The sequence below is a fragment of the Paraburkholderia fungorum genome (genome assembly GCF_902833645.1).
Lineage (GTDB): Bacteria > Pseudomonadota > Gammaproteobacteria > Burkholderiales > Burkholderiaceae > Paraburkholderia > Paraburkholderia fungorum.
Genome location: NZ_CADFGE010000004.1, coordinates 1 through 57,671 on the forward strand (window position 1 = coordinate 1; position 57,671 = coordinate 57,671).

At 61.8% G+C, this 57,671-nt stretch carries 50 protein-coding genes and 1 tRNA gene (1 of these 51 running past the window's edge); 35 read left to right on the forward strand and 16 right to left on the reverse strand.

The genetic code is table 11. From position 1 onward, the window contains the following. Positions 1-282: 282 nt before the first annotated feature. Entirely contained in the window at positions 283-1,479 is a 1,197-nt protein-coding gene (locus HWX91_RS14505) for a M20 aminoacylase family protein (protein ID WP_028196503.1), read from the reverse strand. A 178-nt stretch (positions 1,480-1,657) separates the two neighbouring features. Here HWX91_RS14505 and HWX91_RS14510 point away from each other — a divergent pair, with 178 nt between their 5' ends. Both HWX91_RS14510 and HWX91_RS14515 read left to right on the forward strand, forming a co-directional pair. Next, positions 1,658-3,736: a molybdopterin-containing oxidoreductase family protein gene (locus HWX91_RS14510; protein WP_028196502.1), complete on the forward strand. Its 2,079-nt coding sequence runs from the start codon at positions 1,658-1,660 to the stop codon at positions 3,734-3,736. A 149-nt stretch (positions 3,737-3,885) separates the two neighbouring features. Further along, positions 3,886-5,559, forward strand: coding sequence for a long-chain fatty acid--CoA ligase (locus tag HWX91_RS14515; RefSeq protein WP_028196501.1), 1,674 nt, complete (start codon positions 3,886-3,888; stop codon positions 5,557-5,559). Positions 5,560-5,799: 240 nt separating this feature from the next. Here the strand turns inward: HWX91_RS14515 and HWX91_RS14520 are convergent, their stop codons facing one another. Next, the gene (locus HWX91_RS14520) at positions 5,800-7,002 is read right to left on the reverse strand and encodes a porin (RefSeq protein ID WP_028196500.1); all 1,203 of its coding nucleotides are present in this window, start codon (positions 7,000-7,002) and stop codon (positions 5,800-5,802) included. A 302-nt stretch (positions 7,003-7,304) separates the two neighbouring features. On the opposite strand from HWX91_RS14520, the gene coq7 reads away from it, so the two are divergent. From coq7 to lpxC, 18 genes are all read left to right on the forward strand, one after another. Beyond that, positions 7,305-7,937 carry a 2-polyprenyl-3-methyl-6-methoxy-1,4-benzoquinone monooxygenase gene (coq7, locus tag HWX91_RS14525; protein WP_028196499.1) on the forward strand — a complete coding sequence of 211 codons (633 nt, stop codon included), beginning with the start codon at positions 7,305-7,307 and terminating at the stop codon, positions 7,935-7,937. Positions 7,938-8,509: 572 nt separating this feature from the next. After that, on the forward strand, positions 8,510-8,938 hold the full coding sequence (mraZ, locus tag HWX91_RS14530) for a division/cell wall cluster transcriptional repressor MraZ (protein WP_025647927.1): 429 nt from the start codon (positions 8,510-8,512) through the stop codon (positions 8,936-8,938). 15 nt (positions 8,939-8,953) lie between these two features. After that, entirely contained in the window at positions 8,954-9,907 is a 954-nt protein-coding gene (gene rsmH, locus HWX91_RS14535) for a 16S rRNA (cytosine(1402)-N(4))-methyltransferase RsmH (RefSeq protein WP_035519863.1), read from the forward strand. Beyond that, positions 9,904-10,254, forward strand: coding sequence for a cell division protein FtsL (ftsL, locus tag HWX91_RS14540; protein ID WP_025647929.1), 351 nt, complete (start codon positions 9,904-9,906; stop codon positions 10,252-10,254). The genes rsmH and ftsL overlap by 4 nt, the downstream gene beginning before the upstream one ends. Further along, complete coding sequence (locus tag HWX91_RS14545; RefSeq protein ID WP_028196498.1) at positions 10,251-12,119, forward strand: peptidoglycan D,D-transpeptidase FtsI family protein; 1,869 nt, start codon at positions 10,251-10,253, stop codon at positions 12,117-12,119. The genes ftsL and HWX91_RS14545 overlap by 4 nt, the downstream gene beginning before the upstream one ends. Further along, on the forward strand, positions 12,116-13,663 hold the full coding sequence (locus HWX91_RS14550; protein WP_028196497.1) for a UDP-N-acetylmuramoyl-L-alanyl-D-glutamate--2,6-diaminopimelate ligase: 1,548 nt from the start codon (positions 12,116-12,118) through the stop codon (positions 13,661-13,663). Before HWX91_RS14545 ends, HWX91_RS14550 begins: the two co-directional genes overlap by 4 nt. Next, a complete protein-coding gene (locus HWX91_RS14555; RefSeq protein WP_028196496.1) occupies positions 13,660-15,072 on the forward strand; it encodes a UDP-N-acetylmuramoyl-tripeptide--D-alanyl-D-alanine ligase in 1,413 nt (470 codons plus the stop codon). Before HWX91_RS14550 ends, HWX91_RS14555 begins: the two co-directional genes overlap by 4 nt. Positions 15,073-15,089: 17 nt before the next feature. Next, positions 15,090-16,259, forward strand: a complete 1,170-nt coding sequence (gene mraY, locus HWX91_RS14560) for a phospho-N-acetylmuramoyl-pentapeptide-transferase (protein WP_028196495.1) — start codon at positions 15,090-15,092, stop codon at positions 16,257-16,259. A 23-nt stretch (positions 16,260-16,282) separates the two neighbouring features. Then, positions 16,283-17,797, forward strand: a complete 1,515-nt coding sequence (murD, locus tag HWX91_RS14565; protein ID WP_028196494.1) for a UDP-N-acetylmuramoyl-L-alanine--D-glutamate ligase — start codon at positions 16,283-16,285, stop codon at positions 17,795-17,797. Continuing rightward, positions 17,794-19,080, forward strand: a complete 1,287-nt coding sequence (gene ftsW / locus HWX91_RS14570; protein WP_028196493.1) for a putative lipid II flippase FtsW — start codon at positions 17,794-17,796, stop codon at positions 19,078-19,080. The genes murD and ftsW overlap by 4 nt, the downstream gene beginning before the upstream one ends. Next, a complete protein-coding gene (gene murG, locus HWX91_RS14575) occupies positions 19,077-20,195 on the forward strand; it encodes an undecaprenyldiphospho-muramoylpentapeptide beta-N-acetylglucosaminyltransferase (RefSeq protein WP_028196492.1) in 1,119 nt (372 codons plus the stop codon). The genes ftsW and murG overlap by 4 nt, the downstream gene beginning before the upstream one ends. After that, positions 20,192-21,595, forward strand: a complete 1,404-nt coding sequence (murC, locus tag HWX91_RS14580) for a UDP-N-acetylmuramate--L-alanine ligase (protein WP_028196491.1) — start codon at positions 20,192-20,194, stop codon at positions 21,593-21,595. The genes murG and murC overlap by 4 nt, the downstream gene beginning before the upstream one ends. A 5-nt stretch (positions 21,596-21,600) precedes the next feature. Continuing rightward, entirely contained in the window at positions 21,601-22,542 is a 942-nt protein-coding gene (locus tag HWX91_RS14585; RefSeq protein WP_028196490.1) for a D-alanine--D-alanine ligase, read from the forward strand. A 35-nt stretch (positions 22,543-22,577) separates the two neighbouring features. Beyond that, positions 22,578-23,330 carry a cell division protein FtsQ/DivIB gene (locus tag HWX91_RS14590; RefSeq protein ID WP_028196489.1) on the forward strand — a complete coding sequence of 251 codons (753 nt, stop codon included), beginning with the start codon at positions 22,578-22,580 and terminating at the stop codon, positions 23,328-23,330. A 27-nt stretch (positions 23,331-23,357) separates the two neighbouring features. Continuing rightward, entirely contained in the window at positions 23,358-24,590 is a 1,233-nt protein-coding gene (gene ftsA / locus HWX91_RS14595) for a cell division protein FtsA (RefSeq protein WP_007180311.1), read from the forward strand. A gap of 132 nt (positions 24,591-24,722) precedes the next feature. Further along, the gene (gene ftsZ / locus HWX91_RS14600; RefSeq protein ID WP_028196488.1) at positions 24,723-25,919 is read left to right on the forward strand and encodes a cell division protein FtsZ; all 1,197 of its coding nucleotides are present in this window, start codon (positions 24,723-24,725) and stop codon (positions 25,917-25,919) included. A gap of 257 nt (positions 25,920-26,176) precedes the next feature. Beyond that, positions 26,177-26,680, forward strand: a complete 504-nt coding sequence (locus tag HWX91_RS14605; RefSeq protein ID WP_028196487.1) for a peroxiredoxin — start codon at positions 26,177-26,179, stop codon at positions 26,678-26,680. Positions 26,681-26,970: 290 nt separating this feature from the next. Further along, positions 26,971-27,888: a UDP-3-O-acyl-N-acetylglucosamine deacetylase gene (lpxC, locus tag HWX91_RS14610; RefSeq protein WP_028196486.1), complete on the forward strand. Its 918-nt coding sequence runs from the start codon at positions 26,971-26,973 to the stop codon at positions 27,886-27,888. Between the two features lie 80 nt (positions 27,889-27,968). Here lpxC and HWX91_RS14615 read toward each other — a convergent pair whose 3' ends face one another. Further along, positions 27,969-28,454 (reverse strand): DciA family protein, encoded by a 486-nt coding sequence (locus tag HWX91_RS14615; RefSeq protein ID WP_028196485.1) that lies wholly within the window; start codon positions 28,452-28,454, stop codon positions 27,969-27,971. A 1,215-nt stretch (positions 28,455-29,669) separates the two neighbouring features. On the opposite strand from HWX91_RS14615, the gene ltrA reads away from it, so the two are divergent. From ltrA to HWX91_RS14640, 5 genes are all read left to right on the forward strand, one after another. Then, on the forward strand, positions 29,670-31,370 hold the full coding sequence (gene ltrA, locus HWX91_RS14620; protein WP_028196484.1) for a group II intron reverse transcriptase/maturase: 1,701 nt from the start codon (positions 29,670-29,672) through the stop codon (positions 31,368-31,370). Between the two features lie 200 nt (positions 31,371-31,570). Then, positions 31,571-34,381, forward strand: a complete 2,811-nt coding sequence (secA, locus tag HWX91_RS14625; protein WP_025496625.1) for a preprotein translocase subunit SecA — start codon at positions 31,571-31,573, stop codon at positions 34,379-34,381. A 151-nt stretch (positions 34,382-34,532) separates the two neighbouring features. Next, positions 34,533-35,774, forward strand: coding sequence for a bifunctional glutamate N-acetyltransferase/amino-acid acetyltransferase ArgJ (argJ, locus tag HWX91_RS14630; RefSeq protein ID WP_025496624.1), 1,242 nt, complete (start codon positions 34,533-34,535; stop codon positions 35,772-35,774). Between the two features lie 42 nt (positions 35,775-35,816). Continuing rightward, positions 35,817-36,686, forward strand: a complete 870-nt coding sequence (locus HWX91_RS14635) for an ATP-binding protein (RefSeq protein WP_028196483.1) — start codon at positions 35,817-35,819, stop codon at positions 36,684-36,686. Beyond that, positions 36,683-37,105: an NUDIX domain-containing protein gene (locus tag HWX91_RS14640; RefSeq protein WP_028196482.1), complete on the forward strand. Its 423-nt coding sequence runs from the start codon at positions 36,683-36,685 to the stop codon at positions 37,103-37,105. Before HWX91_RS14635 ends, HWX91_RS14640 begins: the two co-directional genes overlap by 4 nt. Positions 37,106-37,186: 81 nt before the next feature. On the opposite strand, the gene yacG is transcribed toward HWX91_RS14640, so the two are convergent. The 9 genes from yacG to HWX91_RS14685 all read right to left on the reverse strand — a co-directional run bounded on the left by yacG (position 37,187) and on the right by HWX91_RS14685 (position 45,306). Further along, on the reverse strand, positions 37,187-37,384 hold the full coding sequence (yacG, locus tag HWX91_RS14645) for a DNA gyrase inhibitor YacG (protein ID WP_028196481.1): 198 nt from the start codon (positions 37,382-37,384) through the stop codon (positions 37,187-37,189). Positions 37,385-37,486: 102 nt separating this feature from the next. Continuing rightward, positions 37,487-38,242 (reverse strand): cell division protein ZapD, encoded by a 756-nt coding sequence (gene zapD / locus HWX91_RS14650; RefSeq protein WP_028196480.1) that lies wholly within the window; start codon positions 38,240-38,242, stop codon positions 37,487-37,489. Positions 38,243-38,452: 210 nt separating this feature from the next. After that, positions 38,453-39,055 (reverse strand): dephospho-CoA kinase, encoded by a 603-nt coding sequence (gene coaE, locus HWX91_RS14655; protein WP_028196479.1) that lies wholly within the window; start codon positions 39,053-39,055, stop codon positions 38,453-38,455. Positions 39,056-39,058: 3 nt separating this feature from the next. After that, a complete protein-coding gene (locus tag HWX91_RS14660) occupies positions 39,059-40,000 on the reverse strand; it encodes a prepilin peptidase (protein ID WP_028196478.1) in 942 nt (313 codons plus the stop codon). A gap of 28 nt (positions 40,001-40,028) precedes the next feature. Beyond that, complete coding sequence (locus HWX91_RS14665; protein ID WP_028196477.1) at positions 40,029-41,255, reverse strand: type II secretion system F family protein; 1,227 nt, start codon at positions 41,253-41,255, stop codon at positions 40,029-40,031. Next, positions 41,252-42,559, reverse strand: a complete 1,308-nt coding sequence (locus HWX91_RS14670; protein WP_028196476.1) for a GspE/PulE family protein — start codon at positions 42,557-42,559, stop codon at positions 41,252-41,254. Before HWX91_RS14670 ends, HWX91_RS14665 begins: the two co-directional genes overlap by 4 nt. A gap of 130 nt (positions 42,560-42,689) precedes the next feature. Continuing rightward, entirely contained in the window at positions 42,690-43,994 is a 1,305-nt protein-coding gene (locus HWX91_RS14675) for an HlyC/CorC family transporter (protein WP_028196475.1), read from the reverse strand. Between the two features lie 204 nt (positions 43,995-44,198). Then, positions 44,199-44,275, reverse strand: a tRNA-Pro gene (locus HWX91_RS14680). Positions 44,276-44,313: 38 nt separating this feature from the next. Beyond that, positions 44,314-45,306 (reverse strand): polyprenyl synthetase family protein, encoded by a 993-nt coding sequence (locus HWX91_RS14685; protein WP_028196474.1) that lies wholly within the window; start codon positions 45,304-45,306, stop codon positions 44,314-44,316. A gap of 239 nt (positions 45,307-45,545) precedes the next feature. Here HWX91_RS14685 and rplU point away from each other — a divergent pair, with 239 nt between their 5' ends. From rplU to proB, 4 genes are all read left to right on the forward strand, one after another. After that, entirely contained in the window at positions 45,546-45,857 is a 312-nt protein-coding gene (gene rplU, locus HWX91_RS14690) for a 50S ribosomal protein L21 (protein WP_007180329.1), read from the forward strand. A gap of 25 nt (positions 45,858-45,882) precedes the next feature. Next, on the forward strand, positions 45,883-46,146 hold the full coding sequence (gene rpmA, locus HWX91_RS14695) for a 50S ribosomal protein L27 (RefSeq protein WP_007180330.1): 264 nt from the start codon (positions 45,883-45,885) through the stop codon (positions 46,144-46,146). 229 nt (positions 46,147-46,375) lie between these two features. Next, positions 46,376-47,497, forward strand: a complete 1,122-nt coding sequence (cgtA, locus tag HWX91_RS14700) for an Obg family GTPase CgtA (protein ID WP_028196473.1) — start codon at positions 46,376-46,378, stop codon at positions 47,495-47,497. An 81-nt stretch (positions 47,498-47,578) separates the two neighbouring features. Continuing rightward, on the forward strand, positions 47,579-48,697 hold the full coding sequence (gene proB / locus HWX91_RS14705) for a glutamate 5-kinase (RefSeq protein WP_028196472.1): 1,119 nt from the start codon (positions 47,579-47,581) through the stop codon (positions 48,695-48,697). A gap of 126 nt (positions 48,698-48,823) precedes the next feature. On the opposite strand, the gene HWX91_RS14710 is transcribed toward proB, so the two are convergent. After that, positions 48,824-49,375 carry a CNP1-like family protein gene (locus HWX91_RS14710; RefSeq protein WP_028196471.1) on the reverse strand — a complete coding sequence of 184 codons (552 nt, stop codon included), beginning with the start codon at positions 49,373-49,375 and terminating at the stop codon, positions 48,824-48,826. Between the two features lie 79 nt (positions 49,376-49,454). Then, the gene (locus HWX91_RS14715) at positions 49,455-50,201 is read right to left on the reverse strand and encodes an RNA pyrophosphohydrolase (RefSeq protein WP_028196470.1); all 747 of its coding nucleotides are present in this window, start codon (positions 50,199-50,201) and stop codon (positions 49,455-49,457) included. Between the two features lie 382 nt (positions 50,202-50,583). Between HWX91_RS14715 and HWX91_RS14720 the strand changes: the two genes are divergently transcribed. Both HWX91_RS14720 and HWX91_RS14725 read left to right on the forward strand, forming a co-directional pair. Continuing rightward, positions 50,584-52,320 carry a proline--tRNA ligase gene (locus HWX91_RS14720; RefSeq protein WP_028196469.1) on the forward strand — a complete coding sequence of 579 codons (1,737 nt, stop codon included), beginning with the start codon at positions 50,584-50,586 and terminating at the stop codon, positions 52,318-52,320. Positions 52,321-52,331: 11 nt separating this feature from the next. Next, a complete protein-coding gene (locus tag HWX91_RS14725; protein ID WP_028196468.1) occupies positions 52,332-52,931 on the forward strand; it encodes a MarC family protein in 600 nt (199 codons plus the stop codon). Positions 52,932-53,071: 140 nt separating this feature from the next. Here the strand turns inward: HWX91_RS14725 and HWX91_RS14730 are convergent, their stop codons facing one another. Beyond that, positions 53,072-53,623 (reverse strand): hypoxanthine-guanine phosphoribosyltransferase, encoded by a 552-nt coding sequence (locus HWX91_RS14730; protein WP_012434394.1) that lies wholly within the window; start codon positions 53,621-53,623, stop codon positions 53,072-53,074. A gap of 143 nt (positions 53,624-53,766) precedes the next feature. Then, positions 53,767-55,134 (reverse strand): signal recognition particle protein, encoded by a 1,368-nt coding sequence (gene ffh, locus HWX91_RS14735; RefSeq protein ID WP_028196467.1) that lies wholly within the window; start codon positions 55,132-55,134, stop codon positions 53,767-53,769. 81 nt (positions 55,135-55,215) lie between these two features. On the opposite strand from ffh, the gene HWX91_RS14740 reads away from it, so the two are divergent. The 4 genes from HWX91_RS14740 to HWX91_RS14755 form a co-directional block, all read left to right on the forward strand. Further along, on the forward strand, positions 55,216-56,133 hold the full coding sequence (locus HWX91_RS14740) for a cytochrome C assembly family protein (protein ID WP_028196466.1): 918 nt from the start codon (positions 55,216-55,218) through the stop codon (positions 56,131-56,133). A gap of 10 nt (positions 56,134-56,143) precedes the next feature. Continuing rightward, a complete protein-coding gene (locus tag HWX91_RS14745; protein ID WP_028196465.1) occupies positions 56,144-56,482 on the forward strand; it encodes a PP0621 family protein in 339 nt (112 codons plus the stop codon). Next, on the forward strand, positions 56,479-57,075 hold the full coding sequence (gene ampD, locus HWX91_RS14750) for a 1,6-anhydro-N-acetylmuramyl-L-alanine amidase AmpD (protein WP_028196464.1): 597 nt from the start codon (positions 56,479-56,481) through the stop codon (positions 57,073-57,075). The genes HWX91_RS14745 and ampD overlap by 4 nt, the downstream gene beginning before the upstream one ends. A 538-nt stretch (positions 57,076-57,613) precedes the next feature. Continuing rightward, positions 57,614-57,671: the 5' end (the start) of a ribonucleoside-diphosphate reductase subunit alpha gene (locus HWX91_RS14755; RefSeq protein ID WP_028196463.1), read on the forward strand. 2,948 nt of this gene lie beyond the right edge of the window; only the first 58 of its 3,006 coding nucleotides appear in the window; it begins with the start codon at positions 57,614-57,616; its stop codon lies off the right edge, out of view.

The following is a 57,671-nucleotide window of genomic DNA, read 5'->3' on the forward strand; positions in this document are numbered from 1 at the left end:
TCCCGTGTGAAAGTAGGTAATCGTCAGGCTCCCTAGCAGCATCAGAAACCCCACCCCACAAAGGTGGGGTTTCTGCGTTTACGCACCCGGAAATACCCCTCAATACGGCCTCAACATCCTCTCTTCCGGGAAGTGTGCCTATCCTGCACGCCTTCACGAAACCCCGTTAATTCCCAACAGCTGCGTCCGAGAACTTACACACCAGCAGCGAAGCAAGCGACATACGCGAAGGTGCAGCGGGAGGCCACGGCATAAGCCATCGGCCAGTCCCCATCAACAGCGTTATTTTTCCTGTGCCAAGAATCGTTGTGCCAGCCGAACCCAATACGTCGAGCCGATCGGCAACAATTCGTCGTTGAAGTCATAACTCGCGTTATGCAGCATGCAAGGTCCGGCACCGTGCCCCGAGTCCCGATGGCCGCCGTCTCCATTGCCGAGAAACGCGTAGCAGCCCGGTTTCGCCAGCAGCATGAACGAGAAGTCCTCGGCCCCCATTGTCGGCTCGACCGCGTCGTCGACATTTTCGGAACCGACAATTTCCTTCATGACCGCTGCAGCGAAGCGAGTTTCTTCGCTACTGTTGACCGTCGGCGGATAGTTGCGATGGAATTGGATATTGACCGAGCAATCGTAAGCCTCGGCCGTGCTCTCTGCGATCTTGCGCATGCGTGCTTCGATCAGATCGAGCGTTTCGGTGGTAAAAGTCCGCACGGTGCCTGCCAGCCACGCATCGTTCGGGACAACATTGAGCGCGTCGCCAGCGTGGATCTGGGTGATCGACAGTACCGCCGTATCGAGCGGCTTCTTGTTTCGCGTGATGATGCTCTGCAATCCGTTCGCGATCTGCACCGCTGTAAAAACGGGGTCGTGCCCGTTGTGCGGCAGTGCCGCATGCGAACCCACGCCCTTGATTTCAATGCGAAACTCGTTGCTGGACGCCATGATCGGGCCTTCGGTCACACCGAAGTGGCCTGCCGGCATCCCCGGCCAGTTGTGTATCCCGAAAACAGCATCGACTGGAAATTTAGCGAACAGACCGTCATCGATCATTGCCTGTGCGCCGGCGCCACCTTCTTCTGCCGGTTGAAAGATGAAGACGATCGTGCCGTCAAAATCGCCGTGCTTGACCAGATGCCGCGCCGCGCCAAGCAGCATCGCGGTATGTCCGTCATGGCCGCACGCGTGCATTTTGCCGTCGTTTTGCGAGCGATGACCGAAGGTATTGAGTTCCTGAATCGGCAGCGCATCCATGTCGGCGCGCAGTCCGATCGATCGTGATCCATTGCCGCGCTTCAGAATACCAACTACGCCTGTTTTACCCAATCCGCGATGAGTTTCGATGCCCCAGGACTCAAGTGTCCTGGCAACCAGCTCCGCTGTCGCAGTTTCCTCGTAGCGCAGTTCGGGGTGTGCATGAATGGTTCGTCGGAGGGTCTGGATTTCGCCGTGGGCGGCCTGGATTTCTGGGATCAGTTTCATGATAGAGCGCTTGTGCTTTGCTTTGCGTGGAATCGCTCGGGGCTATACCGCCCGGGCACGTTGATCCCTGATTCTACGCCGAAGGCATTTTTGGCGGCACTGCACGGGCCAACGGCCAGTGGACGTAATAAAATCCAACGTCGCCTTACCGCTTACCGCTCTCCTAGACGGATCACTAATGAATGCTCCGACTGAATTCGCCCGCGCGGTGTGCCCGCACGATTGCCCCGACACCTGTGCGATGCGGGTGGTCGTCGAAGACGGACGGGCAGTGAAAGTTGTCGGCGATCCCGATCATCCTCCGACGCAAGGTGCGCTGTGTACCAAAGTCAGCCGCTATGCCGAGCGGGTGCATCATCCGAATCGGCTAACGACGCCGATGAAGCGAGTCGGCCGCAAAGGCGAGGGCCGCTTTGAGCCGATCAGTTGGGATGAGGCGTTCGAACTAGCCGCAGCCCACTTGTCAGAGATCGCGAACCGAGCGCCAGAAGCCATCGTGCCATACAGCTACGCCGGCACGATGGGGCTGGTTCAGGGCGACAGTATTGCGCAGCGGTTCTTTCACAAACTCGGAGCATCCCAACTGGACCGCACGATTTGTGCGGCAGCCGGTGCAGCGGGGCTTAAATACACCTACGGTGCCAGCGTCGGTATGCTCACTGAGTTTTTCGCCGAGAGCGAGGTCATCCTGATCTGGGGATCGAACCCCATCGCGTCGAACCTACACTTCTGGACGCGAGCCCAGGAAGCCAAGCGCCACGGCGCACGGTTGATCGCGATCGATCCGTACCGCTCGCTGACGGCGGAAAAGTGCCATCAGCACGTTGCGCTGAAGCCTGGAACCGACGGTGCTTTAGCGCTTGGCATGATCAACGTGTTGATTGCGGAAAACCTGCTCGATCACGCCTATATCGCTGCTCATACGCTGGGCTTCGAAGAACTCAAGTCGCGCGCGCTTACCTATCCGCCCTCGCGTGCCGCGCAAATTTGCGGGATCGACGAGCAGGTGATCGTCGATCTTGCGCGTCTCTACGGCAGCACGAAAAAGGCCGCGATCAGGATGAACTATGGTCTGCAACGGGTGCGGGGCGGCGGCAACGCCGTGCGCGCCATCGCTTGTCTGCCGTCGCTGACAGGTGCGTGGCGGGAGCGGGCCGGGGGGCTTCTGCTGTCCTCGGGCGGATGGGCGCCCGTGGACTCGCATGCATTGCAGCGTCCGGACCTGATGCCGGGCTGGCCGGCCAAGGCATCGCGCGTGATCAACATGAACGAAATTGGCAACGCATTGCTGCATCCGGGCGACGCTACATTCGGCCCGAAAATTGAAGCGATCGTGGTCTACAACTCGAATCCGGTCGCGGTTGCGCCCGACTCGGAGCAAGTCGCCGCAGGTTTTGCTCGCGAGGATCTTTTCACGATCGTGCTCGAGCATTTCCAGACCGACACCGCCGACTACGCCGATCTCCTGCTCCCCGCGACGACGCAGCTCGAGCATCTCGACGTCCACAAGTCGTACGGGCATACGCACGTGATGGCCAACTTGCCCGCGATAGCGCCGCTCGGCGATGCACGCCCAAACACCGAGATCTTTCGCGGCTTGGCGCGCCGCATGGGCCTCCAAGAGCCGGCGCTTTACGAGAGTGACGACGCTATTGCGGAGTCGGCGTTCCGCTGGAAAGACAAAACGCTCGAAGGCGTCAGCTGGGAGTCGCTCAAGGAAACCGGCTGGGCGGCGCTGAACCTGCCAGACGCACCCTTTGCCGAGGGCGGTTTTCGCACGCCGTCGGGCAAATGCGAATTCTTCAGCGAGCGCCTCGCCCAGCAAGGGCTCGATCCGCTACCGGACTATCTGCCGCCTTACGAATCCGCAGATGGTGCCCCCGCGCTTGCCGCCCGTTATCCGCTTGCAATGATCTCGCCGCCTGCCCGTAATTTCCTGAACAGCACCTTCGTGAACATCGAAAGCCTGCGTTCGACGGAGGGCGAGCCACACCTCGACATCCACCCAGCCGACGCGCAACGGCGCAACATCGCGGACGGCGATCAGGTGCGCATATTCAACGATCGCGGCGCGATGCAGGCGCGCGCCCGTGTCACCGCGAAGACCCGTGAAGGGCTCGTGGTCGGCCTGTCGATCTGGTGGAAGAAGCTCGCACCCGACGGCCGCAACGCCAATCAGGTCACCAGCCAGGCGCTCACCGATCTGGGCGGATCAGCAACGTTTTACGACTGTCTCGTCGAAGTCGAACGTGCCTGAAAAAATATGCTCAAAAATCAGGCAAAAGCGACCCGCAACGGGTTCGAGGCTGCAGTCTAACCCAGCCGCTTTTCGCGAATAGTAAAGGGATGCCCATGCTACGATGCGTTTTTAGCACGACCATTCGAAAATAAAGGAGGAGACGCTGCATGGACAAAATCTGGCTGAAATCTTATCCACCCGGCGTTCCCGCAGAGATTGACCCGACTCGCTATTCGTCTGTCGCCGAACTGCTCGAAGAAGCGTTCCGCGAGCACCGCGCCAAACCGGCGTTCGTGTGCATGGGCAAGGAGATCAGCTACGGCGAGCTCGACGCGCTTTCGCGCAAGCTGGCCGCGTGGTTTCAGTCGAAGGGCCTGGCGCGCGGTGCGCGCGTCGCGATCATGATGCCGAACGTGTTGCAATATCCCGTCGCGATCGCGGCGATCTTGCGCGCGGGCTACGTGGTGGTGAACGTGAATCCGCTTTACACCCCACGCGAGCTCGAGCATCAACTCAAGGACAGCGGCGCGGAAGCGATCATTCTGCTCGAAAACTTCGCCGTTACGCTGCAGGCGATCGTGCGTAATACGTCGATCAAGCACATCGTCGTCGCTGCAATGGGTGACCTGATGGGCGTGAAGGGCGCGCTGGTGAACTTCGTCGTGCGTCGGGTGAAGAAGATGGTGCCGGCGTGGAGCCTGCCCGGTCACGTCAAATTCAACGCGGCGATCGCCGAGGGCGGCCATCAGAATTTCAAGCCGGTTCAGCAAGGACCGGACGACGTCGCGTTTCTCCAGTACACGGGCGGCACGACCGGCGTGGCCAAGGGCGCGACGCTCCTGCATCGGAACCTGATCGCCAACGTGCTGCAGTCGGAAATCTGGCTCGATCCGGTTCGTGCTAACCGTACGGACATCGATCAGTTCATCACCGTGGTCGCGCTGCCGCTCTATCACGTCTTCGCGCTGACGGTCTGCGGACTGCTGACGATCCGCACCGGCGGCCTCGGCGTGCTGATCCCGAATCCACGCGACATCCCGGGCATGATCAAGGCGCTGGAAGGTTACCCGATCACGACGATTCCCGCCGTCAACACGCTGTACAACGCAATGCTCAACAGCCCGGACTTCCATAAGCTCGATTTTTCGAAGCTGATCGCAGCCAATGGTGGCGGTATGGCGGTCCAGGAAGCTGTCGCCAAGCGCTGGTTCGAGCAGACGCATACGCCGATCATTGAGGGCTATGGTCTGTCGGAGACGTCGCCGTGCGTCACCTGCAATCCGGTTACCGTTACGGAATATAGCGGCACGATCGGTTTGCCGTTGCCGTCGACGGAAATCTCGATTCGCGACGACGAAGGCAACGAGGTACCGCTTGGCCAGCCGGGCGAAATCTGCATCCGCGGCCCGCAGGTGATGGCGGGCTACTGGAACCGCCCGGACGAAACGGCCAAGGTCATGACGCCCGACGGCTTCTTCAAATCAGGCGATGTCGGCTTGATGAACGAAAAGGGCTTCGTCAAGATCGTCGACCGGAAGAAGGACATGATTCTGGTCTCCGGCTTCAACGTCTATCCGAATGAAATCGAAGATGTTGTGGCCAAAATGCCTGGCGTATTCGAAGTCGCCGCGGTTGGCGTGCCGGATCAGCACTCGGGCGAAGCGGTGAAGCTGTTCATCGTGAAGAAAGACCTGGCCCTGACAGATGCGGACATTTTCGCTTACTGCAAAACGCAGTTGACTGGCTACAAGCGGCCGAAGATCGTCGAATTCCGGACTGAATTGCCTAAGAGCAATGTCGGTAAGATCCTGCGTCGCGAGTTGCGCGACGGCCGGGCTTAAGCGCGGCTAAGTAGATGGAATTCACACCGCTCTGAACAGACCGGCGTCTCCGCAACAAGTCTGGGCTAGGAAAAGGAAAGGTGGAAAGGCCTGGCAGACGGAAGTCTGCCGGGCCTTTCACTTTCTAAGCCATCGTGCTCCATGCAGCAAACCCAAGGCCGGCAAACGCCTGCGATGCACGCAACCATAAAAAAAGGCGCCCGAAGGCGCCTTTGAGGCAGACTGCTTTATTACGACTTATTAGAACTTGTGACGGATACCAACGCGAGCCGTGAACTGGTTCTGGTTCGACGAGCCCGACAGACCGTTGATGCCTGCCGTTGCGTCGACAACGCCCGTGCCCGATTGATTCAGCACCTGGCCCAGAGCGTGTTGGTACACACCCGTCACGTACACGTCGGTACGCTTGGACAGGAAGTAGTCCACGCCAACTGCGCCTTGATGGTACTGAGCCGTCGATGCATTCTGGATGCTTGCGCCGCGCGTGTAGTCATACGCTGCGCCAACCAGCAACGCCGGGGTCAACTGATACTTGAAGTTGAGTTCCGCGTTGTTAAACGTAGCCGATTGACCGCGGACGCCCGGCTGTGCGAACGTCGTGCCCAGGTTTGCGAAACGGATGTTCGAGTACGTCAGGCCGATCGTTGCTGCGCCGAAAGTGTACGCACCGCCCGCACCGACCACTTGGTATGTGTTAGCCGACGCGTAAGCGCCGTAGACCGGCGACGTCACTGCGAAGTTGGCAGGTGCCGTTGCCGTAGCGAACGTGTTCGGGGAAATCGTGCCGCCGTTGTTGAACAGGCCGCCCGATGCTGCCGGCGTGCGTGCGTTCAAGTAACCAACGCCCAAGACCAACGGACCGTTGTTGTAGCCAGCACCCAACGACCAGATCTGGTTGCCGGTAATGTTGCCAGCTTGGCCGCCGAAGCTGTACGTGCCGCCGAACGTCAGGCCACCGTAGTTTGCACTCGTGTACTTGACCGTGTTGTTCGTGCGGTATGCGTTGTTGAAGTTGTCGATGTCGCCCGGGTGAGCCGCGATGTAGCCGCCCCACTGGTCGCCTGCTTCCAGCGGACCAACGTAGTCAACCACGGAGTCGTATTGACGACCCAGCGTGACCGTACCGAATTGGCTCGACAGGCCGACGTATGCTTGACGACCGAACATCAGGCCGCCTTGACCCAGCTTGCCGTTGTTCACGTCAAAGCCGTTTTCCAACACGAAGATTGCCTTCAGACCGCCGCCCAGATCTTCCGTGCCACGCAGGCCGAAACGCGAGCCTTGCAGAACGCCGCTGGACAGGTTGTACAGGTGCTTGCCACCCGAGTTGGTGTTGATGTTGAAGCCTTCGTCAATGATACCGTACAGGGTCACGCTGCTCTGAGCATGTGCGACGCCTGCGAATGCGCCCAGTGCTGCGAGAGCGAGAAGCGACTTTTTCATCGAATGATCTCCAAGGATTACGAATCTTTTGTACAAGGCGAATATTTGTCTAGCGTTGAGGCCTTGCTTGTCCAACTTCGCGAGAAGTTGCACGTAATGTAACAAAAGGCATACATGGCACAAAGAAAAAGGAGATGGGCAGGACGGCTCCTGTTTCGTTTACGCAACATGGTCTAAAATCAGAAATTGGCCCCCGGAATCGTTTGAATTCAAGGTCTTCGCGAATCCGGTTTTGCCCAGCAAAGCCTTGTCGCGCGGACCTGTCGGCGCAACCGGGCAGTTGTCGAATCAGGGAGTGCTGAATGTTTCTGGACGAGTTGATTAGCGAGTTTGATCGGGGTTTACGCTCAATGACCGGCGTGTCGCGGATGAGTCGTCCGTTGCCAGTTCCGCAAGAATCGACGGCGGAGCTGGTCGAGCTTACCCCGGCGGAACGCGTGCACTCAGCCGGCTTGATGCGTGTCAACCATGTCGGCGAGGTGTGCGCTCAGGCGCTTTATCAGGCGCAGAAACTCGCTACCAGGTCGCCGTCCTTGCAGGCGGTGTTTAATCACGCTGCCATGGAAGAAGAGGATCATCTGGCGTGGACCGCCAAACGCCTCGAAGCGCTCGATTCCCGTCCAAGCCTGCTGAACCCGCTCTGGTACACCGGCGCGTTGGCAATCGGCCTCGCGGCAGGTCGCCTGGGTGATCGGGTGAGTCTCGGTTTCATGGCCGAAACCGAACGCCAGGTCGAACAGCATCTGGACAGCCATCTGGATCAATTGCCCGTGGCAGACCGCGAGTCGCGGGCGATCGTCGAACAGATGCGCGTGGACGAAGCCGAGCACGGCAAGTCCGCCATGGACGCAGGCGGCATCGAGTTGCCGTTCCCTGCTCGTGCACTGATGCGCGCGGTGTCGAAGGTCATGACGCGCACCGCGTACTACATATAAGTTCGAGCCCCCGGCTCACTTATCATCTCAAAGTGGGACGGCGCCTCGCACGCCGTCCGCTCGAATTACCCGGAACGCCAGCAAACACCTCCCGATCCCGCTTCACGATCTCTTACATTCCGCGCCTTTCCCTCGCACTTTTCACGTATCACCTTCACAAGGTTCACTAGCTCATTCATTTATAACGGTTTTCCGTTTTATGTCTGACATGAAAGAGTGGCGCTAAGTCCTTGTTCTAGCAAACAAAATTCGCTCGAAAAGCGCGTATCTCCCTTGACCCCTGTTTAGCGTTCCTCTAAAGTGGGAGACAGTGTGAGAAAGTGTATTTTTGTGTGATCTCACGGGCGGTTTGGGGTAGATTTTCACGAATCGGGCAGCCGGCGGAAAAGCGCCGCGAGCAACTAAGTTGCATGGGGGCGGAGTAAGCGCTGAAGCGCTAACTCCGGTCGACCGCAGTGGACTGCATGGGACCGGAGTAAGCGCTAAAGCGCTAACTCCGGTCGACCGCAGTGGACTGCATGGGACCGGAGTAAGCGCTAAAGCGCTAACTCCGGTCGACAAGGGAGAGCGAAGTGTTCCAAGGGGCGTCGGCGCTGACGCTCGATGCGAAAGGGCGGATGTCAATTCCCTCTCGCTATCGGGATGCGCTGCAAACACAGGCAGAGGGCCGGGTGACGATCACCAAGCACCCGGACGGCTGCCTGTTGCTCTTTCCGCGCCCGGAGTGGGAAATCTTCCGCGACAAGGTCGACAAGCTGCCTATGAACGCAGCCTGGTGGAAACGCATCTTTCTCGGCAATGCAATGGACGTCGATATGGACGGCGCCGGCCGCGTGCTGGTGTCGCCCGAATTGCGCGCGGCCGGCTCGCTGGAAAAAGAAGTGAACCTGCTCGGCATGGGCCGTCACTTTGAATTGTGGGACGCACAGATTTACGCAGCAAAGGAACAGGCAGCGATCGCCGAGGGCATGCCCGAAGCGTTAAAGAATTTCACGTTCTGATCGCGGATTACATATATGGCACCTGCGATGAGAAACGAATTGCAGCATCGCACGGTGCTGCTGGAAGAGGCGGTCGAGGCGTTGGTCACGCGCGCGGACGGCGTTTATGTGGACGGTACGTTCGGGCGCGGTGGGCATAGCCGGCTGGTGCTGGAGAAGCTGGGCGAGTCGGGGCGTCTGATCGCGTTCGACAAAGACCCGCTTGCCATCGCCACGGCACAGCAGATTGCCGATCCGCGCTTTGGCATCGTGCATGAGAGTTTTGCTTCACTGCGCACCGCGATTGCGGAGCGCGGAGTAGGGCGGGTGTCGGGCGTTTTGCTGGATCTGGGCGTGTCGTCGCCGCAAGTCGACGATCCGGAGCGGGGTTTCAGTTTCCGCGCCGATGGCCCGCTCGACATGCGGATGGACCCGACGCGCGGCGAGTCCGCGGCTGACTGGCTGGCGCGGGCCACGGTGCAGGAACTGACGGAGGTGATACGAGATTATGGGGAAGAACGGTTTGCTTTTCAGATTGCAAAGGCGCTTGTTGCTCGCCGGGCAGAGTCCGACCGTCTTGGGCCTCTCGTCAGCACGGGCGAGCTTGCCCAAATCGTGGCTAACGTCGTCAAAACCCGTGAGAAGGGCAAGGATCCGGCAACCCGCACCTTTCAAGCTATACGGATTCACATCAATCAAGAGCTTGCGGAGCTGCAAGTCGTTTTAGAAGCAGCGTTGTCGCTGTTGGAGCAAGGGGGGCGGCTGGTGGTCATCAGCTTTCATTCGCTCGAGGACCGGATCGTCAAGCGATTCATGCAGGCGCACGCCAGTACGCCTGCTGTGGATCGCCGTCTGCCGATTCGTGCCGTCGATCTGCCGAGCCCTCCGCTCAAAATCATCGGCCGCGTGTTCGCAAGCGACGCTGAAGTCGCCGCGAACCCGCGCGCCCGTTCTGCCGTGATGCGTGTGGCGGAGCGGATCGCACCATGAGTCGCCTCAATATCTTCCTGCTGATGATTGTGATGGGCTGCGCTTTGTCTGTCGTCAACGCTACCAATCAGCAGCGTCAGATCTTTATCCAGTTGCAGCGGGCGCAATCGCAGGAGCGCCAGCTGCAGCAGGATTACTCACAGCTTCAATATCAGCAGAGCGCGTTGTCGAAGACGTCGCGCATCGAGCAGATCGCCACTGATTCCCTAAAGATGCAATCGGTTACGACCGGACGCACCCAGTACCTGACGCTCGACCCGGGCGCCGCCAAGGCTGAGGATGCGCCGATTCCGACGTCCGGGCCGGCCTCGGCGCCGGCTGCGACCCGTCGCGGAGGCGTGCGATGAAAAAATCGTCGACTCGCAAAAGCGTCGCCTTTTCGGCGAACCCGATTCTGTCGGTGCGTCTGCCCATGTGGCGCTCGAAACTCGTCGTGTTCATGCTGTTCATGGCGTTTGTCGCGTTGGCCGGGCGCGCCTTCTGGATTCAAGGGCCCGGCAACGCTTTCTATCAGAAGCAAGGCGAGATCCGCTATCAGCGCCGTCTCGAGTTGCCGGCCACGCGCGGCAAGATCCTCGACCGCAACGGTCTCGTGCTCGCCACGAGTCTGCCGGTGCGCGCGGTCTGGGCGATTCCAGACTCGGTGCCGGATGATCTCGGCGCCGACAAGCTGAACCAGCTCGGCAAGCTGCTCGGCATGACGAACAAGGAGTTGCGCGCGAAACTGTCGGAGGACAAGAACTTTGTCTACGTGAAGCGCCAGGTGCCGGTCGATGTCGCCGAGAAAGTCGCCGCGCTGGATATTCCCGGCATTTACGAACGCGACGAGTACAAGCGTTTCTATCCGGAAGGCGAGATCACGGCTCACCTGATCGGCTTCACCAATGTGGAAGACGAAGGCCAGGAAGGCGTCGAACTCGGCGACCAGAAGCTGCTCGCCGGCATGTCGGGCAGCCGCCGTGTGATCAAAGACCGCATGGGCCACATTATCGAAGACGTGGACGAACAGGTCGTGCCGCATAACGGTCAGGACGTCGATCTCTCGATCGACAGCAAGATCCAGTACATCGCGTACACGAACCTGAAAGCGGCCGTCGAGAAATTCAAGGCAAAAGCAGGCGCGGCGATGGTGATCGACGTGCGTACCGGTGAAGTGCTGGCGCTCGTCAATTACCCCACCTACAACCCGAACGACCGTTCGCACCTGACCGGCGATCAACTGCGCAACCGCATCCTGACGGACACCTTCGAGCCGGGCTCGATCATGAAACCGTTCACGGTCTCGCTGGCACTCGATCTGCACCGCGTGACGCCGACTACACTGGTTGATACAGGCGGCGGCCGTTTCGTGCTCGACGGTGCGCCGATTACCGACGACAGCGCGTTCGGCGTGCTGACGGTGGGCGGCGTGATCCAGAAGTCGAGCAACATCGGCGCGACGAAGATCGCCATGCAGCTCAAGCCCGAAGAGATGTGGAATATGTATACCAGCATCGGTCTCGGCCAGGCGCCGAAGGTCGGTTTCCCGGGCGCGGCGGCGGGCCGCCTGCGTCCGTGGAAGAGCTGGCGCCGCATCGAGCAGGCGACCATGTCGTACGGCTATGGCCTGTCGGTGTCGCTATTCCAGTTGGGACGTGCGTACACCGCGATCGCGCACGACGGCCAGATCATGCCGGTGTCGATTTTCCATACGCCCGGTGGCGATCAACCGGCCACAGGGCCGCAAATTTTCTCGCCCACCACCGCCCGCGAAGTACGTGCGATGCTCGAAACCGTGACGGCGCCGGGCGGCACGTCGCCGGACGCGGCGGTGCCGGGCTATCGCGTCGGCGGCAAGAGCGGTACTGCGTATAAGCACGGCGCTCATGGCTACGACCACTCCAAGTACCGCGCCTCGTTCGTCGGCATGGCGCCAATGCCGAATCCGCGTATCGTCGTCGCCGTGTCGGTCGACGAGCCGACGGCGGGCAGCCACTTCGGCGGCCAGGTGTCCGGTCCGGTGTTCTCGGCGATCGTCGGCGACACGCTGCGCTCGCTGAATGTGCCGCCGGATATGCCGGTCAAACAGATGGTCGTGTCGGACGATTCGGCGCCTGTTGCGCCGGCCACGCCGGCCACACCCGCCGTGGTGAAGAAACTCGCCACCAGCGGCGGGGCGAAGAAGATGACGATTTCCGCCAACACCAAAACGCATCCCGGAGTTGTGCGATGAGCGCGCTGCGCAAGAAGCATCCAGCGCACCGGCAGATCGCCGACGCACTCAACTGGCTGCACGCGCGCGTGCAGCCAGGCGCGCATCTGCACGCCGACACGCGCACGGTCGCAGCGGGCGACGCTTTTTTCGCCTATGCGGTCGATGGCGCGGACAACCGCCCGTTTATCGGCAACGCGATCGAGCGCGGCGCAGCAGCCGTGCTGGTTCAGCCCGAAGGCTTTACGGACCCGATCGATCCGTCCAACACGCTGGCCGTGCCGGCGCTGAACGAACTCGCCGGTTCGATCGCGAGCGCCTGGTATAAGGATCCGAGCGACGGCATGCTGACCGTCGGCATCACGGGCACCAACGGCAAGACGTCGTGCAGCCAATGGATTTCCGCGGCGCTGACAGCGCTCGGCAAGCGCTGCGCAATCATCGGTACGCTTGGCACCGGTCTGCCGGGTCAACTCGTGCACACCGGTTTCACGACACCTGACGCGCCGCAACTGCAACGCAGTCTCGCGCAGTTGCGCGACGCCGGCGCAGAAGCGGTGGCGATGGAAGTGTCGTCCCACGCGTTGCATCAAGGCCGTGTGAACGGCACGGCGTTCGACATCGCCGTGTTCACGAATCTCACGCAAGACCACCTCGATTATCACGGCACGTTCGAAGCCTACGAAGCCGCTAAAGCGCGTCTGTTCGCGTGGCCGGAATTGCGCGCCGCGGTGATCAACCGTGACGATGCGGCTGGTCGGCGCCTGCTTGCCAGCACGAAGGGGCATGCCCGCACGATCGCCTACGGCCTCGACGAAACGCTCAAAGATGCGCCAGAGGCCGACGCGTTGCTGCTCGCCTCGAATGTGCGCGCAACCGCGACCGGCACCGCGTTCCATCTGGCCACGTCGGACTGGGGCAATGCCGAGGTCGAAGTGCAAACGCTCGGCGCTTTCAACGTCAGCAATCTGCTCGGCGTACTCGGCGCTTTGCTTGCAGCCGACATCCCCTTCGATGCGGCGCTCGCCGAACTGGCAAAGCTCGAACCGGTCAATGGCCGCATGCAACGTCTTGGCGGCCGCGCGCAAAGCGACGAGCCGCTCGTCGTGATCGATTACGCGCACACGCCGGACGCGCTGGAAAAAACCCTGGAAGCGTTGCGCCCGATGGCGGCCGCGCGCGGCGGGGAACTGATCTGCATGTTCGGCTGCGGCGGCGACCGCGACGCGACCAAGCGTCCGCTGATGGGTGCAATCGCCGAGCGGCTCGCCGACGGCGTTGTCGTGACCAGCGACAACCCACGCAGCGAAGATCCGCAATCGATCATCGAGCAGATTACCGCAGGCATGCAAGACGCGTCGAAGGTGCGCCGCATCGAGGACCGCGCAAGCGCGATCCTGCAGGCGATCCGCGGCGCCGCGCGTGAAGACGTCATCGTGCTGGCCGGCAAGGGGCACGAAGCAACACAGGAAATCATGGGTAAGAAACGCGCTTTCTCCGATCAGGATCACGCTCGCCTCGCGCTCGCCGCACGAGCGACGCACGCACGCGGAGGTGGCGAATGAGCATGTTCTCGCTGCGTGAAGCCGCGGCGCTGATTCCCGGCGCAACCGTGCTGGGCGACGAAAGCGTCGCGTTCGAACGCGTTTCGACCGATAGCCGCAGCGCGGGTCCGGGCGACCTGTTCGTCGCGATCAAAGGTGAGCGTTTCGACGCGCACGATTTCCTGCCGGAAGTCGCGTCGCGCAACGTGACGGCCGTGCTACTGACGCGCGCGCCTGACAATTGGCATGTGCCGGCGTTGCGCGTAGCCGATACGCGTGTCGCGCTCGGCGCGCTGGCACGCGGCTGGCGGCAGAAATTCAACCTGCCCCTCGTTGCCGTGACCGGCAGCAATGGGAAGACGACGGTCAAGGAAATGATCGCGTCGATTTTCGCCGCCGCGGTTGGCGCGGATGCACGCCTCGCGACCGCCGGCAACTTCAACAACGACATCGGCTTGCCGTTGACGCTGTTCCGGCTGCACGCCGCGCATCAGCTGGCGGTGGTCGAGCTCGGCATGAACCATCCGGGCGAGACCTCGCTGCTCGCGAAGATCGCCGAGCCGACGGTCGCGGTGGTGAACAACGCGCAGCGCGAGCATCAGGAATTCATGGCGACGGTTGAAGCCGTCGCGCTCGAACATGCGAGCGTGATTCACGCGCTGACGCCGGAAGGGGTCGCTGTGTTCCCCGCCGACGATGCTTACGCGAGCATCTGGCGCGTCGCGGCGACCGGCAACCGCATTGTCGACTTCGCTTTGAACAACGCCGGGCGCACGACTGAAGCCGCTGTAACGGGCACGTTCGAAGACAACGTGTTGAGCATCGACACGCCGGAAGGCCACATCGACGTCACGCTGCAAGTACTCGGCGACCACAACGCGCACAACGCGCTGGCCGCGACGTCGGCCGCGCTTGCCGCAGGCGTGTCGCTCGACGCGATCAAGCGTGGCCTCGAATCCTTCGGCGCCGTGAAAGGCCGTTTGCAGGTCAAGCGCGCAGTGCTCGGCACGCTAGCCGGCGCAACCGTGATCGACGACACCTACAACGCGAATCCCGACTCGATGCGTGCGGCGATCGACGTGCTTGCGTCGCGCGAATCGCCGCGTGTGCTGGTAATGGGCGATATGGGCGAAGTCGGCGATAACGGCCCGGCGTTTCACCGGGAAATCGGTGCGTACGCAAAGGAACGCGGTATCGATGCGCTGTACGCGATGGGCGACGCCTCGCGCGACGCCTGCACCGCGTACGGCACCGGCGCGCATCACGTGGCCGATGTCGGCACGCTGGTCGCGCAATTGCAGCAAGCCGGTTTCGGCTCCGCTGCAACGCTTCTCGTGAAAGGCTCGCGTTTCATGCAAATGGAGCGCGTGGTGGACGCCGTAACGAGTCCACAACCCAACGCAGCGGGCAGTGCGCCCGCCGCACACTGAAATAGAAGGACCGAAGCATGCTACTGGCGCTGGCGCAATGGCTGCAGAATGACGCAAGCTTCTTGCGCGTGTTCAGTTATCTGACATTCCGTGCGGTGATGGCCACCATCACCGCGCTGCTGATCGGGCTCGTCTGCGGCCCGGCGGTGATCCGCAAGCTGACCGCGATGAAGGTCGGCCAGGCCGTCCGTAAAGACGGCCCGCAAACCCACCTCGTCAAATCCGGTACGCCGACCATGGGTGGCGTACTGATTCTGCTGGGTATCGCGGTGTCGACGTTGCTGTGGGCCGATCTGACCAATCGCTTCATCTGGATCGTGATGTTGGTCACGTTCGGCTTCGGCGTGATCGGCTGGGTCGACGATTACCGCAAGGTGGTCTACAAGGACCCGCGCGGGATGTCGTCGCGCGAAAAGTATTTCTGGCAGTCGGTGATCGGACTGTTCGCGGCGGTGTATCTCGCCTTCAGCGTGTCTGAAGCGAGCAACGTGCGCGTGTTCGACCTGTTCATGGCGTGGGTGCGCAGCGGTCTGTCGATGGGCTTGCCGGCGCGTGCCGACCTGATGCTGCCGTTCGTCAAATCGATCAGCTATCCGCTCGGCGTATGGGGCTTCATTGTGCTGACGTATCTGGTGATCGTCGGCGCGAGCAATGCGGTGAACCTCACGGACGGTCTCGACGGTCTCGTGATCATGCCGGTCGTGCTGGTCGGCGCGTCGCTCGGTGTGTTCGCCTATGTGATGGGTAGCTCGGTTTATTCGAAATACCTGCTGTTTCCGCACATCGCCGGCGCGGGCGAATTGCTGATCTTCTGTTCGGCAATGGGCGGGGCAGGGCTCGCGTTTCTTTGGTTCAACACGCACCCGGCGCAGATGTTCATGGGCGACGTCGGTGCTCTCGCCCTGGGTGGCGCGCTCGGCACGGTCGCGGTGATCGTGCGTCAGGAAATCGTGCTCTTCATCATGGGCGGCATTTTCGTAGCGGAAACGCTCTCCGTGATGTTGCAGGTGACGTGGTTCAAATTTACCAAACGCCGCTTCGGCGAAGGGCGGCGCCTCTTCAAGATGGCGCCGCTGCATCACCATTTTGAATTGTCGGGCTGGAAAGAAACGCAGGTGGTCGTGCGTTTCTGGATCATCACGTTGATGCTGTGTCTGTTCGGTTTGTCCACGCTCAAGTTGCGTTAAGTCGTATTCAGGGGAAGCAGGCGATGTTTGGCGAGAAGTTTCGGGATCGGCAAAAGCCGATGGTGCTCGTGCTGGGACTCGGTGAATCCGGTCTCGCGATGGCGCGCTGGTGCGCGCGGCACGGCTGTCGGCTGCGTGTGGCCGATACGCGTGAGGTACCGCCGAACCTGTCCGCGCTGGAAGCGCACAGCGTCGACGCCGAATTCGTCGGCGGCCCGTTCTCGCTGTCATTGCTCGAAGGCGTCGAACTTGTGGCGATCAGCCCGGGTTTGTCGCCGCTCGCCGCCGATTTGCTGCCGCTGATCTCGGCCGCGCGCGAGCAGGACATCCCCGTGTGGGGCGAACTCGAATTCTTCGCGCAAGCGCTGAAGACGCTCGGCGAAAGCGGTTACGCGCCGAAGGTGATTGCGATCACCGGTACGAACGGCAAGACCACGACGACGAGCCTCACCGGCCTGCTGTGCGAGCGCGCCGGCAAGAAGGTGGCGGTGGCGGGCAACATCAGCCCGGCTGCACTGGACAAACTCAGCGAAGCAATCGACAACACGGCGCTGCCCGACGTATGGGTGCTGGAACTGTCGAGCTTCCAGCTGGAAACCGCGCACACCTTTTCTCCGGACGCAGCCGTCGTGCTGAACATCACGCAGGATCACCTGGATTGGCACGGCGGCCTCGACGCGTACGCCGCCGCGAAGGGGCGCATTTTCGGACCGCAAACCGTGCGTGTGCTGAACCGCGACGACTCGCGCGTGATGGCGCAGGCGCCTGCGGCCGACTCCGACGCAGCGATGATCACTTTCGGCGTCACCGAACCGAAAAACGACGGTGACTACGGTCTGTTGCGCGAGAACGGCATGATCTGGCTGGTCGAAGCGCACGATCTCGACGCCAGCGACGAACCCGCGCCGACGCGCCGTCGCAAGAACGAAGTGGCGGCACCCAAGAATATCGCGCTCAAACGCCTGATGCCGGCCGACGCGCTGCGCATCCGCGGCTTGCACAACGCGGCCAACGCGTTGGCCGCGTATGGCCTCGCGCGCGCGATCGGTCTGCCCGGCGCGCCGCTCCTGCACGGCCTGCGCGAATACCGCGGCGAGCCGCATCGCGTGGAATTGATCGCGTCGATCGAAGGTATCGATTATGTCGACGACAGCAAAGGCACCAACGTTGGCGCGACAGTTGCCGCGCTCGATGGTCTCGCGCAACGCGCTGTGCTGATCGCCGGCGGCGACGGCAAGGGTCAGGATTTTGAACCGCTGGCAGCACCGGTAATGCGTTGGTGCCGCGCCGTGATGCTGATCGGCCGAGACGCACCGCAGATTCGCGCCGCGCTGGAAGACACCGGCATTGCAATGACCGACCACGCGACGCTCGAAGAAGCGACGCGGGCCGCCACCGCATTGGCGCAGCCCGGCGACGCCGTGCTGCTGTCGCCGGCTTGCGCGAGCTTCGACATGTTCAAGGGTTACGCACATCGCGCGGCGGTGTTCCGCAGCACGGTGGAAGACATCGCGGCTGAACGGGGGACGATGATATGAGCTGGTCGGAACGATTCGGTTCGCGCCTCGCCGGCTCCCGTGCCGGCAATGGCAGTGGCGATGCCGCGACCACGGGCCGCAGCGCGGGTCGTGCTAGTGGCAGCGGTCTTTCGAGCGCGGTGAACGGCGTGCGTCCGCTGCGCTCGCGGATGCTCGACTACGATCATTCGTTGCTGTGGGTGGTGGTCGCGTTGCTCGGGCTGGGTGTCGTCATGGTGTACTCGGCGTCGATCGCCATGCCTGACTCGCCGAAGTACGCGTCGTACCGCGACTACGCATTTCTCGTGCGCCAGATCATTTTCGTGGTGATGGGTTCGGTGATCGGCGTCGTGGCGTTCCGCGTTCCGATCTCGACGTGGGACAAGTACGCACCGAAGCTCTTCCTGATTTCGCTGGCGGCGCTGGTGATCGTGCTGATCCCGCACGTCGGCAAGGGCGTGAACGGTGCGCGCCGATGGATTCCGCTCGGCATCACGAATATGCAGCCGTCGGAAATCATGAAGCTGGCCGTAACGATTTACGCGGCGAACTACACGGTGCGCAAGCAGGAATATATGCACAGCTTCGCCAAGGGCTTTCTGCCGATGGCGGTGGCAGTGGGTCTGGTCGGCGCGTTGCTGCTGCTCGAGCCGGACATGGGCGCATTCATGGTGATCGCCGCGATCGCGATGGGCGTGCTGTTCCTCGGCGGCGTGAACGGCAAGCTGTTCGGCGGCCTGGTGGCCACCGCGGTCGGTACGTTCACGTTGCTGGTGTGGGCCTCGCCATGGCGGCGTGAGCGGATCTTCGCCTACCTCGATCCGTGGGACGACCGTTACGCGCAGGGCAAGGCTTATCAATTGACGCACTCGCTGATCGCGTTTGGGCGCGGCGAATGGTTTGGCGTGGGCCTGGGCGGCAGCGTCGAGAAACTCAACTATCTGCCGGAAGCGCATACCGACTTCATTCTCGCGGTGATCGGCGAGGAACTCGGTTTTGTCGGCGTGCTGGTCGTGATCCTGATGTTTTACTGGATCGTGCGCCGCTCGTTCGAGATCGGCCGTCAGGCACTCGCACTCGACCGCACCTTTGCCGGGCTGGTCGCGAAGGGCATCGGCATCTGGTTCGGCGCGCAGACTTTCATCAACATGGGCGTGAACCTCGGCCTGCTGCCGACGAAAGGTTTGACGTTGCCGCTCGTCAGTTACGGCGGTTCGGGCATCTTGCTGAATTGCGTGGCGGTCGCGGTGCTGATGCGCGTGGACTACGAGAACCGGGTGCTCATGCGTGGAGGGAAAGTATGACCCCCATGCAGCAACGCACGTTGATGGTGATGGCCGGTGGCACCGGGGGACACGTGTTCCCGGGGCTCGCGGTCGCGCACCTGATGCAGGCGTGGGGCTGGAAGGTCGTATGGCTCGGCAATCCCGCGGGCATGGAAGCCACGCTCGTGCCGAAACACGGCATTCCGATGGAATACGTGCGCTTCGGCGGATTGCGCGGCAAGGGGCTGAAGACCAAGCTGATGCTGCCGCTGAATCTGCTGCGCGCCTGCTCGCAAAGCCTGAGTGTGTTGCGTCGCGTGAAGCCCGACGTGGTGCTCGGCATGGGTGGTTACATTACGTTCCCGGCGGGTTTGATGACCGCGTTGAGCGGCCGTCCGCTGGTACTGCATGAACAGAATTCGATTGCGGGCCTCGCTAACAAGGTGCTCGCGAAAGTCGCCAAACGGGTACTGGTTGCATTCCCGAATGCACTGCCGCATGGCGAATGGACCGGAAACCCGATTCGTGCGGAACTTGCGCGCGCGATTGCACCCAAAGCACGCTACGCAGCACGCAGCGGTCCGCTGAATGTGCTGGTGGTGGGTGGCAGCCTGGGCGCGGCGGCGTTGAACGAAGTGGTGCCGCGCGCGGTTGCGCTGCTGGCGCCGAATGAACGCCCGCGCATCGTGCATCAGGCGGGCGCGAAGCACATTGAAGCGCTGCGTGAGCACTACGCGGCGGCGGGTCTGCAAGCGGGCGCGGATGTAGAACTCGTGCCTTTCATCGACGACATGACGAGCGCGTACGCAAACGCGGATCTGGTGATCTGCCGGTCGGGCGCGATGACGGTGTCGGAGATTGCGGCGGTCGGGGTGGCGGCGTTTTTCGTGCCGTTCCCGTTTGCAGTAGACGATCACCAAACCACTAATGCAGCGTTCCTCGCCGACAACGGCGCGGCGCTGGTCGTGCAGCAACGCGATCTGTCGGCGCAGAAACTCGCCGACTGGTTGCGCAGCCAGACGCGAGAGACGCTCGCGGAAATGGCGGAGCGTTCGCGCTCGCTCGCGAAACCCGACGCCACGGAACAGGTCGCGAAGATTTGCGCGACTGTGGCGGGTTCGATTTCGGGCGCGAGCCCAGAAGGAAAGCAATGAAACACATCGTCAAACATATTCACTTTGTCGGCATCGGCGGTGTCGGCATGAGCGGCATCGCGGAGGTGCTGGTCAACCTCGGCTATCAGGTGAGCGGCTCGGACCTGTCGAGTAACGCGATCACCGATCGACTCGCCGCGCTCGGCGCGCGTATTGCGATTGGTCACGCGGCCGAGAACATTGAAGGCGCGAACGCCGTGGTCGTTTCCACCGCGGTGCGCAGCGACAACCCGGAAGTGCTGGCCGCGCGTCATCGCCGCATTCCGATCGTGCCGCGCGCCGTGATGCTCGCGGAACTGATGCGTCTGAAGCAGGGCATCGCGATTGCCGGCACGCACGGCAAGACCACGACCACTTCGCTGGTGGCGAGCGTGCTGGCGGCGGGCGGTCTCGATCCGACGTTCGTGATCGGCGGACGCCTGATCAGCGCGGGCGCGAATGCGCGTCTGGGAACGGGCGACTTCATCGTCGCCGAAGCGGACGAGTCGGACGCGTCGTTCCTGAATCTGTTCCCGGTGATCGAAGTCATCACGAATATCGACGCCGATCACATGGACACCTACGGGCACGACTTCGCGCGCCTGAAGCAGGCGTTCATCGAGTTCACGCACCGTTTGCCGTTCTATGGGATCGCGGTGCTGTGCGTCGACGATCCGAATGTGAAGGAAATTCTGCCGTTCGTGTCGAAGCCGATCATCCGCTATGGCTTCGCGCCGGACGCACAGGTGCGCGCGGTCAACGTCGAAGCGCGTGGCGGCAAGATGCACTTCACCGCAATGCGTGAGGACGCGGCGCCGCTCGACATCGTGCTGAATCTGCCGGGCGAGCACAACGTGCAGAACGCGTTGGCCGCGATCGCGATTGCGACTGAACTTGAAGTGAAAGATGCCGATATCCAGCGAGCACTCGCGGATTTCAACGGCGTGGGCCGCCGCTTCCAGCGTTACGGCGAAGTGCCGGTCGTGTCGGAAGGCAAAGCAGCCGGCACGTACACGCTGGTTGACGATTACGGTCATCACCCGGTGGAAATGGCGGCGACGGTCGCGGCGGCGCGTGGCGCGTTTCCGGGGCGGCGTCTGGTGCTGGCGTTCCAGCCGCACCGCTTCACGCGCACGCGCGATTGCTTCGAAGATTTTGTGAAGGTGCTGTCGACCGTCGACGCGCTGGTGCTGACCGAAGTCTATTCGGCCGGTGAAGCGCCGATCGTCGCCGCGGATGGCCGCGCGCTGGCGCGCGCATTGCGCGTGACGGGCAAGGTCGAGCCGGTGTTTGTCGATACGGTGGATGAAGTGCCGGACGCGCTCTCAGCAGTGGTGCGCGACGGCGATGTGGTGATCACGATGGGTGCGGGTTCGATCGGCGGTGTGCCGGGTCGCCTCGCGCAAGAAACGAAGGTATGAGTGAAATGAGCAGCATCGACCCTAAACAATTCGGCAAAGTGGCAGTCCTGCTTGGCGGGGATTCCGCCGAGCGCGAGGTGTCGCTCAATTCGGGCCGCCTCGTGCTGCAAGGTCTGCGCGACGCCGGCATCGACGCGCATCCGTTCGACCCGGCCGAGCGTCCGCTCGCCGCGTTGAAGGAAGAAGGCTTCGTGCGTGCGTTCAACGCGCTGCATGGCGGTTACGGCGAGAACGGCCAGATTCAGGGCGCACTGGATTTTTACGGCATTCGTTATACCGGTAGCGGTGTGCTTGGGTCGGCGCTCGGTCTGGACAAGTTCCGCACCAAGCTCGTGTGGCAGCAACTCGGCATTCCGACGCCGCCCTTCGAGGCTGTGCTGCGCGGCGACGACTACGAAGCACGCGCGAAAGATATCGTCGCTAAGCTCGGCTTGCCGCTGTTCGTGAAGCCGGCTAGCGAAGGCTCGAGCGTCGCGGTGATCAAGGTGAAAAGCGCCGACGCATTGCCGGCGGCGCTGCTCGAAGCGGTCAAGTACGACAGGATCGTCGTGGTGGAAAAGAGCATCGAAGGCGGCGGCGAATACACGGCGTGCATCGCGGGAGATCTGGACCTGCCGGTGATCCGTATCGTGCCGGCCGGCGAGTTCTACGACTATCACGCGAAGTACATCGCCAACGACACGCAGTATCTGATTCCTTGCGGTCTGGCGGCGGACGAAGAAGCGCGCCTCAAAGTGCTGGCGCGCCGCGCGTTCGACGTGCTCGGCTGTACCGATTGGGGCCGCGCCGATTTCATGCTCGACGCCGCCGGCAACCCGTATTTCCTTGAAGTGAACACGGCGCCTGGCATGACCGATCACTCGTTGCCGCCGAAAGCGGCGCGCGCGGTGGGCATCAGCTATCAGGACCTGGTGGTCGGCGTGTTGGCGCTGACGCTTAAGGACTAACTAAGGACTGACCGGGGCGACCCGAAAGCAACACCATGTGGAACAACGTTCGCCAGCTCAATCTCGCCGCCAACGCATTGCATGCGGTGCTGGTGCTCGTGCTGCTGGCGGCTGGCGGTTACTGGCTGATTCAGCGTCCGAATTTCGCGCTGCGCGAAATCCAGATCGACGGCGACACCGAGCATATCAATTCGCCGACGGTGCGCGCCGGAGTGGTAGGCCGCCTGAAGGGCAACTTTTTTACGGTGGATCTCGACGTCGCGCGGCAGGCGTTCGAGCAGATGCCCTGGGTGCGTCATGCGAGCGTACGGCGGGTCTGGCCCAACGCGCTGGCTGTCACGCTCGAAGAGTACAAACCCCTTGGTACGTGGGGTAGCGATCAGTTGGTAAGCGTGGATGGCGAGCTGTTCACCGCGAACCAGGGCGAGCTCGAAGAAGAGCTGCCCGCGTTCGATGGCCCGGACGGTACGGCAAAAGAGGTCGTCGCGCGTTATAGCGATTTCAAGAAGTGGTTTGCGCCGTTGGGCGCAACGCCGGAGGAAGTCACGCTGTCGCCGCGTTATGCGTGGACGGTGAAGCTGTCGAACGGAATGCAGGTGGAGCTTGGGCGCGAACGCAATCAGGACACGCTGCTCGATCGGAGCCGCCGCCTGACCGCGGCGTGGAATGCGGTGACGCAACGTTGGGGAAAGGATATCGAGTATGCAGACTTGCGCTATCCGAACGGTTTCGCGATTCGTGCCGCTGGCATGCGCTTTATCAGCGAACCCGACAAGGGCAAGAAGTAAACGGACATCACACGCAATGAGCACGCTATGAGTAAAGACTATAAAGATCTGCTGGTCGCCCTCGACATCGGGACGTCGAAGGTAGTGGCTATCGTCGCCGAGTTGAAGGGCGAGGGCCACTACGAGGTGATCGGCCTCGGCCAGAGCGAATCGAAGGGGCTCAAGAAGGGCGTGGTGGTGAACATCGAAGCCACCGTGCAGTCCATCCAGCGCGCGCTCGAGGAAGCCGAGCTGATGGCCGACTGCAAGATCACGAACGTCTTTACCGGGATCGCCGGCAGCCATATCCGCAGCTTCAATTCGAGCGGCATGGTGGCGATCAAGGAGAAGGAAGTCACGCAGACGGACGTCGCGCGCGTGATCGAGACGGCTAAGGCGATCAACATCCCGACCGATCAGCAGGTGCTGCATATCCTCACGCAGGAATTCATCATCGACGGTCAGGAAGATGTGCGCGAGCCGATCGGCATGAGCGGCATCCGCCTGGAAGTGAAGGTGCATATCGTCACCGGCGCGGTGAGCGCGGCGCAGAACATTGTGAAGTGTGTGCGCCGCTGCGGGCTCGAAGTGAACGATCTGATCCTGCAGCCGCTCGCTTCTTCGCTGGCGGTGCTGACGGAAGACGAAAAGGAACTCGGCGTGGTGCTGGTCGATATCGGCGGCGGCACGACGGACATCGCGATTTTCAGCGAAGGCGCGATTCGTCACACGGCGGTGATTCCGATCGCCGGCGACCAGATCACGAGCGACATCGCGATGGCCTTGCGTACGCCGACGCCGGACGCGGAAGACATCAAGGTCGACTACGGCATTGCGAAGCAGGCTCTGGCCGATCCGGACGAGATGATCGAAGTGCCGGGTCTCGGCGAGCGCGGTCCGCGCACGCTGTCGCGCCAGGCACTGGCAGCGGTGGTCGAGCCGCGGGTCGAAGAACTGTTTTCACTCGTGCAGCAGGTGGTGCGCGAGTCCGGTTACGAAGAACTGCTGAGCTCCGGCGTGGTGCTGACCGGCGGCGCGTCGATGATGCTCGGCATGGTCGAACTCGGCGAGGACATTTTCCTGAAGCCGGTGCGCATCGGCGTGCCGGAGTACGCGGGCGGTCTTGCGGATGTCGTGCGTAACCCGCGTTATTCGACGGCGATGGGGCTGCTCGTCGAAGGGCGCTCGCAACGGATGCGCGGCCGCAAGGTCGCGGTGCAGTCGGGGTCGATGGGTCAGGTCTTCACGCGAATGAAAGACTGGTTCCTCGGCAACTTCTAAAAGAATTCGTTTTTGAACGGTTTTACGTAAATACGCGCTGGTGCCGGCGGCCGGCGCGCGACAGGAGGTTGCCCGATCTCCTGCCGAATAACGGCCGAAGTGGCTGCAATTTTTTATCTTGACGGAGGCAACATGGAATTCCAGATGCTGGAAACCGAAACGAACGGCACCATCATCAAGGTGATCGGAGTAGGTGGCGCTGGCGGCAATGCCGTTCAGCACATGATCAACAAAGGCGTGCAAGGCGTCGACTTCATCGTGATGAACACGGACGCGCAGGCTCTGTCGCGTTCGCGCGCTTCCGCGGTGATCCAGCTCGGCAACACGGGTCTGGGCGCTGGCGCCAAGCCGGAAATGGGCCGCGCCGCAGCAGAGGAAGCACGTGAGCGCATCGCCGACGCACTGCGCGGCGCGCACATGGTGTTCATCACCGCCGGCATGGGTGGTGGCACGGGCACGGGCGCTGCACCGGTGGTCGCGCAGATCGCCAAGGAAATGGGTATCTTGACTGTTGGTGTAGTCAGCAAGCCGTTCGAATTCGAAGGCGGCAAGCGCATGCGTGTGGCAGAAGCTGGTTCGCAGCAACTGGAGGATCACGTCGACTCGCTGATCGTCGTTCTGAACGACAAGCTGTTCGAGGTGATGGGCGATGACGCCGAGATGGACAAGTGCTTCCAGTGCGCAGACGACGTTCTGAACAACGCAGTTGCCGGCATCGCGGAAATCATCAACGTCGACGGTCTGGTGAACGTCGACTTCGAAGACGTGAAGACGGTGATGGGCGAGCAGGGCAAGGCGATGATGGGCACGGCGACGGTTGCCGGCGTCGATCGCGCGCGTCTGGCTGCCGAGCAGGCTGTGGCCAGCCCGCTGCTGGAAGGGGTGGATCTGTCCGGCGCGCGCGGCGTGCTGGTCAACATCACGTCGAGCCGTTCGCTGCGTCTGTCGGAAACGCGCGAAGTGATGAACACCATCAAGAGCTATGCTGCAGAAGACGCAACCGTGATCTTCGGTGCGGTGTACGACGATGCAATGGGCGACGCGCTGCGCGTGACGGTCGTGGCAACGGGTCTGGGCCGCGCGGCGAAGAAGCAGCAATCGGCACCGATGACGCTGCTGCGCACCGGCACCGACAACCAGCCGATCGGCACGCACGCGGCTTACGCACCGCAAACGTCGCACGCAAGCACGGCCGATTACGGCGCGCTGGATACGCCGGCTGTATGGCGCACCTCGCGCGATACGGCGGCTTCGCACGTGCAGGCGCTGCAGGAAAAGGGCGTCGACACGTACGACATTCCGGCATTCCTGCGCAAGCAGGCGGACTGAGCGCACGAGCAGGCTTTCGTTGTCGCGCTGCGGCTTGTAGAAGTGCAGCGCTGGCGGACGAATGCACGAGCGTGGCGGGTGAACGGCGAAAAAGCCGCGTATCGTCTGATTCGCGGCAAGGACAAGTGCCCTCTTCGGATTCGCGAAGCGGATTGGGCAACTGTCGCCGGGCGGCGGAGCCTGTTTTGGGCGAACGCTGAAATCACTGCGACACGACGACGTGCGAGTTTGCTTCGCATCGATGCAAGGGACTGAGCATGATTCAGATAGGTGAAAAGCTGCCCGACGCGACGCTCTTCGAGTTTGTCGAAGATGCGCGCGCGGGTTGCACGCTGGGGCCTAACAGCTTCGACGTGCGCGAGCAGACGGCGGGTAAGCGCGTGGTGATCTTCGGGTTGCCGGGTGCCTTCACGCCGACCTGTTCGGCCAAACATGTACCGGGTTACGTTGAGCATGCCGAGCAGTTGCGCGCTCTTGGCGTCGACGAGATCTGGTGCGTGTCCGTCAACGACGCGTTCGTAATGGGCGCGTGGGGACGCGATCAGCACGCCTCGGGCAAGGTGCGCATGATGGCGGATGGCAGTGCGCTTTTCACGCGAGCACTCGGTCTTGAGCAGGATTTGTCGGCGCGCGGCATGGGAATTCGTTCCCAGCGCTACGCAATGGTTGTCGACGACGGCGTGGTCAAGACGTTGAACGTCGAGGCTGCCGGCAAATTCGAAGTCAGCGATGCAGAGAGTATTCTCGCCACGTTGAGCTAGTTGCGATTGCGTTCGAAGCCACTGCCCCGGGTCCGCGCGCTTACTGCGTTGTATCAGGGCAACGGCGTATAAGACGCTTTTGTGACAGGCCGTTACGCGGGCCGATGACCGGAAACGCCTCCGTTCCGGACATCGGCCCGTCACGCTTTCCCTGACGGGCGCCCAAGGGGTAATGCAGAGAAACAGATTGATACGTTCCGTGAAACGACGACCCTAAGGGTATTGGAGTATACTTCGCGCTATGGAATAAAAAGTCCCGATTGGGATTTTCAATCGAATAGAAGATCACCATGTTGAAGCAGCGCACTATCAAATCAATCGTCAAGACAGTCGGCATCGGCCTGCACTCCGGCCGCAAGGTCGACCTGACGCTCCGCCCGGCGGCGCCGGATACTGGCATCGTGTTTTCGCGCGTGGATTTGCCCACGCCGGTGGATATCCCTGCGTCGGCAATGGCAATTGGCGATACGCGTCTGGCTTCGGTGTTGCAGAAAGACGGCGCGCGCGTGTCGACCGTCGAGCATTTGATGTCCGCATGCGCGGGCCTCGGCATCGATAATCTTTATGTCGACGTGACCGCCGAAGAAATTCCGATCATGGACGGCAGTGCGGGTTCGTTCGTGTTTCTGATTCAGTCGGCGGGTATTGAAGAACAGAACGCGGCGAAGAAATTCATCAAGGTCACCAAGCCAATCGAAATTCGCGACGGCGATAAATTCGCGCGTCTCGATCCGTATTTCGGTTTCAAGCTCAAATTCACCATCGATTTCCGTCACCCGGCTGTGGATAAAACCGGCCAGGCGCTGGAAGTGGATTTTGCCAATACGTCGTATGTGCGGGAAATTGCCCGCGCGCGCACGTTCGGCTTTGCGCATGAAGTGGAAATGATGCGCGAACTCGGTTTGGCGCGTGGCGGCAGCATGGATAACGCCATCGTGCTGGACGAATACCGCATTCTGAATAACGACGGGCTGCGTTACGACGACGAATTCGTGAAGCACAAGATGCTCGACGCGATCGGCGATCTGTACGTGATCGGCCATCCGTTGCTGGCTTCGTACACCGCGTACAAGTCGGGCCACGGCCTGAACAACGCGCTGCTGCGCGAGTTGTTGGCGCATGAGGATTCGTACGAGATCGTCACGTTCGAGGACACGCAGAAGGCGCCGCGCGGCTTTGCGTACGAAACGCAGACGGCGTTCGCGTAATTTGCTTAGCCGCTTCGGATGAAATTTCCGAAGCGAATGGATGAAAAATAAGCGGCCCCTGTGGGCCGCTTATTTTTTGTTCAGCGATTTCGCCGATGCCGCGCTGCCATTTTTGCCAAGGCTTCCTGCAACGGCGAGGGTGCGAGCGATTCGGAAAGCGCGTGCAGCGCGTCGGCGCCGACTGGCGTCATGCGCGCCTGCTTGACCGGCGGCGGCTCCTTCAGAGGCTGTGGCCGCACGCGAATCCGCAGTGCATTGACCGGCCAGCCGCGCTGCTGCAGATCCGACAGCAAGCGCGGCTCGATCTGGCGCAGGCGGGCGGCCAACGCGTTGTGCCCGGCAAACAGGGCCAGTACGCCTTCCTTGATGAAGCTTGGTTCCACGCTGGTTGCCAGATAATCCGGCAGCAACTCGCGCAAATCCTTTTCCAGCGCCGCAATCTGCTCGACGCCCGCGCGCAGGGCCGCAAACGCGTCAGTGCGTTTCAGCACTTCGGCGACGGGCTGCGGGCGGCGCGCCTTGAACTGCTGGGGCGGCGGCCTTGAAAAGGACGGAAAACGGCTCATGTTTGACAGTGACGGCGTGTTTGCACCCGATGTGCACTTACGCCGCGATTGTACCGTGCGGGATGCACGCGGATCTGCCTCAATGCGGCCTGTCGGAGGTCGCTGCGGCGGGTTTTTGCGGCTCGCCGTCGTCGCGCCGCTGACACAGGCGCGGGCGGGGGCGCGTGCTAAAATGCCCGATTCGGTGCGACACGCACGCTCGTGTCCGACTGCTCCACGTTACGGAGCATCGACTAGAGGGTTATTGAGGCAACTCACCATGCCCTCCGTAGGCGGCCCCCTTGTGGGCCGCACTTTAAGAAGCAGATGCAACCTCTGGGAAGCATCCTTGTAGTGAAATTGGAAACCGGAGCAATCAGCCGGGAACCTTGTTGCATGGGCCTGATTACCGTCAGGTCCCGCCCAGTCAGCGGCTTCACCTCCGCCGACAGGGCGGGGTGATGTTTGCAATTCCCTCGCCTTCAGGCAAGGGTTTCGCTAAACGATACGAGCGAAAAGCTCGGTGTGTCATTGTTCGACCTCGTTTGCTGGACGGCGAGGGTAGTGAACCTGCTGTACGACCAGCAGTAGCCTAGGAAGACATGCGTCACTGGCAACGGCGGCGTATGAAGCTCTTCTGACAATGTAGCCCCCGGAGGTTTCGGGCAGATTGGTTCCGCGAGGAGCGGTCTGGATACTCCTAGCAGCGAGGGGGTAAGGCGCTAGGCTGGCTGATAGGGTTAACGGAAGTGAACTGCTGATAAACCTCGTTAGCATTGTGTGCCAAAGCTGCTGATAGGCACTAACCAAAAGGTATGCGGTTGGATAGCCCGCTCGAATCTCGGGTTACGTCGTTCGTGATACCGCCGGGGAATAGGCAGAACCTAAGTCAGTCGTGTGACATGCCGGGAACGTGGTAAGCCTGTATGGTTGCCAGCGCAGTAAGGCTGGCAGGCGAACCGCAAGGGACGCTGTTGATTGTGCAGGTATGGGAGGACGGAAAAAGCGAAAGCCGGGCTGTAATGGTTCGGATAGGGGTTGGAACATCACCCCACGCGAAAGCGGGCAGACTTCCGTCTGGTCTACCGTCGCAAGACGGCTGACTACCCTCTGTAACTTGGTCAGATGCAGGTGCATGCGCCTGCATTGAGTTTTGTTGTTCCCCAGCGGGGTGTATCTACCCCGCTGGGGGAGATGCGCCTTCTGTCTGGGGACTTTTCCAGGTAGGAGAGCAGCATGAAAGTATCTGGTCGAAAGACCGGATCTGCGCTTTCCCGCGCGCCGGACAACTGGTACGCCGTAGATTGGCGACGGGTTGAGCGGAACGTGAGAGGGATGCAGATTCGAATTGCGAAGGCGACGCGGGAAGGTGACTGGCGTAGGGTGAAAGCCCTGCAACGGATGCTAACTCGCACGTTGTCTGCGAAGCTGTATGCGGTACGACGTGTTACGCAAAACCAGGGTGCGCGAACGGCTGGAGTCGATCGCGAGCTATGGGATTCGCCTGACAGCCGGTGGGAAGCCATCGGCGGGTTGAAGCGGCGCGGATACAAGCCTCTGCCATTACGGAGAGTCTTTATCCCCAAGGCCAATGGGAAGGAGCGCCCTCTGGGCATTCCGACCATGCGGGACAGGGCGATGCAAGCTCTGCATCTGCTGGCTTTGGAGCCAGTATCGGAATCGACGAGTGACCTGAATTCCTACGGGTTCAGGCTAAATCGTTCGACAGCTGATGCGATGGCCCAAATCCGCGTTTGTATGTCCCAAGAGGCTTCTGCCAAATGGGTCCTCGAAGCGGATATCAAGGGATGCTTTGACCACATCAGTCATGACTGGTTGGAAAACAATGTCCTGATGGACAGAGTAATCCTCCGGAAATGGTTGAAGGCTGGCCTGATTTATAAGGGGCAGCTACAGGCGACTGAGGCCGGTACGCCGCAGGGAGGCATCATCTCCCCAACGTTGGCAAACGTAACGCTAAATGGGCTGGAGCGAGAACTGGAAGTGCACCTCGGTGCAAAACTAGGGATCATGAAAGCTCGAAGGCTCAAAGTGAATGTGGTGCGGTACGCGGACGACTTTGTAATCACCGGCGACTCGCGTGAGTTGCTGGAGTGCGAGGTCCGACCTTGGGTAGAGGCATTCCTTGCGGTTCGGGGGCTGCAGTTATCGGAGGAGAAGACGCGGATCACTCACATTGACGACGGCTTCGATTTCCTTGGGTGGAATTTCCGAAAATACTCGGGAAAGATGCTCATCAAACCGAGCAAGAAGAACGCGAAAGCGTTCTACAGCAAGGTGGCGGAAACGATTCGCAGCAACAAGACGGTGAAGCAGGAGGAGATGATCCGACTGCTAAATCCAATGTTGCGCGGATGGGCGCAGTATCACCATCCGGTTACGGCCAAAAAGGCGTACACCCACATGGAGCATCTGGTGTTCCGGAGGCTCTGGTGGTGGTCCAAGCGGCGACATCCGCGAAAGAGCAGCAGTTGGGTGCGACAGAAGTACTTCCACTCAATCGACGCTCGACAGTGGGTGTTTGCGGTCCGGACGGTTCGAGATGATGGCAGTTGGGGCCTGATGGAGTTGTACCAACTCAGCGGTACGGCGATCAGGAGACACAAGAAGATCCAAGGAGAATTCAATCCCTTTGATCCGAAGTGGGAGCAATATGGCGAGCAACTGCGGCAGACGCGTCTGTGGGATTCGATGCGCTACCGGAAACAGTGGGCAAAGCTGTACATGTCGCAGAGCGGGCTGTGTGCGCACTGCGGCTGTGCCTTGACGGACGAAACAGGCTGGCACGACCATCATCTGGAATATCGGATGCATGGCGGGTCAGACAAGTTGTCCAACCGGGTCTTGCTTCACCCGCACTGTCACCAGCAGGTACACGTTGGTAAACTTGTAGTAACTAAGCCGGTTCTGTCGTAGACAGAACTTTGTTTGTAGATTTGAGCCGTATGCGGGGAAACTCGCACGTACGGTTCTCGGGGGGCCCGATCTTCGTAAGAAGGTCGGGCTACCCGACAATTCACTCTTGGACTAAGCCGCCGAGGCCCTTCCGACCCCGGAGCGCACGTGCCTCACCGCACGCGCGAACCAGCCGAAGCCGCGACGCAGACACCGATCCGATGACCACCGGTTTTCTACAGAAGATTTTTGGCAGCCGCAACCAGCGGCTAGTCAAGCAATATCAAAAGACCGTCGCGGCGATCAATGCGCTCGAGCCGCAGATCGAGCAATTGACGGACGACCAACTGCGCGCCAAAACGGGTGAATTCCGCCAGCGTGTCGCGAGTGGCGAGTCGCTCGACAAGCTCCTGCCGGAAGCCTTCGCAGTGTGTCGCGAGGCGAGCAAGCGGGTGCTCAAGATGCGCCACTTCGACGTGCAGCTGATCGGCGGCATGGTCCTGCACTACGGCAAGATCGGCGAAATGCGCACCGGCGAAGGCAAGACGCTCGTCGCCACGCTGCCGGTCTACCTGAATGCACTGTCCGGCCGCGGCGTGCACGTCGTCACGGTGAACGACTACCTGGCCCAGCGCGACGCCGAATGGATGGCGCGTCTGTACAACTTCCTCGGTCTGTCGGTCGGCATCAATTTGTCGCAGATGGACCACGCCGCCAAGCAGGAAGCGTACGCCGCCGACATCACGTACGGTACCAACAACGAATTCGGCTTCGACTACCTGCGCGACAACATGGTCTACGAGACCGAAGCGCGCGTGCAACGAGCGCTGAATTTCGCAGTGGTCGACGAGGTCGACTCGATCCTGATCGACGAAGCCCGTACGCCGCTGATCATCTCCGGCCAGGCCGAAGATCACACTGAACTCTATGTGCGCATGAATGCGCTGCCGCCGCTGCTCGAACGCCAGATCGGCGAAGAGAAGGCGGACGGCACCGGCGTCGAAAAGCCGGGCGACTACACGCTGGACGAGAAAGGCCGCCAGGTGTTCCTGACGGAATCGGGCCACGAAAAGGCCGAGCGCCTGCTCGCCGAATGGGGCCTGATCGGCGAGGGCGAAAGCCTGTACGCGCCGCAGAACATTACGCTGATGCACCACGTGTATGCCGCACTGCGCGCGCACACGCTGTTCTTCAAGGACCAGCACTACGTCGTGCAGAACGGCGAAGTCGTGATCGTCGATGAATTCACCGGCCGCTTGATGTCGGGCCGCCGCTGGTCGGATGGCTTGCACCAGGCGGTTGAGGCGAAGGAACACGTCAAGATCCAGAGCGAGAACCAGACGCTCGCGTCGATCACGTTCCAGAACTATTTCCGTATGTACGCGAAGCTGTCCGGCATGACCGGTACCGCGGACACCGAAGCATACGAATTCAACGAGATTTACGGTCTCGAAACGGTCGTGATCCCGACCAACCGTCCGCCGAAGCGGATCGACAAGCAGGATCAGATCTACAAGACCGCCAAGGAGCGCTATGACGCGGTGATCCGCGACATCCGCGATTGCTACGAACGCGGTCAACCGGTGCTGGTCGGTACGACGTCGATTGAAAACTCGGAACTGCTTTCGCATCTGCTGAAGCAGGCCGGTTTGCCGCACGAAGTGCTGAACGCCAAGCAGCACGCGCGCGAAGCGGAGATCGTCGCCGAAGCGGGCCGTCCGAAGCGTGTCACGATCGCCACCAACATGGCCGGTCGTGGTACCGACATCGTGCTCGGCGGCAACGCCGAAAAGCAGGCGTCGTTCATCGAACAGGATGAAACGCTTTCTGATGTAGAGAAGCAGACGCGCATCCAGAAGCTGCACGACGAATGGCAGGCGCTGCACGATCAGGTGAAGGCCGCGGGCGGTCTGCACATCATCGGCACCGAGCGTCACGAATCACGCCGGATCGACAATCAGTTGCGCGGCCGTGCCGGCCGTCAGGGCGACCCGGGTTCGTCGCGCTTCTATCTGTCGCTGGAAGATCCGCTGCTGCGTATTTTCGCGGGCGATCGCGTGCGCGCGATCATGGATCGCCTGAAGATGCCGGAAGGCGAGGCGATCGAGGCGGGCATCGTGTCGCGTTCGATCGAATCGGCGCAGCGCAAAGTTGAAGCGCGCAACTTCGACGTTCGCAAGCAATTGCTTGAATACGACGATGTGTCGAACGATCAGCGCAAGGTGATCTATCAGCAGCGCAATGAATTGCTCGAGGCGAACGACATCACCGAGACCATTGGCGCCATGCGTCATGGCGTGATCGCCGATATCGTTCACCAGTTCGTGCCGGCCGGCAGCATCGAAGAGCAGTGGGAAGTGCCCGAGCTGGAAGAAGTGCTGCGCAACGAATGGCAGCTCGACCTCGCGATCCAGGAAATGATCAACGAGTCGAACTCGATCAGCGCGGACGAGATTCTCGAAGCCGTCGAAGCCGCTGCGGACGAAGCGTATGAATCGAAGGTCGAACAGGTCGGCCGCGAATCGTTCAGCGCGTTCGAACGTTCGATCATGCTGCAAACGCTGGACCGTAGCTGGCGCGAGCATCTGGCTGCGCTCGATCACCTGCGCCAGGGCATCCATCTGCGCGGTTATGCGCAGAAGAATCCGAAGCAGGAATACAAGCGCGAGGCGTTCGAACTGTTCGCCGCGATGCTCGACGCCGTGAAGCTCGAAGTCACCCGGGTGGTGATGAACGTGCAGATCCAGTCGCCGGAACAGCTGGAGCAGGCCGCCGAGCAGTACGAAGAGCAGGGTAGCCACCTCGAAAACGTCGAATTCCGCCACGCCGAATTTGCCGAGGCAGCAGCGGCAGCGCCTGCCGCAGCGGAGGCGGCTACCGCCGCGATGATCGGCGACGCGATGAGCCACGGCTCGTCTCACGCCGTCGCGTCGGACGTGAGCGCGGATAGCGTGCCGAAGGTGGGCCGCAACGACCCGTGCCCGTGCGGCAGCGGCAAGAAGTACAAGCAGTGTCACGGTCGGATCGCATAATGGCGGAAGCGGCGCGCTTTAAGCGCGCCGCTTCGTTTTACCCAGTGCTTTGCTGGTGATTTCGCGGTGGTTCGGCAACGCGCTCGAACCATCAGTTTCCGTTTCCATCGATGCCGGCGCTTGCCGGCATTTTCTTCGACAGGTCGCGACCATGGCTGTCAATTTCCCTTCGATCGATCCCGCTCAACTCCACCCCGTCGCCGGCGTCACGCTGGGCTGGGCAGAGGCGAATATCCGCAAACCGAACCGCAAGGACGTGCTGGTCATCTCCGTGGGCGATGGCGCGACAGTAGGCGGCGTGTTCACGCAGAATCGCTTTTGTGCCGCGCCCGTCACCGTGTGCCGTGAGAATCTGGAGCGTGTACGGCAGGGCGGCAAGCCGATTCGCGCGCTGGTGATCAACACCGGCAACGCGAACGCAGGCACGGGCGAACCCGGCCTCGTCGCTGCACGCGAAACCTGCGCCGAACTCGCGCGTCTCGCGGACATCGCGCCGGAGCAGGTTTTGCCGTTTTCGACGGGCGTGATTCTGGAACCACTGCCGGTCGATCGTCTGAAGGCGGGGCTGCCCGCTGCGCTGGCAAACCGCCAGGAAGCCAACTGGTACGACGCCGCCCAGGCGATCATGACCACGGACACGCTGCCGAAAGCCGTCTCGCGCCAGGTCACGGTCGAGGGGCACACGGTCACGCTCACCGGCATCAGCAAGGGCGCCGGCATGATCAAGCCGAACATGGCGACCATGCTCGGTTTCCTCGCGTTCGACGCTGCTGTCGCGCAACCGGTGCTCGACGCATTGGTCAAGCACGTGGCGGACCGCTCGTTCAACTGCATTACGATCGACGGCGATACATCGACCAACGATTCTTTCATCCTGATCGCTTCGGGCAAATCGAGCCTGCCGGCGATCACGTCCACCGATTCGCCCGCTTATGCAGCGCTGCGCGACGCGGTGACCGAAGTCGCCCAGACCCTTGCGCAACTGATCGTGCGCGACGGCGAAGGTGCGACCAAATTCATGACCGTGCATGTGGAAGGCGGCTCGAGCGCCGGCGAATGCCGCCAGATCGCTTATGCGATCGGGCATTCGCCGCTCGTGAAGACGGCTTTCTATGCATCGGATCCGAATCTCGGCCGCATTCTCGCGGCCATCGGCTATGCCGGCGTGGACGATCTCGACGTCGGCAAGATCGATCTGTATCTGGACGACGTGCTGGTCGCCACTGCCGGCGGCCGCAATCCGGCCTACCGCGAGGAAGATGGCCAGCGCGTCATGAAGAAGAGCGAGATCGGCATTCGCGTCGTACTCGGCCGCGGCAATGCGCAAGCCACGATCTGGACTTGCGATCTGTCGCACGACTACGTGAGCATCAACGCCGACTATCGTTCGTAACCAGGTTCATTACGCGGCGTTTTGGCCGCTTATCTCCCAGCCATGGACAAACTCGAACAGTTTCTGACCCGGGCCGAAGCCGTGCTCGTTCGCCTTGAAGCGATGCTTCCGCCTGCCCAACCCGAGATCGACTGGTCGGCGGCGGTCGCCTTTCGCTGGCGCAAACGCCAGGGGCGCGGCTATTTGCAGCCGGTTCCGGCCATCTCGTCGATCACGCTCGACGATCTGCAAAACATCGATCGCCAGAAGGGGTTGATCGAGCAGAACACGCGTCAGTTCGTACACAAGCAGCCGGCTAACAACGTGCTGCTGACCGGTGCGCGCGGCACGGGCAAGTCGTCGCTGATCAAAGCTTGCCTGAACGCCTATGCAAAGGACGGGCTGCGCCTGATCGAAGTGGACAAAGACGATTTGCACGATCTGGGCGATATCGTCGATCTGATCGCGCAACGACCGGAGCGCTTCGTGGTGTTCTGCGACGACCTGTCGTTCGAAGACGGCGAGTCGGGCTACAAGGCGTTGAAGGTCGCGCTCGACGGCTCGATCGCCGCGCAGTCGGACAACGTGCTGATCTACGCAACGTCGAACCGCCGCCATCTGTTGCCCGAGTACATGAGCGACAACGAGACGTACAAGCACACGTCCGACGGCGAGATTCATCCGGGCGAACTGGTCGAAGAAAAGATCTCGCTGTCCGAGCGCTTCGGCTTGTGGGTTAGCTTCTATCCGTTCAAGCAGGACGACTATCTGTCGATCATCGGTCACTGGCTGCGCCATTTTGGCTGCGACGACGCGGAAGTCGAGGCGGCGCGCGGCGATGCGCTGGTTTGGGCGCTGGAGCGCGGGTCCCGCTCGGGGCGCGTCGCGTGGCAATTCGCGCGCGACTGGTCTGGCCGGAAGACCCCGGCATGAGCGACGCGCAGAAGAACGCGGCTGGCCGCCCGGTGACCGAGGTGGCCGTGGGCGTGCTGGTTCAGTCCGATGGACACTATCTGCTGGCGCAGCGGCCGGCCGGCAAGCCGTACGAAGGCTATTGGGAGTTTCCGGGTGGCAAGCTGGAGCCGGGCGAATCGGTCGAGGCCGCGCTAGCCCGTGAGTTGCACGAGGAACTAGGGATCGACGTCAAGGTGAGTCATCTTTGGCGCACGCTCGAGCACGACTACCCGCATGCCTATGTGCGACTGTTTTTTTGCAAAGTGACGGAGTGGACCGGCGCGCCGCACGGCCGCGAAGGCCAGGCATTTGTCTGGCAGACACTGCCGGCGACAGTTTCACCGTTGTTGCCGGCGGCGATTCCCGTACTGGAATGGCTCGCGGCTGAAAAGAACTAGGAAGATGGCGCGCGGCTGCCGGCGGCGCTGCGTGAGCAGCGTCGCCCGGGAGAGAGCGGCATTGCTGCGCGCCTACACTGCTTAATGCGGGTTGTAGTCTCCACCAGGTGATTCATCTGACGGCGTTTCTTCATCCGTGCCGCCTATCCTGTACTTCTCAGCGGCCCAGGCGCCGAGATCGATCTGCTTGCAGCGGTCGGAGCAGAATGGGCGGAAGCGGTTTTCAGGGGTCCAGCGGACGTCCTTTCCGCAAGTGGGGCATTTGACGACGGTAGGCATACGGTCAGGCGGGCGATCGGAAGCGGAACAAGTAACGAATATAGGGGCATTTTTCGCCGCTTTAAAGGCGTAGCCCCACGGTTCGGTTCTAAAGGGCGGATCTTACAGGCTGCACAGCGTAAGCTGGAAGGGCACGTCGACATCTACCGCGCGCGGACGCAAATCGCCGTCCTGCACCGTGAAGCGTACCCAAAGCATGTACTTGTTAGCACTGGCCTCAGGAATCACCCGCAATTCAGGTGCCACCCGTACTTGCATCAGCTGGTATGAACGGCCCGACAGCATCTGCTGATAGCTGCCCTGCATCGCCATGACCTTGGACGCCTGACCGGATTCGCGCGCGAGACGCAGAACGATGGTTGCCGCATCGCGCAAGGGCAACAACGGCGTGACCCATTTGGCGATGTCCTGCCGACGCTGATCGGGATGAATCTGCTGCCACGCGTAGTACGAAGGCAAATCGAACTTGCAGGTACCACCCGGAATGATCGCGCGGCTGCGGATGCTGGCGAGCCACTCGTTGTCTGCCAGATGCTGGCCGGTTTTGCCTTGCATCTGTGAAAGCCCCGTCAACGTCTGCTCGATCTCTCCCAGCACTGCCTCCAGCGCGTTCTGCTCGATGCCCGGATTGCCCCGGAACGGCGCCAGGGTTTGCCGCTGGCGCTCAAGTTCCTTCATCAGATCTGACTTCAGATCCGCGCGACCTGCCACCTCTGAGATTTCGAACAACGTTGTCAGTGCGACGTGGTGTTCCCGGGCGTCTTCCTGAGTCAGAAAGAAGGTGAAGCGCTCGAACAGATCTTCGAGGCGCAATAGCGTCCGGATTCGCTCGTTGAAGGGATACTCGTAAAGGATCAAGCGGGCTCGCCTCGGGCGTGGTCGGTGACAGGAATGCAGAACATTCTAATGCCGTGAGACTACCCTAGCAATCACGCACTTTTTCAGCGCGCTTTCGCAATTTTTTTCACGTGTTTCGAGTGGTTTTCGGAGCGCTTCGGCTCGCGTGCCGCCGCAAAGTTCAACAAAACTGTGTGTTCGGTACACCGCGGCCCATCACGGCCCGTGCGCTTATGCAGCGGTCAGTGCCAGATAGGCGCGATGCTGCGCGTCGACCTGCGCCTTGACCGCATCCAGCGGCGCGTTGTCGTTGTTGATGATGTCGTCGGCTGCGGCGAGGCGCGCTTCGCGCGTTGCCTGGCGGGCGATGATCGCGAGAACCTGTTCCCGGCTGAACCCGTTGCGGCTCATCACGCGCGCGATTTGCGTCTCGACGCTGCAATCGACCGTCAGCACACGGTTCACGCGCGTTCTCCAGTTGCCCGACTCCACCAGCAGCGGTACGACCACGATCACGTATGGCCCTTGCGCTTCACGCTGTTCGCGTTCGGTCTCCGCACGGATCAACGGATGCGTAATGCCTTCGAGGCGTTTGCGGGCACCGTCGTCGCTGAACACCAGCGTGCGCATGCGGGCGCGGTCGAGCGAGCCATCCGCGGCAACGAACGAATCGCCGAACTCCGCGGCGATCTGGGGCATTGCGATGCCGTGCGGCGCCGTAATGCGGTGCGCAACCACGTCGGTGTCGACAAGCGGTACGCCGTGCGCAGCGAACAGGTCGGCCACAGTGGATTTACCGCTGCCGATGCCGCCGGTCAGTCCCACAACAAACATGCTTCAGCCTCCCAAGGCCAGATAAAGCGGTGTGCCGAGAAACAGCGTAACAGCACCGCCCGCTGCGAGAAATGGCCCGAACGGCAGCGGCTCTTCAAAGCGCATGCGACCGCGCCATGTCGCCGCGAGGCCGACCACGGCACCGGTTACCGCCGCGATCAGGATGATCTGCGGAAGCGCTGCCCAGCCAAGCCATGCGCCGAGCGCAGCCAGCAGTTTGAAGTCACCATAACCCATCCCTTCAATGCCGCGCACCAGCCGGAACAGCCAATGCACGGCCCACAGCACGAGATAGCCGAAGATCGCGCCCAGCACGGCATCGTGGAGGCTTGCGAACACACCGTTGAAATTCACGATCAGGCCGGCCCACAGGAGCGGCAGCGTCATCGAGTCCGGCAGCAGATGCGTGTCGATGTCGATCGCGCTCATTGCCAGCAGCGCGGCGCATAGTCCGAAGGCGGCGAGTGCCGTGCCGGTCGGCCCATACAGTGCGAGCGCCCCTGCCGCGAAGGCTGCGGTGGCGATTTCGAGCAGCGGGTAGCGCAGGCTGATGCGAGTTTTGCACGCGGAGCAGCGTCCGCGTAACAGCAGGTAGCTCAGCACCGGCAGGTTTTCCCATGCGCTGAGCACGTGGTCGCAGTGCGGGCATGCGCTGCGTGGCACCCACAGGTTGTAGCGGGCGGGTAGGCCGTCGTTTTCAAGCGGTTGTTCGGTGGCCTCGCTGACCTCTTCGCGCCACGCGCGCTCCAGCATGATCGGCACGCGGTGCACCACCACGTTCAGGAAGCTGCCGATCACCAGGCCGAATACGATTGCGAATGCAATTTGCAGGCCTTCGGGCAAGCTGCCGAACGCGAGTTCGAGCCCCGTTGCCAAGTGGCCGGACAACAGACCCGAAAGCAGGCTGGAAGAGGTATCTGACACGAGCGGAATGGTGGCCTGCATATAAAAAGGGTGGGATGCGGCTGCGATGCTACACCACGTTGCCGAGTTGAATAATGGGAAGATACATCGCGATCACGAGGCCACCGACCAGCGTACCCAGCACGATGATGACAAGGGGCTCGCACAGACCCGAAAGCGTGCCGATCTTTTCGTCTACCTGACGATCGGCGAGCGACGCCACATCGATCAGCATGGTGTCGAGCGCTCCGGACTCCTCGGCAACCGCGACCGGTTGCACGACCTCAGGCGGAAAGCAGTGCGCTGCTCGCATTGCCGCGGCCAGCCGCTCGCCGCGCCGCAACCGCGCGGCAATCTCTACCGTGGCACGGTCGAAGAAAGCGTTGCCGGTGGCGTGAGTGAGTGAGTCGAACGCGTCCGCGAGTGGTGTGCCGGCTGAGAGCAAAGTGCCCAGCGCGCGACTCCAGCGCGCCGCGCACAAGGTCCGAAGCAATGGACCGGCGATCGGGATTGTCAGCGATGTGCGCGCGAACCGGATGCGCGCCGCTTCGGAACGTCGTAACAGAAATGTCACAGCCGACCCTGTTGCGACGGTCACCGCGACCAGAGGAATGCTCCAACGCGCGGCGCCTGCGGACAAAGCCAGCACGAACTGTGTTGGTGCGGGCAGCTTCGCCCCGAAGCCATCGAAGATCTGCTTGAAGGTGGGGACGACCCAGATCAGCAGCGCCGCGGTAATCGCTATGGCGAGTAACAGGATGGCGACCGGATAGGTCAGCGCCGCGCGCACCTTGGCCCGCTGCGCGGCGGCGCGTTCGCGGTCGTCGGCGAGCCGGGCGAGGATCGTTGGCAATGCGCCGGCCGCTTCGCCAACCTCGACGAGCTGACAGTACAAGGCATTGAACTGCGCCGGATGCCGCTGCAATGCCGCTGAGAACCGCAGGCCGCTGGTGATATCGCGCGCCAGCGCGCCGACGATTCGGGGCATGCCTTGCCGGGGCGAACCTTGCGCTTGCGCCAGCAGTTCCAGCGAGGGGGCGAGGGGCAAACCGGCGCGCAACAGGCTGGCAAGCTGGCGGGTGAATATCGTCACGTCGTTGGCGCGAGTTTTGGGGCGTGGTGCCGGCCCGCGAGCCGCCAGTTCGACGATGAACAGATTGTCGCGCTTGAGCATCGCGCGCGCGGCGCTGGCATCTGGCGCCACGAGTGCGCCACTTTGTTGCATGCCGTTGACGTCGACACCGCGCCATCTGAAGCGCAAATCGGCGGCTGACTGAGTAGGCGCGGCGGTGCTCATGCGACCTCGGTGGCGGCCAGCGCTTCAGAAAGGCTCGTCGTGCCGTCGCGCACACGCGCCAAGGCCGCGTCGCGCAAGGTGGCGACATGCTCAGCTTGTGCGAGCCGAGCCAACTCCAGGGTGCCCGCGCGTGCCACGATCAGCTCGCGCATCGCATCCGAGACAGGCATCACCTGGTGAACCCCGACGCGGCCGCGGTAGCCGATACCGTGGCAAGCGGAGCATCCGGCGGCGCCGAATGGTTGCCAGCCGTCGAGGTGCTCGTCGGCGAAGCCCGCTGCTCGCAGCGCCGCTGCCGATTGCGGCGCGGGGGCGCGGCACGCCACGCACAGCCGCCGCACCAGCCGCTGGGCCGTCACCATCTTTAGCGCGGCGGCCAGGTTGTACGGCTCGACGCCGATGTCGATCAGACGCGCGACGGCAGCAGGCGCGTCGTTCGTGTGCAAGGTGGACAGGACGAGGTGGCCGGTCTGCGCCGCCTTTACGGCGACGTCGGCGGTTTCGTCGTCGCGGATTTCGCCCACCATGATCACATCGGGGTCCTGACGGAGGAACGCGCGCAGCGCCAGCGCGAATGTCAGGCCGGCCTTTTCCCGCACACTCACCTGGTTGATCCCTGCCAATTGAATTTCCGCCGGATCTTCTACTGAGCACAGATTGCGTGCCTCGTCGTTGAGCATATGCAGGAAGCAGTACAACGACAGCGTCTTGCCGCTGCCGGTGGGCCCGGTGACGAGCACGAGGCCGTGCGGCGCGCGAATCGCCGCATCGACTGCTGCACGTTGCTTTGGATCGAGGCCCAATGAGTCGAGCGAAAGATCCGCGGGCAACGCGTCGAGTCTGCGCAGCACCAGCTTTTCTCCGAACAAGGTGGGCAGCGAGTTGACGCGGTAGTCTTCGACGCGGCCTGGCGAGGTGGCAAGACGCAGCCGGCCGTCCTGCGGTACGCGCCGCTCGGCGATATCCATGCGCGCCAGTACTTTCACCCGCGTGATGAATGCGTCGCGCAGATGCGCAGGGGGTGGGGGGATTTCGTGCAGCACGCCGTCGATGCGCAAACGCATGCGCCAGCCACGCTCGGCCGGTTCGATGTGCAGGTCCGATGCGTTACGGCGGGTTGCCTCCTGCAACGTATCGGTTAGCAGGCGTACCGCAGGCGCGCTGTCGGAATCGGTGGGGCCGGGCTCAAGCCTCGTGCCGACAGCGGCGTTGGCCGTAAAGCCGTTGGCCCTGGGTTTGAGTGAGCCTTCGCTATCGGCGGCAATCGCCCGCAGCGACGCCGCTTGTTGAAAAGAATCTTGCATGAGAGACCGGTGACAAGCCGCCTGTAGAACACGACGACCCCATCATCCGGGAAGGCCGCGGGCGCCACCATTCAGCCAATCGGCTAATGGTGCGCACCGCGTCCATGTGCAATGCTGCGGTGTGCCGTGCTTAGCCGCGCAGAGCCTTGACGGCTTTCGCACCCGCGCGAACAGGTGGTTTGAACAGCTTGACGGTACGGATCGCCTGGTCGTCGCTGCGCATTACCTCGAGTTTCACCTCGCCGATCTGAACGCACACGTCGCCATCGGGAATGTCTTCGAGTATTTCGAGAATCAGCCCGTTGAGCGTTTTGGGTCCGTCGGTCGGCAGGGTGAGATGCAGCCAGCGGTTCAGTTCGCGCAGGGGCATGCTGCCGGCAACGATACATTCGCCGTTCTCGTTCCAGCCGCCACGCGAATTGGCGCCACGCGGAATCGAGGTCGTGAACTCACCGATCAGTTCTTCGATGATGTCTTCCGGCGTGACCAGCCCCTGCAACTCGCCGTATTCGTTCACGACCAGCGCCGTGCGGTGACGGCTCTCCTGGAAGTACTGCAGTTGCTGGAATACCGGTGTACCGGACGGCACGAAATACGGTTCGGCCAGCAACTCGCGCAGCGTCTCGCGCTCCAGTTCCTGGTTGTGCAAGGCGGCCAGTGTTTTTCTCACGTGCAGCACACCAAGCACACGGTCGATGTCGCCCTGATAGACGATCAGCTTGTTGTGGTAGCAGGTTTCCAACTGGTGCAGGATCTGTTCGAACGGTGCGTCGAAGTCGAGCGCCTCGATACGGCGGCGCGGGATCATCACGTCGTCGACAGAGATGTTCTCGAGGTCGAACAGGTTCAACAGAATGCTGCGGTGCTTGGTCGGCATGAAGCTGCCTGATTCGAGCACGATGGTGCGCAGTTCTTCGGTGGAAAGCCGTTGGTCGTGCGCGCCTTTGGTGTTGATATGCAGGACGCGCAAGATCGTGTTCGCGAACAGATTGACGAACCAGACGAGTGGTTTGCCGATGCGCATCATCGGTGCGATCAGCAGGCTGGCCGGCAGCGCGATCTTCTCGGGGAACGTAGCGCCGACGATTTTCGGCGTGATTTCCGCGAACACGATAATCAGAAACGCGACGATGCCGGTCGCGATCGACAACACCACGTTGTTACGGCCGAACGTATGCAGCGCGATCGAGGTGGTGAGCACCGGGATGATGGTGTTGAACAGATTGTTGCCGATCAGGACCACGCTCAACAACTGGTCGGTATGCGCCAGCAGACCCTGAGTGGTCTTCGCGCCGAGCGCATTCTTGTTGGCAAGGTGTTTCAGGCGATGGCGGTTGATCGCCATCATCGCCGTTTCGGAAATCGAAAAGAAGCTGGAGCAGATAAGCAGCAGAAAGACGGCGCCGATCTGCGCCCATAAGGGAAGTTGTTCCACGCGTCGTGAAGGGTAGGGAAGGGATGGAGAGAATATAGCAGAGGGGGCCGGGCGAACCGGTGGGCGGATGAAGCAGCAATGCCGCGGTAGCCGATCGCCCACAAACGCAAGGCATCGATCGGTCGCTCGAAATTGCGACTCAAAAACAAAAAACCGCCAAGCAAGCTGGGCGGTTTTTCGGGCCTTGAACTAACAAGGCAAATCTGGTCGGGGTGAGAGGATTCGAACCTCCGGCCTCTACGTCCCGAACGTAGCGCTCTACCAGGCTAAGCTACACCCCGATCTGTACTGCTGGACTCTTACGGTGTTTCAGTCTCGTTCAAGACTGTCTTGCCGTCGAGTAAGAACATAATTCTAGCAGGCTATCTTTGAAAATGGAATCGGGAAACGAAGAAATTGCTGCAGCCGCGGCAAGCGCTTCCTGCTTCGCGCACTCCAGCGTGTGGTCGAGCGCGCCGGAACGCGTGATCGCTTCGAAAATGGTGTCGAAACGGGCCGTGCCGCCCTGCTCGATGGCTTCTCGTGCAAGCGCCGACTGTTCAGGTGTGCCGCGCTCGATCAGATAAATCAACGGGAGTGTGGGTTTGCCTTCGCGCAGATCGTCGCCGGCGTTCTTGCCCATTGACTCGGCCGTGCCGGTGTAATCGAGCCAATCGTCCATGATCTGGAAGGCCGTGCCGATGCGGCGGCCGAATTCCGCCGCCGCGGCTTCCGTTTTTGCATCCGAACCGGCCAGCACAGCGCCAAGCTGGGCGGCGGCTTCGAACAGCTTGGCAGTCTTGTAGCGGATCACCTGCATGTAGCGCGCTTCGTCGACGTCGGCGTCATGCATGTTCAGCAATTGCAGCACTTCCCCTTCGGAAATGATGTTGGTCGCCTCCGACAGGATTTCCATCACCCGCATCTTGCCCACGCCAACCATCATCTGGAACGAGCGCGAGTACAGGAAGTCGCCAACCAGCACGCTTGCGGCGTTGCCGAACAGCGCATTGGCGGTCTGGCGGCCGCGCCGCAGATCGGATTCGTCGACCACGTCGTCGTGCAGCAGCGTGGCCGTGTGGATGAACTCCACCACGGCGGCCAGTTCGTGCCGATGCCCGGTGGTCTCGCCCAGGGCGCCCGCCACCAGCAGCAGCAGGGCGGGCCGCAGCCGCTTGCCGCCGGCACTGATGATGTACTCGGAGATCTGATTGATCAGCATCACGTCGGACGCCAGACGGTGCCGTATGACGCGATTGACCTGCTGCATGTCTTCGGCGATCGGAGCGAGCAGGCTGGCGGCGTTGGAGGAGGGGGTGGCAGTCGACGACATGATGGCTGAATTGGGTAGTGCCGCGAATTATAAGGCGAATCGCGGCAGTTCCGGGTCGCCCGCTGCGGCTCGGCACGACGCAGACCGCGGATGGGCCGCTGCCGGGGCTGCCCGGCAGCGACGCCGGGCGTCGCGCGCGGTGACTCTCAATGAGTTTTGACCGAGCAGCTAACTCTATGTATAATCACGGGTTTCCGCGCGCGGTGCGTGGGAAAAATGAACACAGAGTGAGGTTCTCAATGTACGCGGTCATAAAAACCGGTGGCAAGCAGTATAAAGTTGCCGTCGGCGAAAAACTTAAAGTAGAACAGATACCGGCAGACATTGACGCTGAAATCACGCTCGACCAGGTTCTCGCAGTGGGCGAAGGCGAATCGATTAAGTTCGGTACGCCGCTGGTCAGTGGGGCTTCCGTCAAGGCTACCGTCGTGTCGCAAGGTCGTCACGCAAAAGTGACCATCTTCAAGATGCGTCGCCGGAAGCACTACCAGAAGCATGGCGGCCACCGCCAGAACTATACCGAACTGCGCATCGACGCGATCAACGCGTAAGCGCAACGGTTAAGGAGCAAATCAAATGGCACACAAAAAGGCAGGCGGATCATCCCGCAACGGCCGCGACTCTGAATCGAAGCGTCTCGGCGTCAAGGTCTACGGCGGTCAGGCTATCAACGCTGGCGGCATCATCGTTCGCCAGCGTGGCACGCGTATGCACCCGGGCGAAAACGTCGGTATCGGCAAGGATCACACCTTGTTCGCGCTGACGGACGGCCACGTCAATTTCTCGACGAAGGGCGCAGCGAAGAAGCACATGGTCAACGTCGTCCCGGCAGCAGTCTGAGCTTACTCAGGCACGGGCTTCAGGACCGGAAAAAGGCCCCGCGAAGTTCGCGGGGCTTTTTTTATTGCAGCGCTTTTTGTCCGAAGAATTAGCGGATTGCATGGCCATCTCGGCGCGGTTAGCCGATCGGCCGATTGCCCACCGCACGGCGGGCGCGGCAAAATAGCAGCATCTGAAAGCATCAACCCAGCAGCACCATCTAGCAGCACACCACGGGACGGAGTTACGCATGAAGTTCATTGACGAAGCGAGGATTGAAGTCATCGCCGGCGACGGAGGGGATGGCAGCGCGTCGATGCGCCGCGAGAAATTCGTTCCGTTCGGCGGCCCGGATGGCGGCGACGGCGGCCGGGGCGGCAGCGTGATCGCGGTCGCAGACCGCAACATCAACACGCTGATCGACTACCGCTACGCGAAAAAACATTTGGCGCGCAACGGCGAAAACGGCCGTGGCGCGGACTGCTACGGCAAGGGCGGCGACGATATCACGCTGCGCATGCCGGTCGGCACGACCATTACCGATATGGAAACCGGCGAGCTGATCGCCGACCTGACCGAGCACAACCAGAGCGTGCAGATCGCGCAAGGGGGCGCGGGTGGTCTTGGTAACCTGCATTTCAAATCCAGTACGAACCGCGCGCCGCGTCAGAAAACCGACGGCAAGCCCGGCGAGCGCCGCATGGTACGCCTCGAGCTGAAGGTGCTGGCCGACGTCGGTCTGCTCGGCATGCCGAACGCCGGCAAGTCGACCTTCATCGCGTCGGTGTCGAACGCGCGGCCGAAGATCGCGGATTACCCGTTCACCACGCTCGCGCCGAATCTCGGCGTGGTGCGTGTCGGGCCGAGCCGCAGCTTCGTGATTGCCGATATTCCCGGCCTGATCGAAGGCGCGGCGGAAGGTGCCGGCCTCGGCCACCAGTTCCTGCGTCACCTGCAGCGTACGGGCCTGTTGTTGCATATCGTCGACCTTGCACCGTTTGACGAGTCTGTCGATCCGGTGGCGGAAGCCAAGGCGATCGTCAACGAACTGCGCAAGTACGACGAACTGCTGTATGAGAAACCCCGCTGGCTCGTGCTGAACAAGCTCGACATGGTGCCGGAAGACGAGCGCGAAGCGCGGGTGTCGGCGTTCCTCGAAGGCTTCGGCTGGGACGGCCCGGTGTTCGAAATCTCGGCGCTGACCGGCCAGGGCTGCGAGAGCCTTTGCTATGCGATATATGACCACATCGCCGCGCATTCGGACGCACAGCGCGCGGCCGAAGCAGAAGATCTCGCAGCCGACGTGCGCTTCCGCGAGAAGCCAGAAGCGCCGGCCGCTGCTGCGGACGACGTCGGTAGCGACCCGCAGTAATAAGTACAAGCCTGAGCGCCGGCGCCTGCAAGGGCTGCCGGCATGCAATGCATCACGCGTCATCCCGGGAGACCGCGCACAATGCGTTCAGTCATCGCAGATTCACGGCGATTGGTAGTGAAAGTCGGCTCGAGCCTCGTCACTAATGACGGGCGCGGCCTCGATCATGCTGCAATCGGCCGCTGGGCCGCTCAGATTGCCGCACTGCGCGCGCAAGGCAAGGAAGTGGTGCTGGTCAGTTCGGGCGCCATTGCAGAAGGCATGCAGCGCCTTGGCTGGACCAAACGGCCACGCGAAATCGACGAATTGCAGGCGGCTGCAGCGGTCGGTCAAATGGGTCTCGCGCAAGTCTACGAAAGCCGCTTTGCCGAGCATTCGATCCAGACCGCGCAAATTCTGCTGACCCACGCCGATCTGGCCGATCGCGAACGCTATCTGAACGCCCGGTCCACGTTGCTGACGTTGCTGCGCTTGGGCGTTGTGCCGATCATCAACGAGAACGACACGGTCGTTACCGACGAAATCAAGTTCGGCGACAACGACACCTTGGGCGCACTGGTTGCGAACCTGATCGAAGGCGATGCGCTCGTTATCCTCACCGATCAGCAAGGGCTTTTTACCGCCGATCCGCGTAAGGATCCGCGCGCGACGCTTGTGCAGCAAGCCGATGCCGGTGCGCCGGAGCTCGAAGCAATGGCGGGCGGCGCGGGTTCGAGCCTGGGCCGCGGCGGCATGCTGACCAAGATTCTTGCCGCCAAACGCGCGGCGCACAGCGGCGCCAATACGGTGATCGCGAGCGGTCGCGAAGCTGACGTGTTGTCACGGCTGGCTTCGGGCGAGGCGATCGGCACGCAGTTGATCGCGCGCACCGCACGCATGGCAGCGCGCAAGCAATGGATGGCCGATCACTTGCAAGTGCGCGGCCACGTAGTGATCGACGACGGTGCCGTCGAAAAGCTGATCGAAGGCGGCAAGAGCTTGCTGCCGATCGGCATCGTCGGTGTGCAGGGCGCGTTTGCGCGTGGCGAGGTGATCGCCTGTTTGAGCGCGGCCGGACGTGAAGTCGCGCGGGGCCTGACCAACTACAGTAGTACGGAAACCAAGCTGATCCAGCGACGTCCGAGCGGCGAGATTGAATCGGTGCTCGGCTATATGCTGGAGCCTGAGGTGATCCACCGCGACAATCTTGTGCTGGTCTGAATCCCCGGCAAGACCCACACCGGAGCCGAACGACAGACAAAAAAGCCGTTCCAGCGTGAGCTGGAACGGCTTTTTTACGTCAGCGGCGGCTTCCGGAGAAAATGGAAACCATGCGCGAAAACTGTCTTAATGAATCAGCGAGGTCTGCGTGCGTTTGTAGCGGATGTTCTCGACGATCTGCTTTGCAGAGCCCGTGGGCATCTTGTTCGCGCAGAAGTAATCCTGATACAGCGTTGCCTGATAGGCATTCAGCGCGCCATTCTCGATGCGCCTGAAGTCGTTGGCGACGGTTTCATCCCAGCCGTCGTGATCGGCGTTCAGCCCCGCATATTGGCGCCATTCATACGTGTCGCAGCGAATTCCTTCGTAGTTCACGTTGCGCGCGCCGCTCGGGCTGGTGACGACGACGGTGTAACGCACCACGCCGTCGGTGCCGACGCTAAGCGAATTTTTATCGACCGCGAAGTGCAGCGGCGTGTTACCGGAAACCTCGAAAGGCAGCAGATTGGAGTCTTGCGGTAGCGGCGGCAAGGTGTCCACCTTGTTTTCAACCCAGTTGCTCGGCCGGTCCAGCAGATAGGCAAACGCGCTGTCGTCTTTATTCGTGGGTTTGCTGGCGCAACCAGCCAGCAGGGCGCCGGTGGCGACGCACGCCACGACGAGAGCAAGTGCTTTCAATATGATTTCCTCGAAAGACGGGTGCGGCTCGTTGATGAGCCACACCCGCGGAGGCGGCGTGGACGGCCGCACAGAGTTGTTAATTGCGTACGCCGGGGCGAAACAGCGAGCCGGCGGCCGTTTCGCGATCCGATTCGTCTTCGTGTGCCGGCGCGGAGCCCAGTTCGGCTACCGACCCGGAACCCGGACCGCAATCAGACGCGATCGTCGTGTGAATCGACGTTTCGATGCTGAGGGTGGTCACCGAGGTGGTGACCGTCATCATCGTCGAATCCGGCGGACTTTCCATTGACGGCGCTATCCGGGGATAGCGAGGCCCATGGTGTCCGCCAGGTTTTTCCGCACGCGGCGCAGCCCGGCGCATGAAACGGGATAGCTCCGTCAGCGCCAACTGATACACATCCCGCTTGAACTCGATCACACAGTCGAGTGGCACCCAGTACTCGTTCCAGCGCCACGCATCGAACTCCGGGTGGTCGGTGGCGCGCAAGCATATGTCGCAATCGCGTCCAACCATCCGAAGCAAAAACCAGATTTGCTTCTGGCCGCGGTAATGACCGCGTACTTCGCGCTTGATGAACTTGTCAGGCACCTCATAACGCAACCAGTCGCGCGTGCGACCGATCACCTTGACGTGCTCAGGAAGCAGCCCGGTTTCTTCGTGTAACTCCCGATACATCGCTTGCACGGGGGTCTCTCCGTACTTGATGCCCCCTTGCGGAAACTGCCAGGAATGTTCACGGAGCCGTTTGCCCCAAAACACCTCGTTGTGCGCGTTCAAGAGGATGATGCCGACGTTCGGGCGAAAGCCTTCACGATCCAGCATACAACCACCTTCGAATCCTTTAAAATTGCTTTGATTATAAACAGATAACGGACCCGACGCACCGATTCGCACCAGATTGGAACGATTCGCCGCAAAAGGCCCGCGTTTGCGGTAGCCTGTCTGTCTTTCCGTGCCTTATCCCTTGCTGCAAAGGCTTTGCGCGGCAGCTTCAATGCTGCGATTGGGCCGGTTTTGCCGGGGTTTTGCCTGGTATGCGCAGACCGTTTGCCGCATCTGAGCCGGGTTTTGGCCGGGTCCTGGCGAGCCGTTGGCCTGGCGTTCGGCGAGTCCGAGCCGGCCTCAAGCCGGGTCTGTAAAGATTTCCCCACCGTTTTCACCTTTCGGGCGGTCCCTCCGGAGCCGCCGCTTTTGGAAAATCTGAATGAAAGCTTCCCGTTTCTTTATCGGCACGCTGAAAGAAGCGCCCGCCGACGCCGAGATCGTCAGCCACAAGCTCATGGTGCGTGCGGGCATGATCCGCCGTGTCGCTGGCGGTATTTACAACTACCTGCCGGTCGGCCTGCGTTCGATCCGCAAGGTGGAAGCCATCGTGCGCGAAGAAATGAATCGGGCAGGCGCGATCGAACTGTTGATGCCGGCAGTGCAGCCGGCCGAGCTGTGGCAGGAATCGGGCCGTTGGGAAAAATACGGCCCCGAACTGCTGCGCTTCAAGGATCGCAAGCAATCCGATTTCGTGATCGGACCGACTCACGAAGAAGTGGTCACGGATATCGCGCGCGGCCAGATCAAGAGCTATCGCCAGTTGCCCGTGAACTTCTATCAGATCCAGACGAAGTTCCGTGACGAGATCCGCCCGCGTTTTGGCGTGATGCGCGGCCGCGAGTTCATCATGAAAGACGCTTACTCGTTCGACAAGGACGCGGAAGGCCTGCGCGAGTCGTATCGCAAGATGTACGACGCGTACGTGCGGATCTTCACGCGCCTTGGTCTGGATTTCCGCGCAGTGGCGGCGGACAACGGTTCGATCGGCGGCAGCGGTTCGCATGAATTCCACGTGATCGCCGACACCGGTGAAGACGCGATCGCCTATTGCCCGACCTCGGATTTCGCGGCAAACGTTGAAGCGGCCGAAGCGTTGCCGCTGTACGCGCAACGCGCGGCGCCGACCGAGGAAATGAAGAAGACCGCAACGCCGGGCAAAGCAAAATGCGAGGCCGTGGCCGAGCTGCTGAACATCCCGCTCGAGCGCACGATCAAGTCGATCGTCCTCGCCACGGAGAACGAAGGCGCCGAGCCGACCATCTGGTTGCTGATGCTGCGCGGCGATCATGAACTCAACGAGATCAAGGCAAGCAAGCTGCCCGGTCTGGCGGATTTCCGCATGGCGACCGAAGCCGAGATCATTGAGACCTTCGGTACGCCGCCGGGTTACCTCGGCCCGCTCAACACGAAGAAGCCGATCAAGGTCGTTGCGGATCGCACGGTCGCGAACATGAGCGACTTCGTGGTGGGCTCGAACGAAGTGGATTTCCACACCACCGGCGTGAACTGGGGCCGCGATCTGCCGGAGCCGGTTGTTGCCGATATCCGCAATGTGAAGAAGGGCGACCCGTCGCCGGACGGCAAGGGCGTGATCGACATCTGCCGCGGTATCGAAGTCGGCCACGTGTTCCAGCTCGGCAAGAAGTATTCGGAAGCGATGAACGCGACCTGCCTCGACGAGACCGGCAAGCCGCAGCCGATGGAAATGGGCTGCTACGGCATCGGCGTTACGCGTATTCTGGGCGCGGCGATCGAACAGAATTTCGACGACAAGGGCATCATCTGGCCGGAATCGATCGCCCCGTTCGAAGTCGTGCTGTGCCCGATGGGTTACGACCGTAGCGAAGCCGTGCGCGAGCAGGCCGACAAGCTGTACGCGGAGTTGCTCGAAGCGGGTGTCGACGTGATCCTCGACGATCGCGGCGAACGCCCGGGCGTGATGTTCGCTGACTGGGAGCTGATTGGCGTGCCGCATCGTCTGGTGATTGGCGACCGTGGTCTCAAGGACGGCAAGCTCGAGTATCAAGGCCGCCGCGACGCTGAAGCGACGCTGCTGCCGGTCGAAGACGCCGCCCAAACGGTGATCGGCAAGGTTCGCGCCGCGTTGGCACGCTAGGCGGACTCGAGGTGGAATACACCTTTCTGTCCGCGACAGTCCTGCTGATTCTGATCACCGACCCGCTCGGCAACATCCCGCTCTTCATTAGCTGTTTGCGTGGGGTGGCGCCGAAGCGGCGCACGGTCGTCATCCTCCGTGAGGTGGCGATCGCCTTCGCGATCCTGCTGGTGTTCATGGTGGTCGGCGACCGCTTCCTGCGCATGATGAGTCTGACTGACCAGTCGTTGCGCATCGGCGGTGGAATCGTGCTGTTTCTGATCGCGCTCAGGATGGTGTTTCCGCATCCAGACGGTCCGTTCGGCGGCGACACGCGCGGTGGTGAGCCGCTCATCGTGCCGCTCGCCATTCCGGCGCTGGCGGGCCCGTCGGCGCTTGCAACGGTGATGCTGCTGACGTCGCAGGCGCCGGGCAAGATGTTCGAGTGGATCGGCGCGCTGACCGTCACGATGCTTGTCTGTGCGGTCGTGCTGATGCTGGCGGAGCGGATTCAGGCGTGGCTCGGCGAGCGCGCAATGATGGCTTTCGAGCGCTTGATGGGGCTGGTGCTGGTGGCCATCTCAGTGGAGATGATGCTCGGCGGTATCCGGTCGTTCGTGCATCAGCTTTGAGTCGGCCGAGAGGGTGCGGTGCGGGTAGAGCCGCGCTTTGCATCGATCCCAGCAAACAAAAAAGCGGCCGCTGGCCGCTTTTTTGCACGCTTTTTGCACTTAACCGCGTCATCAAACGCGGCTCCTGTTGCATGCGCCGCTCAGGCGCCTTCGGTCAACGCCCGGATAGTCGGGAGGTTGCGCCAGTAGCCTTTGGCATCCATCCCGCAGCCGAACACATAGCGGTCCGGCACTTCGAAACCGCAGTAATCCGGGCGCAGCGGCTTGGCCTTCGGAATGATCTTCTCGCACAACACCGCGCTCAGGAAGCGCTTCGCGCCCATCGCGAGAATGCGGTCGCGGATCGCGGCCATTGTCTCGCCTTCGTCGAGGATGTCGTCGAGCACCAGCACGACACGATCCTTCACCGACTCAGCCGGCGCCACGCGCCACTGCATCTCGTTGCCGCCCTTGGTGGTGTTGCGATAGCGGGTCAGATGGATGTAGTCGAATTCGAGCGGAAAATCGAGGTGCGGCAGCAGCATGCCGGTGAACACCGCCGCGCCACCCATGACCGACAGCACGAGCGGGAAGTCCTCGCTCATCTCGTTGCGGATGGCGGCAGCCATGCCGCTGATCGACGCGTTGACGTCGTCGGCCGAAACGATTTCTTCGGAGTGGCTGAAAATATGGAGAGCTTCTTCGCGGTTCATGACGTCTGACGGGCGGTAACTGTATACATAGTGTGGGTGAGAACGACGGCCGGCGGTACAGAATAAACCCGCACAAATCCGGAGTCAGCCGCGCGTGCCGTGGTTCTTGTACGAAAGCACGCGCGCCGCCGTCTTGCTAAAGCTTAGCGCATGCCGGGCATCATGCCCTTCATGCCGCGCATCATCTTTTGCAGATTGCCGCCCTTCAGCTTTTTCATCATCGTGCGCATCTGGTCGTACTGATTCAGCATGCGGTTGACTTCCTGCACCTGCACGCCCGCGCCCGCGGCGATGCGGCGCTTGCGGGTGGCCTTGATCAGGTCGGGCTTCGCGCGCTCCAGCGGCGTCATTGAATTGATGATGCCTTCCATGCGGCGCATCTGCTTCTCGGCCTGGCCCATGTCGGCACCGGCGGCGGCTTGCTGGAACTGGGCCGGCAGTTTGTCCATCAGTGACGACAGGCCGCCCATGCCCTTCATCTGGGTCAGCTGTGCGCGGAAATCGTTGAGGTCGAAGTCGCCGCCTTTCTTGACCTTGTCGGCGAGCTTCTGCGCGGCCTGAACGTCCACGCCGCGTTGCGCTTCTTCGACGAGGGCAAGAATGTCGCCCATGCCGAGAATCCGGTTCGCCATCCGATCCGGATAGAAGATTTCGAGGCCGTCGAGCTTTTCGGCGACGCCGACGAACTTGATCGGCTTGCCCGTCACGTGACGTACGGAGAGTGCCGCGCCGCCGCGTGAGTCGCCGTCAAGCTTGGTGAGGACCACGCCGGTGAGCGGCAAGGCGTCGCTAAATGCCTTCGCGGTGTTGACCGCGTCCTGGCCGAGCATCGCGTCGACTACGAACAGCGTTTCCGCCGGTTTCAGCTCGCTGTGCAGTGCGGCGATTTCCTGCATCATCGCCTCGTCGATACCCAGACGGCCGGCCGTGTCGACCAGCAGCACGTCGTGGTAGTGGCGCTTGGCCCAGTCCACCGCGGCGCGCGCGATATCTACCGGCTTCTGATCCGGTTCCGACGGGAAGAAATCCGCACCGACCTGTTCCGTCACCATCTTCAACTGCGCGATAGCAGCCGGACGGTAAACGTCGCACGAGACCGTCAGGACTTTCTTCTTGTACTTTTCGCGCAGGAGCTTGGCGAGCTTGCCGACCGTGGTCGTTTTACCGGCGCCCTGCAGACCTGCCATCAAAATGACGGCCGGCGGCGTGACGGCGAGGTTCAGTTCGACCGCCTTGCCTTCATAGTCGCCGCCGATCACCGCGGTCAGCTCGCGCTGCACCACGCCGACCAGCGCCTGACCTGGCGACAGGCTGCTGATGACCTCTTCGCCGAGCGCCTTTTCCTTCACCTTGGCGATGAACTCGCGCACGACGGGCAGCGCCACGTCCGCCTCGAGAAGTGCCAGGCGCACTTCGCGCAGCATTTCCTGGGTGTTCGCCTCGGTGAGCCGGGCTTCGCCGCGCAGCGTCTTGACGACGCGCGCCATCCGTTGAGTCAGATTGTCGAGCATGGGGAGCGATGAACAGTGCGGCCGGAGCAGGGCGCGATGCGGGAGACGTCGCGGAGCAGGGGCCTAGTGTAAACTTCGAATATGGATATTGTACTGTATGCCCTCACTGCGCTCCTGTACGGCGGTCTCGCCGTGGCCGGCTGGCGCTCGCACCGGCACGCCGCCCTGCGCCCCATGCTCGAGAGCGTGCCGCCGGTGCCGGCCACGGCAAGCGTCTCGGCGGCTTCGGGCATGAGCGGCTCGGGCCGCGCGCTACTGTTCGTCGCGCTGCTCGCCCACGGTGTGCTGCTGCATGCCACCATCTTTCCCCAGAACGCGATGGTGTTCGGTTTCGCGTTCGCGCTGTCAGCAATGTTCTGGCTCGGCGCCGGCATCTACTGGATCGAGAGCTTCTTCTTCCCGCTCGACGGCTTGCGCCTGCTTGTACTTCCACTCGCCTGCGTCGCTTCCTTATTGCCGCTGGCCTTCAATGGCGTGCGCGTGCTGCCGTATTCGGCTGCGCCCATGTTCAAGCTGCATTTCCTGATCGCCAATATTGCGTACGGTCTGTTTGCTATCGCGGCACTGCACGCGGTTCTGATGCTGCTGGTCGAGCGGCGTCTGCACGCAATGCGCGGCGGCATGTCGCAACGCAATGCGGCTGCTGCGGGTAACGGCTGGCTGTCGAGCTGGCTCGACACGCTGCCGCCGTTGCTGACTCTGGAAAAGCTGCTGTTCCGTCTGATCGGCGCGGGCTTCGTGCTGCTCACGCTGACGCTGCTCTCGGGCATCATTTTTAGCGAGCAACTGGTTGACCGTGCATTGCGGCTCGATCACAAAACCGTGTTCGCGATTCTTTCCTGGGTGATGTTCGGCGCGCTGCTGACCGCGCGCAAGGTGTCCGGCTGGCGCGGCCGTGCGGCATTGCGCTGGGTGTTGGCGTCGTTCGTCGCGCTGCTGCTGGCGTACGTCGGCAGCCGTTTCGTCTTCGAGGTGCTGTTGCACCGTGCTGTAGTGTGAGTGTCCTGCTATGCGACAAATTTTTCTGCTGATCCTGTTGTTCATCGTCGGCCAATGGCTGGTCAAGGCGCTGCGTCGTCATGACGCGCAAGCGTCGCAGCGCGCGGGGGGCGCTGGTGCGAATGGCGCCGGTGGGGCAAATCGCCAAGGCGGCCAGAATGGTCCGAACGGCGGCGCGCGTGGACCCGCTTCCGCACAGCCGCAGCTCGCCGAGCCGATGATCCGTTGCGCCGAGTGCGGCGTGCACGCGCCGAAGAGCGACTCCGTGGTGGTCGCGGGGCAGGCGTTCTGCAGCGCCTCGCACGCTCAGCGCCATGGCGCGCGTCCCACGGGCCGCGACGCTCGATGAATCTCGCGTTCACCGTCGACGCCGACGGTTGGGTCTCTGCCGCACGCAAACTTCCCTCGCCGAATTTCGAAGCGCGACCCGAAGGGGCCGTGCCCACGCTGATCGTCGTGCACAACATCAGCTTGCCGCCCAATGAGTTCGGCGGCACGGCGATTGCCGAACTTTTCCAGAACACGCTCGACTGCGACGCCCACCCCTACTACGACACGCATTTGCGCGGCGTGCGGGTCTCGGCGCACTTCGTGATCCATCGCGACGGCGCCCTCGAGCAATTCGTCTCCTGCAACGAGCGCGCATGGCACGCCGGGCCGTCGAATTTTTTCGGCCGCGAGCGCTGCAACGATTTCTCGATTGGCATCGAGCTGGAGGGCAGTGACACGACTGCCTTCGAAGCGGCGCAATACCGCACGCTCGCCGCGCTTGTGACGGCGCTCAAGGCTCGCTATCCAGTCGAGGGACTGGCCGGTCACTCTGACATCGCGCCCGGCCGCAAGACCGATCCGGGGCCCCATTTCGAGTGGCAGCGTCTGCAGCGCGACACCGCGCTGGCGGATCAGTATTTCCCCTATCTCAAGTTTTCCAAAACGCGATAACGACCCTTCGCGCGAGTTCGCGTGATGCGAGGAGAACAAGGCGCTGCCTTGTTCTCCGGGGAGTCGGCTTCGCGCCGCGCTATGCAAAAGTCAAGACTTCGAAAGCAAATAAAACGATTTGACCTGTCTCGAATCTCCACTATACTTGGTGCCAGAAATTCGGTTTTGCACTATATCTTGTGGTGAGCTGTGCATAACCGTGTGAATAACTGAGTGCATAACCAAGTGAACAAGTCAGCGGCGCCCCGCTTCCGAGCATGGCGCCGCAAGCATTCCAGGCATTGAAAAAATTCCTGCGGCGCGCCCGGTAACAAGTCGGCAGCGTCCAGAAAAATTCAGGGAAAGGGCACAGCAAGTGATCGCGACTTATAGCGTGAAGACCGTCATCAATTCGAACCAGGCTTCATCGCTGTCGCATCCCGCCACCCGGCTCAGCCGGCCTTTTTCCTGCACCCCATCGCTTGCGCACGCGGCGGCGCAGCGTTCGTTTTAATCCGCGGCTTTCTCCGCACCATTTCCAGGACCAGGAGCTTTGCACATGCAAACCACCGACAACGCGACGACCCGGTACGAGGGTTCACAGACTGGCCAGACCT

Coding starts and splice junctions, on each gene's coding strand:
- HWX91_RS14545 (WP_028196498.1), top strand. CDS start 10,251: ATGAAAAAATCGTCGACTCGCAAAAGCGTCGCCTTTTCGGCGAACCCG.
- murC (WP_028196491.1), top strand. CDS start 20,192: ATGAAACACATCGTCAAACATATTCACTTTGTCGGCATCGGCGGTGTC.
- HWX91_RS14585 (WP_028196490.1), top strand. CDS start 21,601: ATGAGCAGCATCGACCCTAAACAATTCGGCAAAGTGGCAGTCCTGCTT.
- HWX91_RS14590 (WP_028196489.1), top strand. CDS start 22,578: ATGTGGAACAACGTTCGCCAGCTCAATCTCGCCGCCAACGCATTGCAT.
- HWX91_RS14635 (WP_028196483.1), top strand. CDS start 35,817: ATGGACAAACTCGAACAGTTTCTGACCCGGGCCGAAGCCGTGCTCGTT.
- HWX91_RS14550 (WP_028196497.1), top strand. CDS start 12,116: ATGAGCGCGCTGCGCAAGAAGCATCCAGCGCACCGGCAGATCGCCGAC.
- HWX91_RS14615 (WP_028196485.1), bottom strand. CDS start 28,454: ATGAGCCGTTTTCCGTCCTTTTCAAGGCCGCCGCCCCAGCAGTTCAAG.
- rplU (WP_007180329.1), top strand. CDS start 45,546: ATGTACGCGGTCATAAAAACCGGTGGCAAGCAGTATAAAGTTGCCGTC.
- HWX91_RS14745 (WP_028196465.1), top strand. CDS start 56,144: ATGCGACAAATTTTTCTGCTGATCCTGTTGTTCATCGTCGGCCAATGG.
- HWX91_RS14510 (WP_028196502.1), top strand. CDS start 1,658: ATGAATGCTCCGACTGAATTCGCCCGCGCGGTGTGCCCGCACGATTGC.
- secA (WP_025496625.1), top strand. CDS start 31,571: ATGACCACCGGTTTTCTACAGAAGATTTTTGGCAGCCGCAACCAGCGG.
- HWX91_RS14730 (WP_012434394.1), bottom strand. CDS start 53,623: ATGAACCGCGAAGAAGCTCTCCATATTTTCAGCCACTCCGAAGAAATC.
- HWX91_RS14555 (WP_028196496.1), top strand. CDS start 13,660: ATGAGCATGTTCTCGCTGCGTGAAGCCGCGGCGCTGATTCCCGGCGCA.
- HWX91_RS14520 (WP_028196500.1), bottom strand. CDS start 7,002: ATGAAAAAGTCGCTTCTCGCTCTCGCAGCACTGGGCGCATTCGCAGGC.
- HWX91_RS14660 (WP_028196478.1), bottom strand. CDS start 40,000: ATGCAGGCCACCATTCCGCTCGTGTCAGATACCTCTTCCAGCCTGCTT.
- yacG (WP_028196481.1), bottom strand. CDS start 37,384: ATGCCTACCGTCGTCAAATGCCCCACTTGCGGAAAGGACGTCCGCTGG.
- HWX91_RS14605 (WP_028196487.1), top strand. CDS start 26,177: ATGATTCAGATAGGTGAAAAGCTGCCCGACGCGACGCTCTTCGAGTTT.
- cgtA (WP_028196473.1), top strand. CDS start 46,376: ATGAAGTTCATTGACGAAGCGAGGATTGAAGTCATCGCCGGCGACGGA.
- ffh (WP_028196467.1), bottom strand. CDS start 55,134: ATGCTCGACAATCTGACTCAACGGATGGCGCGCGTCGTCAAGACGCTG.
- murG (WP_028196492.1), top strand. CDS start 19,077: ATGACCCCCATGCAGCAACGCACGTTGATGGTGATGGCCGGTGGCACC.
- ftsL (WP_025647929.1), top strand. CDS start 9,904: ATGAGTCGCCTCAATATCTTCCTGCTGATGATTGTGATGGGCTGCGCT.
- ampD (WP_028196464.1), top strand. CDS start 56,479: ATGAATCTCGCGTTCACCGTCGACGCCGACGGTTGGGTCTCTGCCGCA.
- coaE (WP_028196479.1), bottom strand. CDS start 39,055: ATGTTTGTTGTGGGACTGACCGGCGGCATCGGCAGCGGTAAATCCACT.
- HWX91_RS14640 (WP_028196482.1), top strand. CDS start 36,683: ATGAGCGACGCGCAGAAGAACGCGGCTGGCCGCCCGGTGACCGAGGTG.
- HWX91_RS14505 (WP_028196503.1), bottom strand. CDS start 1,479: ATGAAACTGATCCCAGAAATCCAGGCCGCCCACGGCGAAATCCAGACC.
- HWX91_RS14515 (WP_028196501.1), top strand. CDS start 3,886: ATGGACAAAATCTGGCTGAAATCTTATCCACCCGGCGTTCCCGCAGAG.
- HWX91_RS14740 (WP_028196466.1), top strand. CDS start 55,216: ATGGATATTGTACTGTATGCCCTCACTGCGCTCCTGTACGGCGGTCTC.
- HWX91_RS14670 (WP_028196476.1), bottom strand. CDS start 42,559: ATGCAAGATTCTTTTCAACAAGCGGCGTCGCTGCGGGCGATTGCCGCC.
- ltrA (WP_028196484.1), top strand. CDS start 29,670: ATGAAAGTATCTGGTCGAAAGACCGGATCTGCGCTTTCCCGCGCGCCG.
- ftsZ (WP_028196488.1), top strand. CDS start 24,723: ATGGAATTCCAGATGCTGGAAACCGAAACGAACGGCACCATCATCAAG.
- coq7 (WP_028196499.1), top strand. CDS start 7,305: ATGTTTCTGGACGAGTTGATTAGCGAGTTTGATCGGGGTTTACGCTCA.
- proB (WP_028196472.1), top strand. CDS start 47,579: ATGCGTTCAGTCATCGCAGATTCACGGCGATTGGTAGTGAAAGTCGGC.
- HWX91_RS14715 (WP_028196470.1), bottom strand. CDS start 50,201: ATGCTGGATCGTGAAGGCTTTCGCCCGAACGTCGGCATCATCCTCTTG.
- argJ (WP_025496624.1), top strand. CDS start 34,533: ATGGCTGTCAATTTCCCTTCGATCGATCCCGCTCAACTCCACCCCGTC.
- murD (WP_028196494.1), top strand. CDS start 16,283: ATGTTTGGCGAGAAGTTTCGGGATCGGCAAAAGCCGATGGTGCTCGTG.
- HWX91_RS14665 (WP_028196477.1), bottom strand. CDS start 41,255: ATGAGCACCGCCGCGCCTACTCAGTCAGCCGCCGATTTGCGCTTCAGA.
- HWX91_RS14720 (WP_028196469.1), top strand. CDS start 50,584: ATGAAAGCTTCCCGTTTCTTTATCGGCACGCTGAAAGAAGCGCCCGCC.
- HWX91_RS14685 (WP_028196474.1), bottom strand. CDS start 45,306: ATGTCGTCGACTGCCACCCCCTCCTCCAACGCCGCCAGCCTGCTCGCT.
- rpmA (WP_007180330.1), top strand. CDS start 45,883: ATGGCACACAAAAAGGCAGGCGGATCATCCCGCAACGGCCGCGACTCT.
- lpxC (WP_028196486.1), top strand. CDS start 26,971: ATGTTGAAGCAGCGCACTATCAAATCAATCGTCAAGACAGTCGGCATC.
- mraY (WP_028196495.1), top strand. CDS start 15,090: ATGCTACTGGCGCTGGCGCAATGGCTGCAGAATGACGCAAGCTTCTTG.
- ftsW (WP_028196493.1), top strand. CDS start 17,794: ATGAGCTGGTCGGAACGATTCGGTTCGCGCCTCGCCGGCTCCCGTGCC.
- rsmH (WP_035519863.1), top strand. CDS start 8,954: ATGGCACCTGCGATGAGAAACGAATTGCAGCATCGCACGGTGCTGCTG.
- ftsA (WP_007180311.1), top strand. CDS start 23,358: ATGAGTAAAGACTATAAAGATCTGCTGGTCGCCCTCGACATCGGGACG.